This is a genomic window from Pseudomonas sp. NY8896, from assembly GCF_039634505.1.
The window spans coordinates 1177210-1233338 of sequence record NZ_CP132350.1 but is presented as its reverse complement, the minus strand read 5'-3'; the positions used below and the strand labels follow the sequence as shown (position 1 = coordinate 1233338).

The 56129-nt window shown below is 61.8% G+C and carries 54 protein-coding genes and 1 pseudogene (2 of these 55 only partly in view); 34 read left to right on the top strand and 21 right to left on the bottom strand.

What is annotated here, in order from left to right; genetic code table 11:
• From Q9451_RS05485 to Q9451_RS05475, 3 genes are all read right to left on the bottom strand, one after another.
• Window positions 1-1534: the 5' portion of a relaxase/mobilization nuclease domain-containing protein gene (locus Q9451_RS05485; protein ID WP_345960890.1), read on the bottom strand. The gene continues 296 nt to the left of window position 1, outside the view; only the first 1534 of its 1830 coding nucleotides appear in the window; the start codon lies at window positions 1532-1534; the stop codon falls past the left edge of the window.
• Between the two features lie 31 nt (window positions 1535-1565).
• A complete protein-coding gene (mobC, locus tag Q9451_RS05480; protein WP_160290982.1) occupies window positions 1566-1928 on the bottom strand; it encodes a plasmid mobilization relaxosome protein MobC in 363 nt (120 codons plus the stop codon).
• Window positions 1929-2304: 376 nt separating this feature from the next.
• On the bottom strand, window positions 2305-3948 hold the full coding sequence (locus Q9451_RS05475) for a recombinase family protein (RefSeq protein ID WP_345960889.1): 1644 nt from the start codon (window positions 3946-3948) through the stop codon (window positions 2305-2307).
• 47 nt (window positions 3949-3995) lie between these two features.
• On the opposite strand from Q9451_RS05475, the pseudogene Q9451_RS05470 reads away from it, so the two are divergent.
• Both Q9451_RS05470 and Q9451_RS05465 read left to right on the top strand, forming a co-directional pair.
• A pseudogene (locus Q9451_RS05470) lies at window positions 3996-4385 on the top strand (DNA-3-methyladenine glycosylase); the annotation flags it as partial.
• 2 nt (window positions 4386-4387) lie between these two features.
• Complete coding sequence (locus Q9451_RS05465) at window positions 4388-5704, top strand: bifunctional DedA family/phosphatase PAP2 family protein (protein WP_012274382.1); 1317 nt, start codon at window positions 4388-4390, stop codon at window positions 5702-5704.
• 65 nt (window positions 5705-5769) lie between these two features.
• Here the strand turns inward: Q9451_RS05465 and Q9451_RS05460 are convergent, their stop codons facing one another.
• The 3 genes from Q9451_RS05460 to Q9451_RS05450 are packed head-to-tail and all read right to left on the bottom strand — an operon-like array spanning window position 5770 to window position 7445.
• A complete protein-coding gene (locus tag Q9451_RS05460) occupies window positions 5770-6360 on the bottom strand; it encodes an LON peptidase substrate-binding domain-containing protein (protein WP_012274383.1) in 591 nt (196 codons plus the stop codon).
• Window positions 6361-6369: 9 nt separating this feature from the next.
• A complete protein-coding gene (locus Q9451_RS05455; protein ID WP_012274384.1) occupies window positions 6370-7086 on the bottom strand; it encodes an LrgB family protein in 717 nt (238 codons plus the stop codon).
• Window positions 7083-7445: a CidA/LrgA family protein gene (locus tag Q9451_RS05450; RefSeq protein ID WP_012274385.1), complete on the bottom strand. Its 363-nt coding sequence runs from the start codon at window positions 7443-7445 to the stop codon at window positions 7083-7085. Before Q9451_RS05450 ends, Q9451_RS05455 begins: the two co-directional genes overlap by 4 nt.
• A 143-nt stretch (window positions 7446-7588) precedes the next feature.
• Here Q9451_RS05450 and Q9451_RS05445 point away from each other — a divergent pair, with 143 nt between their 5' ends.
• The 9 genes from Q9451_RS05445 (at window position 7589) to Q9451_RS05405 (ending at window position 18787) form a co-directional block, all read left to right on the top strand.
• Complete coding sequence (locus Q9451_RS05445) at window positions 7589-8044, top strand: MaoC family dehydratase (RefSeq protein WP_012274386.1); 456 nt, start codon at window positions 7589-7591, stop codon at window positions 8042-8044.
• A gap of 201 nt (window positions 8045-8245) precedes the next feature.
• The gene (prmA, locus tag Q9451_RS05440; protein ID WP_012274387.1) at window positions 8246-9124 is read left to right on the top strand and encodes a 50S ribosomal protein L11 methyltransferase; all 879 of its coding nucleotides are present in this window, start codon (window positions 8246-8248) and stop codon (window positions 9122-9124) included.
• A gap of 42 nt (window positions 9125-9166) precedes the next feature.
• Window positions 9167-10534, top strand: a complete 1368-nt coding sequence (locus Q9451_RS05435) for a DUF3426 domain-containing protein (protein WP_012274388.1) — start codon at window positions 9167-9169, stop codon at window positions 10532-10534.
• Between the two features lie 175 nt (window positions 10535-10709).
• The gene (gene dusB / locus Q9451_RS05430) at window positions 10710-11723 is read left to right on the top strand and encodes a tRNA dihydrouridine synthase DusB (RefSeq protein ID WP_012274389.1); all 1014 of its coding nucleotides are present in this window, start codon (window positions 10710-10712) and stop codon (window positions 11721-11723) included.
• Window positions 11720-12040 carry a DNA-binding transcriptional regulator Fis gene (fis, locus tag Q9451_RS05425; protein WP_012274390.1) on the top strand — a complete coding sequence of 107 codons (321 nt, stop codon included), beginning with the start codon at window positions 11720-11722 and terminating at the stop codon, window positions 12038-12040. Before dusB ends, fis begins: the two co-directional genes overlap by 4 nt.
• An 81-nt stretch (window positions 12041-12121) precedes the next feature.
• Window positions 12122-13729 (top strand): bifunctional phosphoribosylaminoimidazolecarboxamide formyltransferase/IMP cyclohydrolase, encoded by a 1608-nt coding sequence (gene purH / locus Q9451_RS05420; RefSeq protein ID WP_012274391.1) that lies wholly within the window; start codon window positions 12122-12124, stop codon window positions 13727-13729.
• A gap of 169 nt (window positions 13730-13898) precedes the next feature.
• Window positions 13899-15194, top strand: a complete 1296-nt coding sequence (purD, locus tag Q9451_RS05415) for a phosphoribosylamine--glycine ligase (protein ID WP_012274392.1) — start codon at window positions 13899-13901, stop codon at window positions 15192-15194.
• A gap of 135 nt (window positions 15195-15329) precedes the next feature.
• The gene (locus Q9451_RS05410) at window positions 15330-18101 is read left to right on the top strand and encodes a hybrid sensor histidine kinase/response regulator (RefSeq protein ID WP_012274393.1); all 2772 of its coding nucleotides are present in this window, start codon (window positions 15330-15332) and stop codon (window positions 18099-18101) included.
• A gap of 89 nt (window positions 18102-18190) precedes the next feature.
• Entirely contained in the window at window positions 18191-18787 is a 597-nt protein-coding gene (locus tag Q9451_RS05405; protein ID WP_012274394.1) for a MarC family protein, read from the top strand.
• Here Q9451_RS05405 and Q9451_RS05400 read toward each other — a convergent pair.
• From Q9451_RS05400 to cobG, 7 genes are all read right to left on the bottom strand, one after another.
• Window positions 18784-19407: a hypothetical protein gene (locus Q9451_RS05400; RefSeq protein WP_012274395.1), complete on the bottom strand. Its 624-nt coding sequence runs from the start codon at window positions 19405-19407 to the stop codon at window positions 18784-18786. The genes Q9451_RS05405 and Q9451_RS05400 overlap by 4 nt on opposite strands.
• Window positions 19400-20092, bottom strand: a complete 693-nt coding sequence (locus Q9451_RS05395) for a hypothetical protein (RefSeq protein WP_012274396.1) — start codon at window positions 20090-20092, stop codon at window positions 19400-19402. Before Q9451_RS05395 ends, Q9451_RS05400 begins: the two co-directional genes overlap by 8 nt.
• A gap of 59 nt (window positions 20093-20151) precedes the next feature.
• On the bottom strand, window positions 20152-20832 hold the full coding sequence (locus tag Q9451_RS05390; protein ID WP_012274397.1) for a hypothetical protein: 681 nt from the start codon (window positions 20830-20832) through the stop codon (window positions 20152-20154).
• 93 nt (window positions 20833-20925) lie between these two features.
• Entirely contained in the window at window positions 20926-22623 is a 1698-nt protein-coding gene (gene cobJ, locus Q9451_RS05385) for a precorrin-3B C(17)-methyltransferase (protein ID WP_041166603.1), read from the bottom strand.
• Window positions 22611-23345 (bottom strand): precorrin-2 C(20)-methyltransferase, encoded by a 735-nt coding sequence (locus Q9451_RS05380; RefSeq protein WP_171577229.1) that lies wholly within the window; start codon window positions 23343-23345, stop codon window positions 22611-22613. Before Q9451_RS05380 ends, cobJ begins: the two co-directional genes overlap by 13 nt.
• The gene (locus tag Q9451_RS05375; RefSeq protein ID WP_012274400.1) at window positions 23342-23968 is read right to left on the bottom strand and encodes a precorrin-8X methylmutase; all 627 of its coding nucleotides are present in this window, start codon (window positions 23966-23968) and stop codon (window positions 23342-23344) included. Before Q9451_RS05375 ends, Q9451_RS05380 begins: the two co-directional genes overlap by 4 nt.
• Entirely contained in the window at window positions 23961-25292 is a 1332-nt protein-coding gene (gene cobG, locus Q9451_RS05370; protein WP_012274401.1) for a precorrin-3B synthase, read from the bottom strand. Before cobG ends, Q9451_RS05375 begins: the two co-directional genes overlap by 8 nt.
• 145 nt (window positions 25293-25437) lie before the next feature.
• Here cobG and Q9451_RS05365 point away from each other — a divergent pair, with 145 nt between their 5' ends.
• From Q9451_RS05365 to cycA, 11 genes are all read left to right on the top strand, one after another.
• On the top strand, window positions 25438-26649 hold the full coding sequence (locus tag Q9451_RS05365; RefSeq protein WP_012274402.1) for a bifunctional cobalt-precorrin-7 (C(5))-methyltransferase/cobalt-precorrin-6B (C(15))-methyltransferase: 1212 nt from the start codon (window positions 25438-25440) through the stop codon (window positions 26647-26649).
• A complete protein-coding gene (locus Q9451_RS05360; protein WP_012274403.1) occupies window positions 26642-27736 on the top strand; it encodes a cobalt-precorrin-5B (C(1))-methyltransferase in 1095 nt (364 codons plus the stop codon). Before Q9451_RS05365 ends, Q9451_RS05360 begins: the two co-directional genes overlap by 8 nt.
• Complete coding sequence (locus tag Q9451_RS05355; protein ID WP_012274404.1) at window positions 27733-28452, top strand: cobalt-precorrin-6A reductase; 720 nt, start codon at window positions 27733-27735, stop codon at window positions 28450-28452. The genes Q9451_RS05360 and Q9451_RS05355 overlap by 4 nt, the downstream gene beginning before the upstream one ends.
• 123 nt (window positions 28453-28575) lie before the next feature.
• A complete protein-coding gene (locus tag Q9451_RS05350; RefSeq protein ID WP_012274405.1) occupies window positions 28576-29013 on the top strand; it encodes an NfeD family protein in 438 nt (145 codons plus the stop codon).
• A gap of 27 nt (window positions 29014-29040) precedes the next feature.
• On the top strand, window positions 29041-29895 hold the full coding sequence (locus tag Q9451_RS05345) for an SPFH domain-containing protein (RefSeq protein ID WP_012274406.1): 855 nt from the start codon (window positions 29041-29043) through the stop codon (window positions 29893-29895).
• A gap of 217 nt (window positions 29896-30112) precedes the next feature.
• Window positions 30113-30502, top strand: coding sequence for a DUF2946 domain-containing protein (locus tag Q9451_RS05340; protein ID WP_012274407.1), 390 nt, complete (start codon window positions 30113-30115; stop codon window positions 30500-30502).
• 47 nt (window positions 30503-30549) lie between these two features.
• A complete protein-coding gene (locus tag Q9451_RS05335; protein WP_012274408.1) occupies window positions 30550-31035 on the top strand; it encodes a copper chaperone PCu(A)C in 486 nt (161 codons plus the stop codon).
• A gap of 22 nt (window positions 31036-31057) precedes the next feature.
• The gene (locus Q9451_RS05330) at window positions 31058-31489 is read left to right on the top strand and encodes a DUF2946 domain-containing protein (protein ID WP_012274409.1); all 432 of its coding nucleotides are present in this window, start codon (window positions 31058-31060) and stop codon (window positions 31487-31489) included.
• Window positions 31490-31555: 66 nt separating this feature from the next.
• Window positions 31556-33622 carry a TonB-dependent copper receptor gene (locus Q9451_RS05325; protein ID WP_012274410.1) on the top strand — a complete coding sequence of 689 codons (2067 nt, stop codon included), beginning with the start codon at window positions 31556-31558 and terminating at the stop codon, window positions 33620-33622.
• A gap of 58 nt (window positions 33623-33680) precedes the next feature.
• Window positions 33681-35048, top strand: a complete 1368-nt coding sequence (locus Q9451_RS05320) for a PepSY domain-containing protein (protein WP_012274411.1) — start codon at window positions 33681-33683, stop codon at window positions 35046-35048.
• A 222-nt stretch (window positions 35049-35270) separates the two neighbouring features.
• Window positions 35271-36692, top strand: a complete 1422-nt coding sequence (cycA, locus tag Q9451_RS05315) for a D-serine/D-alanine/glycine transporter (RefSeq protein ID WP_012274412.1) — start codon at window positions 35271-35273, stop codon at window positions 36690-36692.
• Between the two features lie 47 nt (window positions 36693-36739).
• Here the strand turns inward: cycA and Q9451_RS05310 are convergent, their stop codons facing one another.
• Complete coding sequence (locus Q9451_RS05310) at window positions 36740-38194, bottom strand: M12 family metallo-peptidase (RefSeq protein WP_123108988.1); 1455 nt, start codon at window positions 38192-38194, stop codon at window positions 36740-36742.
• Between the two features lie 293 nt (window positions 38195-38487).
• On the opposite strand from Q9451_RS05310, the gene urtA reads away from it, so the two are divergent.
• The 6 genes from urtA to Q9451_RS05280 all read left to right on the top strand — a co-directional run bounded on the left by urtA (window position 38488) and on the right by Q9451_RS05280 (window position 44556).
• Entirely contained in the window at window positions 38488-39753 is a 1266-nt protein-coding gene (urtA, locus tag Q9451_RS05305; protein ID WP_012274414.1) for an urea ABC transporter substrate-binding protein, read from the top strand.
• Window positions 39754-39872: 119 nt separating this feature from the next.
• Window positions 39873-41360: an urea ABC transporter permease subunit UrtB gene (gene urtB / locus Q9451_RS05300; protein ID WP_012274415.1), complete on the top strand. Its 1488-nt coding sequence runs from the start codon at window positions 39873-39875 to the stop codon at window positions 41358-41360.
• Complete coding sequence (urtC, locus tag Q9451_RS05295) at window positions 41360-42439, top strand: urea ABC transporter permease subunit UrtC (protein WP_012274416.1); 1080 nt, start codon at window positions 41360-41362, stop codon at window positions 42437-42439. The genes urtB and urtC overlap by 1 nt, the downstream gene beginning before the upstream one ends.
• A complete protein-coding gene (urtD, locus tag Q9451_RS05290; RefSeq protein ID WP_012274417.1) occupies window positions 42436-43293 on the top strand; it encodes an urea ABC transporter ATP-binding protein UrtD in 858 nt (285 codons plus the stop codon). Before urtC ends, urtD begins: the two co-directional genes overlap by 4 nt.
• Window positions 43294-43310: 17 nt before the next feature.
• Window positions 43311-44009 carry an urea ABC transporter ATP-binding subunit UrtE gene (gene urtE, locus Q9451_RS05285; RefSeq protein WP_012274418.1) on the top strand — a complete coding sequence of 233 codons (699 nt, stop codon included), beginning with the start codon at window positions 43311-43313 and terminating at the stop codon, window positions 44007-44009.
• A 31-nt stretch (window positions 44010-44040) separates the two neighbouring features.
• Window positions 44041-44556, top strand: a complete 516-nt coding sequence (locus tag Q9451_RS05280) for a GNAT family N-acetyltransferase (protein ID WP_012274419.1) — start codon at window positions 44041-44043, stop codon at window positions 44554-44556.
• 68 nt (window positions 44557-44624) lie between these two features.
• Here Q9451_RS05280 and Q9451_RS05275 read toward each other — a convergent pair whose 3' ends face one another.
• Window positions 44625-44930, bottom strand: coding sequence for a chaperone modulator CbpM (locus Q9451_RS05275; protein ID WP_012274420.1), 306 nt, complete (start codon window positions 44928-44930; stop codon window positions 44625-44627).
• A gap of 2 nt (window positions 44931-44932) precedes the next feature.
• Window positions 44933-45889, bottom strand: coding sequence for a curved DNA-binding protein (gene cbpA, locus Q9451_RS05270; protein ID WP_012274421.1), 957 nt, complete (start codon window positions 45887-45889; stop codon window positions 44933-44935).
• A gap of 164 nt (window positions 45890-46053) precedes the next feature.
• Between cbpA and Q9451_RS05265 the strand changes: the two genes are divergently transcribed.
• Window positions 46054-47325 carry an Hsp70 family protein gene (locus tag Q9451_RS05265; RefSeq protein WP_012274422.1) on the top strand — a complete coding sequence of 424 codons (1272 nt, stop codon included), beginning with the start codon at window positions 46054-46056 and terminating at the stop codon, window positions 47323-47325.
• Window positions 47326-47361: 36 nt separating this feature from the next.
• On the opposite strand, the gene Q9451_RS05260 is transcribed toward Q9451_RS05265, so the two are convergent.
• The 3 genes from Q9451_RS05260 to Q9451_RS05250 all read right to left on the bottom strand — a co-directional run bounded on the left by Q9451_RS05260 (window position 47362) and on the right by Q9451_RS05250 (window position 49579).
• The gene (locus tag Q9451_RS05260; protein WP_012274423.1) at window positions 47362-48369 is read right to left on the bottom strand and encodes a membrane protein; all 1008 of its coding nucleotides are present in this window, start codon (window positions 48367-48369) and stop codon (window positions 47362-47364) included.
• A 70-nt stretch (window positions 48370-48439) separates the two neighbouring features.
• On the bottom strand, window positions 48440-48727 hold the full coding sequence (locus Q9451_RS05255; protein WP_012274424.1) for a PsiF family protein: 288 nt from the start codon (window positions 48725-48727) through the stop codon (window positions 48440-48442).
• Window positions 48728-48790: 63 nt separating this feature from the next.
• Window positions 48791-49579 (bottom strand): helix-turn-helix transcriptional regulator, encoded by a 789-nt coding sequence (locus tag Q9451_RS05250; RefSeq protein ID WP_012274425.1) that lies wholly within the window; start codon window positions 49577-49579, stop codon window positions 48791-48793.
• A gap of 162 nt (window positions 49580-49741) precedes the next feature.
• On the opposite strand from Q9451_RS05250, the gene Q9451_RS05245 reads away from it, so the two are divergent.
• Complete coding sequence (locus Q9451_RS05245; protein ID WP_012274426.1) at window positions 49742-50614, top strand: DMT family transporter; 873 nt, start codon at window positions 49742-49744, stop codon at window positions 50612-50614.
• Here Q9451_RS05245 and Q9451_RS05240 read toward each other — a convergent pair.
• Entirely contained in the window at window positions 50611-51501 is an 891-nt protein-coding gene (locus Q9451_RS05240; protein ID WP_012274427.1) for a triacylglycerol lipase, read from the bottom strand. The genes Q9451_RS05245 and Q9451_RS05240 overlap by 4 nt on opposite strands.
• A gap of 122 nt (window positions 51502-51623) precedes the next feature.
• Between Q9451_RS05240 and osmE the strand changes: the two genes are divergently transcribed.
• Window positions 51624-51965, top strand: coding sequence for an osmotically-inducible lipoprotein OsmE (gene osmE, locus Q9451_RS05235; protein WP_004576961.1), 342 nt, complete (start codon window positions 51624-51626; stop codon window positions 51963-51965).
• Between the two features lie 36 nt (window positions 51966-52001).
• Window positions 52002-52532 carry a ferritin-like domain-containing protein gene (locus Q9451_RS05230; RefSeq protein WP_012274428.1) on the top strand — a complete coding sequence of 177 codons (531 nt, stop codon included), beginning with the start codon at window positions 52002-52004 and terminating at the stop codon, window positions 52530-52532.
• 111 nt (window positions 52533-52643) lie between these two features.
• Here Q9451_RS05230 and Q9451_RS05225 read toward each other — a convergent pair whose 3' ends face one another.
• Window positions 52644-54710 (bottom strand): AsmA family protein, encoded by a 2067-nt coding sequence (locus Q9451_RS05225; RefSeq protein WP_012274429.1) that lies wholly within the window; start codon window positions 54708-54710, stop codon window positions 52644-52646.
• Between the two features lie 341 nt (window positions 54711-55051).
• Here Q9451_RS05225 and Q9451_RS05220 point away from each other — a divergent pair, with 341 nt between their 5' ends.
• Together Q9451_RS05220 and Q9451_RS05215 are read left to right on the top strand one after the other, a co-directional pair.
• Window positions 55052-55549, top strand: a complete 498-nt coding sequence (locus tag Q9451_RS05220; RefSeq protein ID WP_012274430.1) for a hypothetical protein — start codon at window positions 55052-55054, stop codon at window positions 55547-55549.
• Window positions 55550-55671: 122 nt separating this feature from the next.
• Window positions 55672-56129: the 5' portion of a TetR family transcriptional regulator gene (locus Q9451_RS05215; protein WP_012274431.1), read on the top strand. 178 nt of this gene lie beyond the right edge of the window; the window shows 458 of its 636 coding nt (coding positions 1-458); the start codon lies at window positions 55672-55674; its stop codon lies beyond the right edge, outside the window.

The window sequence follows — 56129 nt, the reverse complement described above, 5'->3', positions numbered from 1 at the left end:
CATCAGAGTATGTTGAATAGTCGCCATCAATCTTGCGACTTTCAGGCTCTGCAAGCGGCTCTGGGGCAATCGGTGTGTAAAGGTCACTCGCAATAGGCTCATCTGGTTTAGGTGTCTCTATGACTTTCGTAGGAGCCTCTGCGACAGGTATAGGGTTGGATAGCTCAAACTCTTTCATCAAGTCATCAATCAAATCATCATTAGTAGGTGCAACCTGTTCTTGTTCAACCTGACTTGTTGGTTCTGTGGCCTTCTCTAGTGCGTTCTCAACGGGTGTAGGCACGACAGGCTCAACTGGTTTAGGTGGCTCTACGGCTTTCTTGGTCTTCCATTTTTGAGCTTGTAATTCATAGTCAGCTTTTCTTTGTTCAAGCTCTTTCAAGTCTTGTTGAGTGGGTTTATATCCTGACAATGTGAAACCTTTATCTTCAAGGTTCATCATCTTGAACTCCATCCACATTTTCTTTTTTGCGTATTCTGGGCCATTCACATAGAGCGGCCCCGGCTTCTTCATGTCAGTTGTTAGGCGTTGAAGTCCAGCTTTTATACTGTCTCTTGATAAGTCTTGAAATGTAACTTTTGAAGGGTCTTTGTGGTATTCAAAAGCCTTCTGGCTGGTAGAGTTTTTAAAGAAGTGCTCCACATTGTTGCCGGATTCTTGATGTGTAAATTTCTTTTCAAGGACGGTTTTGTATTTATTCTTTTTAAGAAAGTCAACATCTTCATTTGTAGAAAGGTTTAATTCATCATTGTATCTACGAGCTTTTTTTGAATAGTGCTCCATCAATTGACTGAATTGGTGCTGCTCTTGAAGCTTGTTTTTTAGTTTCGAGTGTTGAATACCTAACTCACTGGCCTTGAATGTTTGGCCTTCTTTTTCTAATGAATAGGAGTTCTGTCCATTCGGGATAATGTCAAACCCTTGCTTGTGAAGGTTAGCAAGGAAAGCCGTTGTTGTGGTTGCACCAATGAAAGCTTTTTCAATTTGAGACTTGAATTGTTTTTTATGTGATTTGATACCTCTTACTTCAAGAGCTTTTTCGTGGTTGCTCTCTGGTGGTTTTGTTTCTAAGTCAGGGTTTAAAGATTTCCTATTTTCGACTTTAAATAGATTGTGCTTATGTTCAAGCTCAGTCAATTTAGCTTCAATAATTCTGTAATCATCAACTTGATTATATATTTTATTGTTGAAGTCTCTGGGTGCCCATACAAAGTGGACATGGATTTGTTTAGTGTCTGTATGGACAGCAAAAGCGTGCTCACGGTTTAATCCGTGAGTATCTGAATAAAGTTCTTTTGCTATGGCAAGAGCTTGTTCGGGTGTGATTTTGTCGGATGGGTCAAAAGATACCATTTCGTGAAAACTGGTATTTTGCTGCTTGCCTTTGCAAGCCTTATCGAATTTCTTGGCTAGAAACTCTATAAATTCTTGCGTTGTTCCTGTTTGAAGTCTGTTGCTCTCTATAAGGGCTGATTTCTTCAAAGCATATCCAAGGGTGTTTTGTGTTTCTCCTTTTGACTTCTGCGTGCTCAATTTCTCTCTTATCATACTATCCTGCGGCTGTTTATTTTAAAGTGATTTTTTCTTCGTGCTCAACAAGCTTTGAATAAAGTTGGTCAAAGGTTTTTTTGGCATTATTGAACAACTCAATATTTTTCTCTACCAAATCCACTTTCCCCAAATTAATTGCCCTTGCCATTTGATTTAAATTATTTCCCATTTTATTCAAGTCAGCCTCTGCCTTCCCAACATACTCGATAAATCTTTCATTTCTTATCTCGATAACATTGCACCCATTAACTGCTAGATGTTCAATGTACTTCGCCTGACTAATGCCCAGCAAAGCTGCATTAGCAACAATTTTGTCTTTTGCTTCTTTTGAAACTCTGACATTAAATTGCTCACCATTTCTTTTTTTCTTACTCATAGTTGTCCTCGTAATATGTTTATTTTCTGGAATGTCCGAAGACATTTCAGCTACCTGCTTTTGATTTTATTTTCAAACGAAGTGCAGAAAATCGAGCAGGGAAGTAAGTGAAAAATGTCGAAGACTTTTGAACGGTAGGATAAAAACGAAGTTTTTTCCTATACATTCCCATTGCTCGCCTTCTTTTCTCTTGACTTCATATTATTATGCTAACTCAAGTTTAAAAGATTTCAATAGTGTATAGGAACAATAGTTATTGATGGCGTGTCTAGGAAGCTACCTAGGAGACTGCCTAGGACTGGTATAGGAAAGGTATAGGAATAAAAAAGCCACCTAAGAAGGTGGCCGTATTCTGGAAATAAAAGCAGATAGTAAATTAGTTCTTGTGATTCAAAATCTCGTTGATTTCATCATCACGTTGCTTGGTGTTTTCTGTCCTGAACACATTTTGAATAATGCCATTGTTAATGAATCGCTTGGCACCATTTTTGAACATCACACCATAATCATCAAGTTCAAAATCAATGACGATATGTTTGATTATCTCATGCAATATAAGATTGATTTTTGAACGTGCCTCATAGGTGCCATTAACTTTCAATTCATCAATTGCATTATCAATGTTTGAGTTGTAAACATTTAACTGTGAAATTTCAAGCTGAATAGACTTGATTTCAATATCAAGAGATTTAATGTCTATTTCTGCTTGTTTAGCTTGTGCAATCATAAACGAAGGTAAATCACCATCGTTCTCAATAAAGTTGCGTTCAAAGTTTTCAAGCAGTTTTTTCTTTTTCTCAATATCTGCTTGTAAGTTCCTTTGTTGCTTGATTAGGTTTTCAAGTGGATTATTTTCATGTAGAACATCTGCAAGATTGATTTCTTGGATAGCTTTAAGCATTACATTCTCAAAGTCTTCATAACGAAGTCTTTTTGTGATGCACTCTTTAGTGAACTTACCTTTTTTACAAATTAAGTAGTTTACTGGTTTTGGGTTTTTTGCACGTTTATCAATGCCGGGATTGAGCAAATGAATAGGACCATCACAATCGGCACACTTCAATAAACCTGTGAAAAGGTTTGTGAATAGTTTACCTCTGCGTCCTTTTCTGGTTGTGTTTGTAGCAGTGATTTGTTGGCACTGGTCAAATATTTCTTTGCTTATTACTGCTGGGAAATAGTTTTCAATTGGTTCGCCAATAGCTACCAAATCACGTTTTCCTGTATTTTGTTTCTTGGGCTGATACATTCCATATGTTGCTGGATTTCTAATTATTTTTGAGATTGTAGAAGGTTCCCAATACTCAATTCCTTTGAATGTTGGGATGTTCTGTTCATTGAGAATGTTTTTGATTTTCAGGGAACCATTGCCATTTTGGAATAGCTCAAAAATCAATCTTACGGTTTTGGCTTTGTCTTCATTCAAAACATATCGACGACGCTTTACTTGCTTGTTCTTTGTTTCGTCCATTATGTAATATGTTTCTGTATCAATCCAAGCTGGTGCTTGGGCTGTCATAGCAATTTTATGAGTAGCAGCAAGCTCACGTTTAAAAGCCCAATTCTGTAAACCTTTATCGGATTTGACCTGACTTTCTTTATTTGCACGGGATGCGTCAATCGACAATGTAATGATTGAGAAAACGTCAATTTCTTCAAGGATACGTTGTTCTTTATCACTGATAATCGCTAATTTCAAACCTTTTGAAATTATTTGATTAACCTTCATTAAAGCGTCAATTGGGCCACGCCGTGTTAAACGGTCAATGTTTTCTAAAGCAAAAACATCACCCGGTTGGAATTTGTCTTTTTCAAGGTCTTCAAAGAATTTTGTAAGTTCTTTTTGCTCTGTATCGTCCGAAAACGATGAACGTCCAATGTCTTCAAGAATATGACTATCTTCAAGCGATAGCCCATTTTTTCGGGCAAAATCTGCAATCAGGTTCCGCTGGCGTTCCAGCGAGAACCCCTTTAACTGCTCGCTTGTGGACATACGAACGTATGAGATTAGACGCGGCATTGCTTGATACCTGTGAGCCTTGGCGTTACAGGTATTATACGACAGACTTGATCAAGTCTGCCTATCCTTGGCAGGACGCCCTCTCGGGGCCCAACAGCCTGGCGCAGATGCAGCTGAACAACCCCGACGCCAGCGGCAAGCTGCGCCCGGATGAGCGCCTGTGCGCCGGCCAGACCCTGCTGTGCCGGGCCCTGGGCCTGAAAGTACCGCACTGGGACGCCCAGCGTTTCGACGCCGAACGCCTGTACGTCGAGGATTGTGGCAACGCCGTGCCCCGGGTGATCCAGGCCGCCCGCCTGGGCATCCCACACGGGCGCGACGAGCACCTCCCGTACCGCTTCGTCGACGCCGAGTACGCGCGTTTCTGCACGCGGAACCCGTTACGTCGCGGCCAAGTCGAAGGCCGTGACTTCTTCATTCTCGAACAAGGAAGCTGAACATGGGCCAATGGCTCGACAGCCTGACCGGCTGGCTAAGCGCCAACCCCCAGTGGCTTGGTCTGGCGATTTTCCTGATCGCCTGCATTGAATGCCTGGCCATCGCCGGCATCATCGTGCCAGGCACCGTGCTGCTGTTCGCCGTCGCAGTACTGGCCGGCAGCGGCGCATTCACCCTGGGCGAAACCTTGCTGCTGGGCTTTCTAGGTGGCCTGCTGGGCGACGCCTTGTCATACACGGTGGGCAAGTACTTCCACCAGAACATCCGCCGCCTGCCCCTGCTGCGTCACCACCCGGAATGGATCGGCAGCGCCGAAAGCTACTTCCAGCGCTACGGCATTGCCAGCCTGCTGGTAGGCCGCTTCATCGGTCCGCTGCGGCCCATGCTGCCCATGGTCGCCGGCATGTTCGACATGCCACTGCCGCGCTTCATCGCCGTCAGCCTGGTGGCGGGCGCCGGCTGGTCGGTCGCGTATTTACTGCCCGGCTGGGCCACCGGTGCTGCCATGCGCCTGCCTCTGCCAGAAGGCTTCTGGCTGGATGCCGGGATCATCGCCGGTACCCTGGCGGTGCTGATCGGCCTGAGCCTGAACAGTAGCCTGCGTGACCAGCGCCACGGTACTCGGCTGGTGGCCGCCCTCAGTTTCATCGCCCTGGCCGGCGTGTTCCTCGGCTGGCCCTACCTGCATGAGTTCGACCAAGGGGTGATGACACTGGTGCAGGAACATCGCAGCCAGGCCATCGATGGCATTGTGGTCCTGGTGACGCGGCTGGGCGACTTCCGCACCCAACTGTTCCTCGGCGGCCTGCTGACCGGCCTGCTGCTGCTTGCCCGTCAGTGGCGGCATGCGTTTTTCGCCGCCGGCGCACTGATGGGCACGGCGATCGCCAACGGCACCCTGAAATGGCTGTTTGCCCGGGCCCGGCCGGAAGTGTTGACCGACCCGCTGACCAGCTACAGCATGCCCAGCGGGCACAGTTCGGCGTCGTTCGCGTTCTTTCTGGTGATGGCAGTGCTGGCCGGGCGCGGACAGCCGCCACGGATGCGCCTGACCTGGGTGATGCTGGGTTGTATTCCGGCGCTGGCGATTGCCCTGTCACGGGTTTACCTGGGGGCGCACTGGCCGACCGACATCCTGGCTGGGGCCTTGCTGGCATGTTGCGTGTGCGCGCTTAGCCTGACCCTGGTACAGCGCCAGCAGACGCTACCGGCCCTGCCGCTGCGGGTGTGGTGGCTGGTGTTGCCGGCGTGCCTGGCCTTGCTGGCGTTCTTTGCCATGCATGCACTGCCACAGGCTTTGCTCAGGTACCAATATTGAGGTCGCCAGTGCCTGCCCCTTCGGGGAGTACCCGCGAAGGGGCAGGCACAAGCAAAACAGAACCATCAGGCGAATAGCTCACCCTGAATCCGCTCCAGCAGCTTTTGGATCTCCCCCAACCGTAGCTGCGGCGAATCGATTGCCAGCAGATCCAGCTTGTCCTCTTCCATGAACGGCAGCAGGTACGCCAGCTGATTGGCCAACGCCTGGCGCCCATCCACCGGGCGCGGCATGTCCAGCGCCTCGACCATGGGGTGCTCGCCCAACGCCACCAACAGCGCCATCAGGTCGTCATCGGCCTCGAGCAACGGGCTGTCCACTTGCTCCGGCAGCCATTGCACCTGCCCCACCAGCAACTGGTCCTTCTGCACTTCGGTGCTTCCCAGATTGAAGCGTCGCACGCCCTCGACACGGATACCCAGCAAGCCGTTGTCCTGCTGCACGAAGTCGCGAATGACGGCCTCGCAGCCGATCGAGGCCACCACTGGCGGAGCCTTGCCGACCTGCTCCCCTTCAAGGATGCACACCACACCAAAACCTTCGCCCTGCTTCATGCAGCGCCCGATCATGTCCAGGTAGCGCGCCTCGAAAATCTGCAAATCGAGAAAGCAGCCGGGAAACAACACGGTATTGAGCGGAAACAGCGGTAGCGTCATCACAACTCCTCAAGCCACCAGGCTGACTGCCAGCGGCAGGAACACCGCCGTGGCCACGCCCATCAGGCTCATCGCCAGCGCGGCAAAGGCGCCGCATTCGTCACTTTCCTGCAGGGCCACCGAAGTGCCCACCGCGTGTGCAGTCACCCCCAGCGACATGCCGCGCGCCTCGGGGCTGTGCACGCCAAAGCGGCTTAGCAGGGCCGGGCCGAAGATGGCCCCGATTACCCCGGTAATCAGCACGAACACCGCTGCCAGGGCCGCCACACCGCCAATTTGCTCGGCGACCAGCATGGCGATCGGCGAGGTGACCGACTTTGGCGCCATGGTCATCAGGATCATGTGCTCGGCACCGAACCACCAGCCCAGCACCAGGCAACAGAGCGTGGCGAACAGGCCTCCGACTACCAGCGTAGTAAATGTCGGCCAGAACAGCTGGCGGATACGCCGTAGGTTGAGATAGAGCGGTACAGCCAAGGCCACGGTGGCGGGCCCCAGCAGGATGTTCATGATTTCGGTGCTCTTGCGGTATTCCCTGTAATCGATGCCACACAACAGCAGCACACCGATCACCAGCAACATCGATACCAGTACAGGTTGCAGGAAGATCCAGCGGGTTTTCTCGTAGGCTGCCAGCACCACCTGGTAGGCCCCAAGGGTGATGCCGATGCCGAACAACGGGTGATGCACGACCGCATCGAGTGCACCTTGCCAGTCGAGCATCATGGCTGCTCCTCACGCTTGCCCTGGCGATGGATGAGCTTTTGCATCAGCACACCGACGAACACCAGGGTCATCAGACAAGAAATCAGCAAGGCCCCGGCAATCGCCCAGAAGTCGGCGGCAATGTCCTTGGCATACACCATCACCCCCACTGCCGGCGGCACCAGCAACAGCGGCAAGTAGCGCAACAGGCTACTGGCGGCCTCGTTCAGCGGCTTGCCCACCTCGCCGCGAGCCATGAGGAAGAACAGCAGCAACAAAAGGCCGATGATCGGCCCAGGCAAGAACGGCACAAACAGGTGATTGATCGCCGTCCCCAAAAGCTGGAACAGCACCAGCCAGGTCAAACCACGCAACAGCATAAGCATCTCCCTCGGGCATGGCCGCCATTATAAGCACGCGCGGCTATAGACCGATATTCGCCGAAAAGCAGGCAACTTGACTGAAACGGTTCGCCGTGCTGATCTTGCACTTTCGTACCAACTGACAACCCGGAGAGTCCGCGATGCCCTATGTACCGGTTACAGAGCTTTCGCAGTACGTTGGTAAGGAACTGGGCCGCTCTGCCTGGCTGAAGATCGACCAGCAGCGCATCAACCTGTTCGCCGAGGCGACTGGCGACTTCCAGTTCATCCATGTCGACCCTGAAAAAGCGGCGAAAACCCCGTTTGGCGGCACGATCGCCCACGGGTTCCTGACCTTGTCACTGATTCCCAAACTGATCGAGGACATCCTGGTCCTGCCACAAGGGCTGAAGATGGTGGTGAACTACGGGCTGGACAGCGTGCGCTTCATCCAGCCGGTCAAGGTAGACAGCCAGGTTCGGCTGAAGGTGGACCTGGCCGAGGTGGTGGAGAAGAAGCCGGGGCAGTGGCTGCTCAAGGCGATTGCCACGCTGGAGATCGACGGCGAAGAAAAGCCTGCTTATATAGCGGAGTCGCTCTCGCTCTGCTTCGTCTAGGCCGCACGGTACTTGTGGGGGCGGGCTCACCCGCGAAGCATCCGCTGCGTGGCATGGCACCGGCGTTGCCGGTGTTCGCGGCTAAAGCCGCTCCCACAGGGTGTGCGCCCGGCCTCCTCTACAAACCCTGCGCACTCGCGTAAACTGCCAGCCTTCGCGCAGCCAAGGGCTGCCCCTGTCGATTTACCAAAGGTGCCCGCCATGCCCTGGCTGCAAGTACGCCTGGCCATCAGCCCGGAACAAGCCGAAACCTACGAAGACGCCCTGCTTGAAGTAGGCGCCGTCTCGGTCACGTTCATGGATGCCGAAGATCAACCGATCTTCGAACCCGACCTCAACACCACACCGCTGTGGTCGCACACCCACCTGCTGGCCCTGTTCGAGGCCGATGCCGACCCAGAGCAGGTGTTCGCCCACCTGCGCTTGCTGACTGGCGCCGAGCTGCCCGAACACCAAGCCGAGGTGATCGAGGACCAGGACTGGGAACGCAGCTGGATGGACAACTTCCAGCCGATGCGCTTCGGCCGCCGTCTGTGGATCGTGCCTAGCTGGCACGAAGCCCCGGAAAAAGATGCCGTCAACCTGTTGCTCGACCCAGGCCTGGCCTTCGGTACCGGCACCCACCCCACCACGGCTCTGTGCCTGGAATGGCTCGACGGCCAGCAACTCGACGGCACCCAGGTGCTGGACTTTGGCTGCGGCTCGGGCATCCTCGCCATCGCCGCACTGCTGCTGGGCGCCCGTGAAGCGGTAGGCACCGACATCGACGTGCAGGCCATCGAGGCTTCGCGCGACAATGCCCAGCGCAACGGCGTTGCCGATGAGAAGCTGGCACTGTACCTGCCCGAGCACATGCCAGCGATGCAGGCCGACGTACTGGTCGCCAACATCCTCGCCGGCCCACTGGTGTCGCTGGCACCGCAGTTGTCCGGCCTGGTTCGCCCAGGTGGCCTGCTGGCGCTGTCGGGTATCCTTGCCGAGCAGGGCGAGGAAGTAGCCGCCGCCTACGCCGCCGACTTTGATCTGGACCCTATCGTCGTGCGCGACGGCTGGGTGCGCATCAGTGGTCGGCGCCGCTAAGCGGGCCTAGAATACTTTTCTGCACAGCTCCCGGATTGCCGCATGACCGACAGTTTCGTCACCCAGTGCCCGCATTGCCAGACCAGCTTTCGCGTCACCCACCACCAGCTGAGCGTGGCCCGTGGCGTGGTGCGCTGCGGTCACTGCCTGCAGGTGTTCAACGCCGCCAAGCAGTTGCTGGAGCAGAACCGTGCCGGTACCGCCAGCGCGGCCGCGGCTGCGGCACCTGCGCCGGCACCTGCCGCGCCTGCCGAGCCGCTGATCGAGCCTGCCAGTACCCCTGAGCCTGCCGTCGAAGTACGCAGCAGTACCCTTGACCAGGACTGGGCGCTTACCGCCCAGGCGCTGGACGAGCTTGACCTCGACAAGGAACTGGAACGCCTGGAGCGTCGCGGCCAAACCGCCCCGACACGCCCGGCCAGCCAGGATGACGGGCTGCAGGCACGGCGCGACGAACTGCACCTGGACGAGCACGCAGACGACCTGTTCGGCACGGCCACCGATGAGCCCTTCGAGCAGCAGCACCCGGCAGAGCCCGCCCCAGTATTGCTGCAGCCGGAACCCCTTGAGCTGGACCTGGGCCCTGCACCCGGCGAGCGCACCGAGCCGACCCTGGGCAGCAACCTTGACCTGGACATCGAAGACGAGCCGCCCGCGCACCGCGCGGCCGAAACCGATGAACAGCCCGCATTCGGCGAACCGCTGCGCGCCAGCGATGACGAAACCCCGGAAAGAGGCCTGAGTGCCCGTGACGATGAGCCGCTGGCGCTGCACCTGTCGGCGCGCGACGACGAACCCGTCGAGGTACTGCCCGGGGAGCGCCTGGAACCGGGCCTTACCGGCAAAGCCGAACGCCCCTCGCGCAAGGAGCCACTGGTCGACGTGGTCGACGATCCGCTGCAATTGGGCTGGGAAAAGCCCGCGCCTAACTGGGGCAAGCGCCTGCTGTGGGGTTTTCTGACCCTGCTGGCCGCCGGCCTGCTGGCGTTTCAGTACGTGTGGTTCCACTTCGACGAAATGGCCCGCCAGGACCAGTATCGGCCGATCTTCCAGCAAATCTGCCCGATGGTCGGCTGCCAGGTACCCACCCGCGTCGACATTGCCCGTATCAAGAGCAGCAACCTGGTGGTGCGTAGCCACCCGGACTTCAAGGGCGCATTGATCGTCGACGCGATCATCTACAACCGCGCACCCTTCGCCCAGCCGTTCCCGCTGCTGGAGCTGCGCTTCGCCGACCTCAATGGCCAGCTGATCGCCAGCCGTCGCTTCAAGCCCAGCGAGTACCTGTCCGGCGAACTGGCAGGGCGTGGCGAAATGCCCAGCCAGACGCCAATCCACATCGCCCTGGACATCCTCGACCCGGGGCCGAAGGCCGTGAATTACAGCCTGAGCTTCCGTTCGCCGGAATGAAGGGCCGGCTTGCCGGGGGCTGCAACGCAGTAACAAGCCCCCGCGCTTACCAAATGTCATAAGCCGACAACTGTTCAGATTTTATCCAAATCCATCTTTATCCGGTCACCGAGAGCGGGTATCATGCCAACCCTTTTTCGAACTCCAAGATTCGGCCCCACAACAGGGATCACCTATGTCGGCGGTACGCATCGGCCAATACACACTACGTAACAACCTGATCCTCGCGCCCATGGCCGGGGTCACGGACCAGCCTTTCCGTACACTTTGCCAGCGCCTGGGCGCCGGCATGGTGGTGTCGGAAATGGTCAGCAGCGACATGAGCCTGTGGAACAGCCGCAAGTCGAGCCTGCGCCGCATCCATGAAGGCGATCCCGAGCCACGCTCGGTGCAGATCGCCGGCGGTGATGCGCAGATGATGGCGGCGGCGGCGAAGGCCAACGTCGAAGCGGGTGCCCAGATCATCGATATCAACATGGGCTGCCCGGCAAAAAAAGTCTGCAACAAAGCTGCAGGCTCTGCTTTATTGAGAGATGAAGCCTTGGTCAGTGAGATCCTCCATGCCGTGGTCGGCGCTGTGGACGTTCCGGTGACCCTGAAGATCCGCACCGGCTGGGACCGGGCGAACAAGAACGGCCTGAACGTGGCGAAGATCGCTGAACAGGCCGGCATCCAGGCGCTGGCGGTGCATGGCCGCACACGCGCCGACCTGTACACCGGCGATGCCGAATACGACACCATCGCTGCCATCAAGCAGGCGGTGTCAATCCCGGTTTTTGCCAACGGCGATATCACTTCGCCAGAAAAGGCCCGAGCGGTGCTGGACGCCACCGGGGTCGATGGCCTGCTGATTGGCCGGGCTGCCCAGGGGCGGCCATGGATCTTTCGCGAGATCGAGCATTACCTGCGCACTGGCGAACATTTGCCAGCGCCGCAGCTGGACGAAGTGGAACGCATCCTGCTGGAGCACCTGGCCGCGCTGCATGCCTTCTATGGCGATGTGATGGGCGTTCGTATCGCCCGCAAGCACGTTGGCTGGTACCTGGCAACACGACCCGGCGGCAAGGAGTTTCGCTCCCGGTTCAACGCTTTGGAAGACACACAAGCGCAGTGCGCCAACGTTCGCGCGTTTTTCAGCGAACGTCGACAGAGCCTTGAGACAGAGGACGGACAAGGGGTGGCCGCATGACGATGATGACCGAGACATTTGTGAGTGGAACAACGCCCGTGAGCGACAACGCCAACCTGAAACAGCACCTCAACACGCCGAGCGAAGAGGGCCAGACCCTTCGCGACAGCGTCGAGAAGGCGCTGCACAACTACTTCGCCCACCTGGAAGGCGCGACCGTGACGGACGTGTACAACCTGGTGCTCTCCGAAGTCGAGGCGCCCCTGCTCGAAAGCGTGATGAACTACGTGAAGGGCAACCAGACCAAGGCCAGCGAGATGCTCGGGCTGAACCGAGGCACCCTGCGCAAGAAGCTCAAGCAGTACGACTTGTTGTAAGCCAGAATCCCATCCAGAAAAGGCGGCTCCCTGAACAGAGGCGCCTTTTTTGCTGACTCCACCGCGTTATTGGAACCCGAAATGACCGACCAGACTACCCGCCTGCCAGTCCGCCGCGCCCTGATCAGCGTCTCCGACAAGACCGGTATCCTCGAATTCGCCCGTGAGCTGCAGCAGCTCGGTGTCGAGATCCTGTCCACCGGCGGCACCTACAAGCTGCTCAAGGACAACGGCGTGAACGCGGTGGAAGTGGCCGACTACACCGGCTTCGCCGAAATGATGGATGGCCGGGTCAAGACCCTGCACCCGAAAATCCACGGCGGCATCCTCGGCCGTCGCGGTACCGACGACGCCATCATGAACGAGCACGGCATCAAGCCGATCGACCTGGTTGCGGTCAACCTGTACCCGTTCGAAGCCACCATTTCCAAGCCTGGCTGTGACCTGCCGACCGCCATCGAGAACATCGACATCGGCGGCCCGACCATGGTCCGCTCGGCAGCCAAGAACCACAAAGACGTCGCCATCGTGGTCAACGCCAGCGACTACGCCGGCATCGTCGAAGGCCTCAAGGTCGGCGGCCTGACCTACGCCCAGCGCTTCGACCTGATGCTCAAGGCGTTCGAACACACCGCCGCCTACGACGGCATGATCGCCAACTACATGGGCACCATCGACCAGGCCAAGGACACCCTCTCGACTGCCGATCGCAGCGAATTCCCGCGCACCTTCAACAGCCAGTTCGTCAAAGCCCAGGAAATGCGCTACGGCGAAAACCCGCACCAGAGCGCGGCGTTCTACGTCGAAGCCAAAAAAGGCGAAGCCAGCATTTCCACCGCCATCCAGCTGCAAGGCAAGGAACTGTCGTTCAACAACGTGGCCGACACCGACGCCGCGCTGGAGTGCGTGAAGAGCTTCGTCAAGCCAGCCTGTGTCATCGTCAAGCACGCCAACCCATGCGGCGTGGCCGTTGTGCCTGAAGAGGAAGGCGGCATCCGTAAGGCCTACGACCTGGCCTACGCCACCGACACCGAGTCGGCATTCGGCGGCATCATTGCCTTCAACCGCGAACTGGACGGCGAAACCGCCAAGGCCATCGTCGACCGTCAGTTCGTCGAAGTGATCATCGCCCCGAAAATTTCTCAGGCTGCCCGCGACGTGGTAGCGGCCAAGCAGAACGTACGCCTGCTGGAGTGCGGCGAGTGGCCAGCCGAGCGCGCTGCCGGCTGGGACTTCAAGCGCGTCAACGGTGGCCTGCTGGTGCAAAGCCGCGATATCGGCATGATCACTGCCGATGACCTGAAGATCGTCACCAAGCGTGCCCCGACCGAGCAAGAAATCCACGACCTGGTATTCGCCTGGAAAGTGGCCAAGTTCGTCAAGTCCAACGCCATCGTCTACGCCAAGCAGCGCCAGACCATCGGCGTCGGCGCTGGCCAGATGAGCCGCGTCAACTCCGCTCGCATCGCTGCAATCAAGGCCGAGCATGCTGGCCTGCAGGTGCAGGGCGCGGTCATGGCATCGGATGCGTTCTTCCCGTTCCGTGATGGCATCGACAATGCGGCTAAAGTGGGTATCAGCGCCGTGATCCAGCCAGGTGGCTCGATGCGTGATGCTGAAGTCATTGCCGCTGCCGACGAAGCCGGCATCGCCATGGTGTTCACCGGTATGCGCCACTTCCGCCACTAAATAGTTGTCGGGCCAATCCCGACCCTTGTGTCGCGATAGGGCCGCAGAGCGGCCCCAGCAAGTTCTGCTGCGAAGCTGAAACCCAGGGGCCGCTACGCGCCCCTTTCGCGACACAAGGCCGCTCCTACAGAAAGCGGGATCGGCGCCAAACAGAATTCGAGGTTTTGACATGAAAGTTTTGATCATCGGTAGCGGCGGCCGTGAGCACGCCCTGGCCTGGAAAGTCGCCCAGGACCCACGCGTCGAAAAAGTCTTTGTTGCCCCTGGCAACGCCGGCACCGCCATTGAAGCCAAGTGCGAGAACGTCGCCATCGACGTCTGCGCCCTGGAGCAACTGGCCGACTTCGCCGAGAAAAACGTCGACCTGACCATCGTCGGCCCGGAAGCGCCACTGGTCATCGGTGTGGTCGACCTGTTCCGCAGCCGTGGCCTGGACTGCTTCGGCCCAACCAAGGGCGCGGCCCAGCTGGAAGGTTCCAAGGCCTTTACCAAGGACTTCCTGGCGCGTCACAAGATCCCGACCGCCGACTACCAGAACTTCACCGAAATCGAACCGGCCCTGGCCTACCTGCAGGAAAAAGGCGCGCCGATCGTGATCAAGGCCGACGGCCTGGCCGCGGGCAAGGGCGTGATCGTCGCCATGACCCTGGACGAAGCCGAAGCCGCCGTGCGTGACATGCTGGCTGGCAACGCCTTCGGTGAAGCCGGTTCGCGTGTGGTGATCGAAGAGTTCCTCGACGGCGAGGAAGCCAGCTTCATCGTCATGGTCGACGGCCACAACGTGCTGCCCATGGCCACCAGCCAGGACCACAAGCGCGTCGGCGACCAGGACACCGGCCCGAACACCGGCGGCATGGGTGCCTACTCCCCTGCCCCGGTGGTTACTGCCGACGTGCACCAGCGCGTGATGGACCAGGTGATCTGGCCAACCGTGCGCGGCATGGCCGAGGAAGGCAACGTCTACACTGGCTTCCTCTATGCCGGCCTGATGATCGACAAAGCGGGCAACCCCAAGGTCATCGAGTTCAACTGCCGCTTCGGCGACCCAGAGACCCAGCCAGTCATGCTGCGCCTGGAGTCGAGTCTGGTGTTGTTGATCGAAGCTGCCTTCGCCAAAGCGCTGGACAAGGTCGAAGCACAGTGGGACCCGCGCCCGAGCCTGGGCGTGGTCCTGGCCGCTGGCGGTTACCCAGGTGACTATGCCAAGGGCGACGTGATCAACGGTCTGGACGCTGCCGCAAAGATCGAAGGCAAGGTGTTCCATGCTGGTACCGCGCTCAAGGATGGCCAGGTGACCACCAACGGTGGGCGCGTGCTGTGTGCCACCGCCATGGGCAGTACTGTCGCCGACGCGCAGCAGCAGGCTTATCGCCTGGCCAAGGAAGTCAGCTGGAACGGCAGTTTCTACCGTACCGACATCGGCTATCGGGCCATCGCCCGCGAGCGCGGTGAGCACCAGCAGTAAGAAACACCGGAATGCCGCAGCACTTTCAGGCTGTGGCATCCGGCTCGTCGACAGGGCCCGGCATGGGCCTTGCCTTCGACTTGGCGCGCCGCGCATAGTTAGTACCCGGCACATCGGCTAAGAAGGGATTTCGTAGTGCGTCGGCTTCGGATTGCCTCAGCTCTGATCGTCAGCTTGCTGACCCTGCTCTTCATGTTTCCGGCTGCGGCCGAACATGACGGAGGCTGGACCGTACTGCTTGACGAACAGGCCAACCTGCAACTGAGCGATGTGCGCTCCGAGCGCTACCGCAACCAGTTCAGCCCCCTGGTCCTCGCCGAGCTGGATGCTGCCCCAGCAGAACAGGCCCTGTGGCTGCACTATCGCCTGCAACCAGGCGACCAGGAACAACTGCTGCGGGTATTCGCCCCAGACCTGTCTGGCCTGGACCTCTACGCCCTGGAAGGCGACCAACTTCTGCGTCAGCTGCACCACGGGCGGCAGGCAGGCAATGCCAGCCCTACCCTGCGCGGCAGCGACCATGTACTGCCCCTGCCCAACAGCAAGCAGCCGCTGGACATCTACCTGCGCCTGGTTTCCGAGCACCAGCTGCGCCCGGCCATCAGCCTGGAGCCGGCGGCCGAGGCCGCGTCGGACCAACGCCAGCCGCTGCTGTTCGGCATGCTGTTCGGCGGCCTGGTGATGCTGATCATGCACAACCTGATCCGCTTCCTTTACAGCCGCTCCAGCACCACCCTGATCCTGGCGCTGTACCACGGCCTTATGCTGCTCAGCGGCCTGATCCTGCTGAACCTCAGCGGCCCCTGGTGGCATGTGTGGCACAGTGCACAAACGCCTGCTGCCTACCTGACGCTGGTCCTGGCTGGCCTGTCCGGGCTGTATTTCACCCAGCATTTCTTCTCGCCATGCAACTCGCCACGGCTTAACCGCTTGCTGCAGGGTGAAATGTTGATTGTCGGGGTCAGCGGCCTGGTGTTGCTGTTCGTCGATACGCTGCCCCTCAACCTGATGACCTACGCCCTGATGGCGCTGGGCAGTGTAAGCATGCTGCTGGTCAGCAGCTATCACTGGTACAAAGGCTATGCACCCGGTCGCCTGTTCAGCCTGGCCATGGTGGTGTTCAACCTCGGTGGCCTGGTGCTGCTGCCAGCCCTGCTGGGCCTGACCCGCACCTCGACGCCCTGGCTGTTGTGTATCCTGCTGGGCCTGACCGTGGTCAGCGGCCTGCTGCTCAACCTGGCCGTCAGTGAACGCCTGCGGCGCATGAGCGAGGAGCGTTTCAGCGCCAGCCGCGCGCTGGCCGCCAGCGACGCCGAAATCAATGCCAAGGCCGAGTTCCTGGCTAAGATCAGCCACGAAATCCGCACCCCCATGAACGGTGTGCTGGGCATGACCGAGCTGTTGCTGGGCACACCGCTGTCGGTCAAGCAGCGCGACTACGTGCAGACCATCCACAGCGCCGGCAACGAGTTGCTCACGCTGATCAACGAAATTCTCGATATTTCCAAACTGGAATCCCGGCAGATCGAGCTGGATGACGTGCAGTTCGATCTCAACGCGCTGATCGAGGATTGCCTGAACATCTTCCGCGCCAAGGCCGAGCAACAAAACATCGAACTGATCAGCTTCACCCAGCCGCAAGTACCACGGGTCATCAGCGGTGACCCGACGCGGCTGCGCCAGGCCTTGTCGAGCCTGCTGGAAAACGCCCTGAAAAACACCGACCAGGGTGAAATTCTGCTGGTGGTGGCACTGGATCAACGCGGCGAGCTGCCACGCCTGCGCATTGCCGTGCAGGACAGCGGCGAGCCGCTGCCCGCCGCCGACCGCGACGCTTTGCTGCAAGCCGAACTGCACAGCCACCACTTCCTGTCCAGCAACAAGCTGGGCGGGCATCTGGGCCTGGTCATCGCCAAGCAACTGATCGGCCTGATGCAGGGCGAGTTCGGCATCAAGAGCAGCACTGGCATGGGCAACACCCTGTGGCTGACCTTGCCGCTGGACCCTTCGCGCCTGGAACAGCCGCCCGCCGACCTCGACAGCCCGCTGCGCGATGCCCGCGTGCTGGTGGTGGACGACAACGACACCTGCCGCAAGGTACTGGTCCAGCAGTGCAGCGCCTGGGGCATGAACGTCAGCGCGGTGCCGTCTGGCAAGGAAGCCCTGGCCCTGCTGCGCACCAAGGCGCACCTGCGCGACTACTTCGACGCCGTACTGCTGGACCAGAACATGCCCGGCATGACCGGCATGCAACTGGCCGCCAAGATCAAGGAAGACCCAAGCCTGAACCACGACATCCTGGTGGTGATGCTCACCGGCATCAGCAATGCGCCGAGCAAGGTCATCGCGCGCAACGCTGGGGTCAAGCGGATCCTTGCCAAACCAGTGGCCGGCTACACGCTGAAGACCACCCTGGCCGAAGAACTGGCCCAGCGCGGCCGCGAGCAGGCAGTGCCTGCCAGCCTGCCTGGCATCCCGCAGGCGCTGGACCTGCCTGGCGACTTCCGCGTGCTGGTCGCCGAAGACAACAGCATTTCCACCAAGGTTATCCGCGGTATGCTCGGCAAACTCAACCTTGAACCCGACACTGCCTGCAATGGCGAAGAAGCCTTGCAGGCGATGAAAGCGCAGCACTATGACCTGGTGTTGATGGACTGCGAAATGCCGGTGCTGGACGGCTTCTCGGCCACCCAGCAGCTGCGGGCCTGGGAAACGGCCAACCAGCGCCAACGCACACCGGTGGTGGCGCTGACCGCGCACATTCTTGCCGAGCACAAGGAACGCGCGCGGCTGGCGGGCATGGACGGCCACATGGCCAAACCGGTGGAATTGTCGCAGTTACGCGAGCTGATCCAGTACTGGGCCAACCAGCGCGAAGCCAAGGCAGACCCGGCGCATACTTCCTAGGCTACGCTGTCGCACAGAGAACAGTATTCGAAAGCCCGATACGGCCCCTGCGGGAGCGCAAGCTTCAGATTGCCCAAGGAATAGTGCTCATGCTCCATGAGTTGTTCAGCGTCTACCTGAAAATGCTCGTGCTCTACAGCCCGTTCTTCGTGCTGTCGTGCTTCATCAGCCTGACCCGCGGCCACTCCAGCAAGGAGCGCAAGCAACTGGCCTGGAAGGTCGCCTTCGCAGCCTTGGTCGCCAGCGTGCTGCTGTACCTGTTCGGGCGGGTGATCTTCGGCATTTTCGGCATCACCGCCGACGCCTTCCGCATCGGGGCCGGTAGCGTGCTGTTCATTTCTGCCTTGGGTATGGCCCAGGGCAAGCCGGCGGTGCAGGCCGACAACGTGCAGCAGGATGTGACCATCGTGCCGCTGACCATTCCACTGACCGTCGGCCCTGGCACCATCGGCGCCTTGCTGGTCATGGGCGTGGGCCAGCCGCATTGGGATGACAAATTGCTGGCCATCGTCAGCATCGCGCTGGCCAGCTTTACCGTCGGCCTGGTGCTGTACTTGTCACACGGCATCGAACGCATCCTTGGCGACCAAGGGCTGCAGATCGTCAGCCGGCTGATGGGGTTGTTCGTCTGCGCCTTGGCTGCGCAAATCATCTTTACCGGCATCAAGGGCTACCTGGTGCCCTAAAGGGCGTAATCCAGAATGCGTTGCAAAGAGACCTGAACGACACGTTCCTGCACTTTTGGCAAAAAGCTGTGCTCGAACGCCAGCATGTTGAAACGTATCAACTCCGCACGCACATTCCGATGGCTGCGCCTATGGCTGATGAAGCCTGCACGGAAGGCCGAACGCACATCCGCTTCATGGTAAAGCACCATGTCCACCCGGTTGGCACCGGCCGGAGCGCAAGGCAGCAGCTGGAAATGCTGGCGTTCGTAGGCGCACCGCTCAAGCGACTGCAGCACCGACGGGTTGGCCAACAGCTTGCGCATGGAAATGCCGATCGCCGAGGCAAAGTGCTCGCCAGCCGTTGCCGCAATGGTTTCCAGCACCTGGTCGGCCTGACGGGCGCGCTGTCCATCCGGCCAATGAACCTGCTCGGCAGACACTGCATCCCAGCCCATATATTTGAGCTGGTTGCGGTAGTAGGCAAACCAGTCCTCGATCAACCCTTCTCGAAACGCCGTCTCGGTAGCACGTTCGGCCATTGCCAGGGCCAGTTTCACCTTGTTTTGCAAAGCGGCCGGAATACCTGGCAAGAACGAAACGATGCCTGCGCCGATCACGGCAGACGTGGCGTCACTCATGATGTGCTCCCGTTATCGGCGCATAAGGGTCAAACCGGTAAGCGCCTTGTGCATCCTTGGTTTTCATCAACGCCTGCAGTTCCTCGCGCTGGCGTTGAAACCGACTGTTATCCAATGCCAGGGAAACGCCGTTGAACTCTGCCTCTCCTTGAAGCACCTGTTCACTCAGCCAAGTGCCCAGCGGGATATTCGAAATCGACTTGCCGACCTGCATCGAGATGCTGCACAGATCCAGCACCGGCCCTGCCTTGAGCACGCCCAGCTCGATCACAAGCTTCGCCCCCTGCGTCTGCTCCTGCGTGCTGTACTTCAGCAAGTGGCCAAAACCTTCCAGTGATCGGCTCAAACCCGTTTTCACCGCTGCCAGCACGGCCTCGTGACGGATAGAGCGCATTCTCAGCCATGCCTCAAGTGGCTGCACCGGCGCGGTGCGCAAGGGTTGCCCCAAGTGCTTGAGGTCGTGGGTACTGGCCAGTTTGATCCAGCCAAGTTGGCGGTACGCATCCCTGTAGGCGGCGTACCAGCGCTCGTAGTCATCAAAGCGTGGTCCGGCACTCTTGTTGGCCAGCAACTGTGCGTAAAGAATCGAGTCGAACGCGGCCTGGCGTTGCTCCTCGGTAGCGCCTGTGGAATACAGCAATGCCGTTCCACCAATCAACATCAGCTGCTCAACTGAACTATTCATGGTCTTGTCTCATTGCAAACAAGCGAACAAGGCGGCGTTGGTGCAACGCCGCCGCGCTATCAGATGTCGTATTGGAGTACGTTCTCGACGCTGCGCACGCCGAGTTTGTTTTCCACGGTTTCGCGCACTTTGTCGTACACGAAGTTGTTGAGCGTGAGCACCGCGGTGCCGGCGTAGTAGTGGGTCTTGTCCAGCTTCCACTGGATGCCCAGCACGTCATCGTCCAGTGTCGGGGCAGATGCCTGGATGCAGCTCACGACCATGACCACATCGTTGTTCTCTGTTTCGATGCAGGCAGCCAGGCCAACCATGCCCCTGGATTTGTTCTTGCGTTTGTGGTCGAGCACCTTGGCGTCGTTTTCGACGGTGGTCATTTTATCGAAGGCCATCTTGGCCAGAGCACCTAGCTTGGTGCCCCCCAGCAGTGCGTTGCCAGCAACACCGATCGCCCGGACGGCAACGGCGCCTACGGTGACAGACAGCTCCGCCGACGTTTCCAGCTCGAAGGTGCGTCGAGGGATGGTAAAGCCAAGATCACGCATCACATCGATGAATTTGTCGTACCACTCCCGACTCTGCTTTTCGGCATCGAACGCTTTGTCGGCCACTAATGTGGCGAAGTGGAAGGCGTTCTTGACGTCGTGACGGCTTTTCGCAGACATACCTGCGCCGCAGGCCAGCAGGTTGCCTTCGACCAGGATGGCGGTGTTGTTGGTGGTGACTTGTGTTTCATCGGACATGTAGAAACTCCTTGATGGTTGCCCCTTGAGTCAGGGGCAATCACCTTATCCAGCCCGCTGGCGATTCAGCGCGCTGAAGAGTTTCCGACGCAACTAGTTGGTGGTGGGGTACCAACGCGGGGTGTAGGCCCATACCCCGCCCGACAGACGAGGGAATACGCAGGTTGTAGAGGAGCCGACCAACACCATGGTGCGCATATCGACCATTTCTGGCTGCAGCTCGGCCAAGGTGACTACCTTCAGCGTCTGCCCCGGCCTACCGATGTCACGACCAAGGACTACAGGCGTGCTCCCGTCGCGGTGCCGACGCACCACCTCCAGCGCCACCCCTAGCTGGTGCGGCCTGGCTTTGGAGATCGGGTTGTAGAACGCCAGCACCAGGTCGGCCTGAGCCGCCAGGTCCAGGCGCTTTTCGATGATCGACCAGGGCTTGAGGTTGTCCGACAGCGACATCACGCAGAAGTCATGCCCCAGCGGTGCTCCCGCCTGGGCGGCGGTTGCCAGCGAGGCCGACACCCCTGGCAGAATCTCAAGGTCCACGCGGTGCCAGGCGGGGTCGCTGGACTCATGCAACGCTTCAAGCACCGCAGCGGCCATGGCGAACACGCCCGGGTCACCCGACGAAACCACCACCACCGAACGGCCCTGGGCCGCCAGCTCGAAGGCATGCCGGGCGCGCTGCATCTCTTCACGGTTGTCGGTGCAGTGCAAGATCTGGTCATCACGGAACGGCCCGGCCATGCGCACGTAGGTTTCGTAGCCGAGCACATCCTCAGCCTGTGCCAGTTCGGCCTTGACCGCCGGCACCATCAATTGCGCCGCACCTGGACCAAGGCCGATAACCGCCAGACGACCGCGACGGCGGCCGATTTGTGCTACATCGACCGGCGCAGGCGCCACCGCGATGACTACATCCCCATGCGTTATCAACTCGGCATTGGGCAATGCCGCAGCAACCATGCTGGCCACGTCGCCTGGGTTGCTGGCAAAGCGCAAGGCGACACCCAAGGTCTGCGCAGCCTCGTGCAAGGCACTGTCGGCCATGGCGCGCTCGTCCGCCAGCACGCAGGCTACCGATGGCTCGGCGATGCCGGCCTGCTGCAATGCCGCACGCATGCTGTGCAGGTTGCCACCGGCAACACCCACGACCACCGAGCGCGGGTGGATCAGCAGTTCGTCGCGGTTGGCCGGGCGCACCTGATGCCCCACATGGATGGTGCGCTGCGCCGCTTCGCTGGCGGGCAACTGCACCTGCTGCAACCACGGGGCGTCACCCTCGATGCGCACCGACTCACCTGCCAGCAAATCGGAAACGAAACGCTTGCCTTGCTCGATGTCCGCCAGTGCGTAACCTTGCGGCGGGTTCAACAGGCAAGTGCCGAAGCGCAGCTCACCACTGGTGGTAATGGCGGCGGCAACGCCCAGCGCTTCTGCGATTTCGCGCGCCATCAGGTTGACCCCACCGAGGCCACCGAGCAACGGCACTACCGCGCTGCCATCCTCGGCCACGGCCAGTACCGGCGGCTCGCTGCCCTTCTCGCTAAGCACGCTGGCCAGGCTGCGAATGACGATACCGGCAGCACACAGGGCAATGATCGGCATGTCCTGCTGGTACAGCCCGCGCAGGGTATCGCCGAACGCGGTGTACGACTGGTCTGCCCCCTCGACACGCCCCTGCAGGCCATGGATTGTGGCCTGTGGGTAGCACTGCTGGATTCGCTGCGCGGTGGCCAGGCTACCCGGGCCAAGGATGACGATTGCCGGTGCCTTGTGCATGTTCAACCCTGCCATTTTTCCCCCGGCACGATGATCAGCGAGAAGTACGGCGACGACTGCGGGTCGACCTGGTCCAGCGGCACGATCTTCTGGTTGGCCATGGTCGCCCGCTCCACATACAGCGCACGCCCGTCCAGGCCCAGTTCGGCCAGCACTTCGCGCACCTTGGGGAAATTGCGCCCAAGCTTCATGATCACCGCTGCATCGGCATCGGCCAGGCGGCGCTTGAGCTCTTCGGCGGGCAACACACCAGACAATACCGACAGGCTCTGGTTGCGGTACACCAGCGGCGCGCCCAGTACCGAAGCACCACCAAGCATCGAGCAGACACCGGGGATCACTTCGGCCTCATAGCGCTGCGCCAGGCGGTCATGCAGGTACATGTAGGAGCCGTAGAAGAACGGGTCACCTTCGCAGATCACCGCCACGTCGCGGCCAGCATCCAGGTGCTCGGCCACTTGCACGCTGGCTTCGTCGTAGAAGTCGCTGATCACCTGCTCATAGGACAGCGGCGCCGGCAGGGCTTCGGTGGTTACCGGGTAGACCAGCGGCAGCAGGGTCTGCTCGGGCTGCAGGTGTGCTTCGATGATCCCAAAAGCGTTACCACGCTTGCCCTTGGCCACGAAGTAACCGACCACCGGCGCCTCGCGCAGCAGGCGCAAGGCCTTGAGGGTAATCAGTTCCGGGTCGCCAGGGCCCACGCCCAGGCCCAGCAGTCGTCCACGCGGCAGCATCATTCCACCTCCGTGGCCAGGGCGTTGACCGCGGCGGCAGCCATCGCGCTACCGCCCAGGCGGCCTTGCATGATCACGAACGGCACGCCGCGGCTGTCGGCGGCGAGCATGGCCTTGGACTCGGCAGCGCCGACGAAACCGACCGGAAAGCCGAGGATCAGCGCAGGCTTGGGTGCGCCAGCATCGAGCATTTCCAATAGGTAGAACAGGGCGGTGGGGGCGTTGCCGATCACCACCACGCTGCCTTCCAGGTACGGCCGCCACAGCTCCAGGGCCACGGCGGAACGGGTGTTGCCGGCGTCTTTGGCCAAGCCCGGCACGCTGGGGTCGCGCAGGGTGCAAATGACTTTGTTGTCTGCTGGCAGCCGGGCCCGGGTAATGCCTTCGGCCACCATGTGCGCATCGCACAGGATCGGCGCGCCGTTGAGCAGCGCCTCTCGCCCGGCCCGTCCGGCACCTTCGGAAAACTGCAGGCCATCGATGGCGTCGACCATGCCGCAGGCGTGGATCACGCGCACGGCGAGCTTTTCCAGGTCGGCGGGGATCCGCTCGAGCTTGGCTTCCTCTCGGATGATCCGAAAGGAATTGCGATAGATCTCCTGACCATCGCGGATGTAGTCAATCATCAAGGTGCTCCGTCGGCAGGTCGAGCATGGCGCCTGCTTCATTCAAGGTAAGGTCGGTGGCGCGCAGGGCACCGAAGCCCGGCTGGCGCGCATCACGCAGGTACAGGTCGTAACGGCCCGGCGAACGGGCCAGCAGCGTGGCCGGGGCAACATGGGCCACGGCGCAGGAACGAGGGCAACCGGACAGGTGCACGCTGGCGGGCACGCCAGGGCCCAGCAGCGCGGCCAAGGCAACGGCGTCGGCCTTGGTCTCGCCAAGGGCCTTGGCGCAGCCGCTGGCACCGGTGCAGGCGCTGATGCGCGCCAGGGGTTCGTGGTCATGGCACAGCAAACCCAGCGCAGACAGTTCGGCTTGGGCTTGGTCGATGTGTTGTGCTTGCAGGTTGGTCAGCACCAGGCTTTGCCAGGGGCTCAGACGCAGGCTGCCATCGCCCAGTTCGCGGGCAATGCGCGCGGCACCACGCAGCATGGCGGGGGTCAGGCGGCCTTGCGGCGGGGCCACGCCAAGGGCAACACCGTGCGTCTGGGGCAGCGTGCCCAACCACGAGGCGCGGTGCTCTTCACGGCGCCATCCGAGCACGGCGGCATCACGGCGGATATCCAGGCCCAGCCCGTCGACGAAATCAGTTGCCGAGTGCACTTCAAGCAACTGGCGCATGCGCGACTGCGTCGGGGTTGCCAGGTCGAGGAAGCGTTCCAGCACTGCGCGCACCAGCGCCAGGCCCTGCGCCAGCGGCACCGCGCCGAGCACTTTGCCGTCCGCCGGGCAGCCCGCCAAACCAAACGCCAGCCAGGTCTGCTGCAGCAGGCGTAGGGGCGATAGCCACAAGTCATGGGGGTGCTCAAGCATGGCCAGGCGTTCGCCAGCATCCAGTTGCACGGCGAACTTGGCCGACAACTGGTGAAAGCGCGGGGTGCCTTCCAGCAGGTCGAGGATCTGCCCGGCCAGCGGCCGCGCGTCCAGCAGCATGGCCGGGTCATGCCCGGCCAGCGGGCTGAGCATCAGGTTGCGCACATCGTCACCGGCCGCCTCGCGCGGGCCCAGGCCGGCTGCGAGCAGGGTCTCGACCAAAGCACGATGCTCGCTGCCAATGCCGCGGATCTGCAGGTTGCCACGGTTGGTGGCCTCGATCACACCACCGGCAAAACGCTCAGCTGCCGCCGCTACCGCTTCGGCCTGCTCGGCCAGCAGCAGGCCGCCAGGCAGCTTGATGCGGCAGATGCCGCCATCACGGGCACTGACGATGCGCCACAACCCCGGGCAGGCCGAGGGGCGAGACGAAACGTTGGGGGCATGGGCCTGCGTCAAAGGGGTATCCGGCAATCTGTGAAAATGCGCTTGAGTGTAGAAGGCGCGGTATTATGCCTGCTTTGTCCGGCGGCATGAAAAGCCGGTGGTCGAGCACCGTTCGAGTTTTAGCTGAAATGTTGGGGCTGCCATGCAGCTCCAACATATTGAAGAGGTACACATGGCACCCTGGCTGACAGTAGTAGGCATCGGCGAAGACGGCTTCAGTGGCCTGGGCAAACAGGCCCGGCGTGCGCTGTTGGGCGCTGCGCGGATCTTCGGCAGCCCACGCCAGCTGGCCCTGCTACCGCGCTGCGTGCCCGGCGAGCGGCTGGGCTGGCCAAGCCCGTTTTCGCTGGCCCCGGTGCTGGCCCTGCGTGGCGAGCCCGTGTGCGTACTGGCCAGCGGCGACCCGATGTTCTACGGCGTCGGTGCCAGCCTTGCACGCCAGGTACCCGCCGATGAAATGCGCGTACTGTCGATGCCCACCTCTTGCGCACTGGCCGCCGCCCGCCTGGGCTGGCCGCTGCAGGATGTGCAGGTGGTGTCTCTGGTAGCCCGCCCCCTGGCGGCGCTCAATGCTCACCTGCACAGCGGCATACGTTTGCTGGTGCTGAGCAACGACGGCGACAGCCCGGCGGCCATTGCCACGCTGCTGCGCGAGCGTGGCTACGGGCCAAGCCGCCTGCGTGTGTTCGAACACCTGGGAGGCCCGCACGAACGTGTGTTGGCCGGCACCGCCCAAGACTGGCCACACGCCGATATCGCAGCGCTCAACCTGGTGGCCATCGAATGCCTGGCCACGCCCGAAGCGCCGCGTCTGCACCGGCTGGCCGGGCTGCCGGACAGCGCCTTCCGGCATGACGGCCAACTGACCAAACGCGATGTTCGCGCCATCACCCTGGCGCGCCTGGCGCCGCAGCCCGGTGAACTGCTGTGGGACGTGGGCGCGGGCTGCGGCTCGATCGGCATCGAATGGATGCGCGCCCACCCGGCCTGCCGCGCGCTGGCCATCGAGGCCGACGAAGGCCGCCAAGGCTTCATCGAACATAACCGCGATGCATTGGGTGTACCCGGCCTGCAGCTGGTGCGCGGCAAGGCCCCAGCGGCACTGCAAGGCCTGGAACGCCCGGATGCGATCTTCATCGGCGGCGGCGTCACCCGCGAGGGTGTGCTCGACCTGTGCTGGGCCAGCCTGCGCCCCGGTGGCCGGCTGGTAGCCAACGCGGTAACCCTGCAAAGCGAACTGGCCCTGGCGTCTTTTCGCGAGCAGCACGGTGGTGAGCTGACCCGCATCCATGTCGCCCACGCCCAGCCCTTGGGTGCGTTCGACACCTGGCGCCAGGCGCTGCCGATCACCCTGCTGGATGTGGTGAAGCCCGCCGATGCGTGAAGAGACCCGCGAACAGCCCGCGCCCCTGCGCAGCGGCCTGACCACCGGCAGCTGCGCCACCGCCACCAGCCTGGCGGCCGCTCGCTTGCTGCTGAGCGGCGAAACCAGCGATGCCGTCAGCATTACCTTGCCCAAGGGCAAGGTGGTGCAGATGCGCCTGGAGTTCTGCCGATTAGCCGGCGAAAGCGCCGAAGCCGGCACACTCAAGGACGCTGGCGACGACCCGGACGTGACCCACGGCGCCCTGCTCTACAGCCAGGTGCGCTTGCTGGACGAGCCAAGCATCCGCTTTGTCGCCGGCAGCGGTGTCGGCACCGTGACCCGGCCGGGGCTGGTGCTTGCGGTGGGTGAGCCGGCCATCAACCCGGTGCCGCGCCGCATGATCAGCGAGCACCTGCAACGCCTGGCCGACGAATGCGGCTACTTCGGCGGCTTCGAGGTCACGGTCAACGTGCAGGGCGGCGAACAGCTGGCACTCAAGACCATGAACCCGCGCCTGGGCATCCTCGGCGGGCTGTCGATCCTCGGCACCAGCGGCATCGTGCGGCCGTTCTCCTGTGCGGCCTATATCGCCTCGATCCACCAAGGTATCGACGTGGCCCACACCAACGGCTACACGCATATCGCCGCCTGCACTGGCAACGCCAGCGAAGACACCATGCGCCGGGTCTACGGCCTGCCGGAAATCGCCCTGATCGAAATGGGCGACTTTGTCGGCGCGGTGCTCAAGCACCTGCGCAAGGTGCCGGTGCCGCGCCTGACCCTGTGTGGTGGTTTTGGCAAGATCAGCAAACTGGCCGCCGGGCACATGGACCTGCACAGCCGCCATTCCAGCATCGATCTGCCGCAACTGGCGGGCTGGGCCGCAGACATTGGTGCTGACGCAGCGCTGCAGGCCGCCATCATCGGCGCCAACACTAGCCAGCAAGCGCTCGCGCTGGCGCATGCGGCCGGCATTGCCCTCGGGGACGCGGTATGCGCCCACGCCCTGGCGTTCGCCCGCAGCGTGGTGCCGGCGCAGGTGCAAGTGGAAGTGTTCGCCATCGACCGCCAAGGCGGTATCGTTGGCCGGGCAGGTGTGCAATGACTGCGCGCATCCTGCTGCTGGGCGGTGTCACTGAAGCCCTGGCCATCGCTCGTCGCCTCGGCCCGCAGCATGTCTACAGCCTGGCCGGTATCGGCCGCGTACCGCAGGACCTGCAATGCCAGGTACGGGTCGGCGGCTTTGGCGGCGCCGAGGGGTTGGCCAACTACCTGCGCGAGGCGTGTATCACCCTACTGGTCGATGCCACCCACCCCTACGCTGCACAGATCAGCCGCAATGCTGCCAGCGCTGCGCGTAGCGCCGGCGTCACGTGCTGGGCCTTGCGCCGCCCGGCCTGGCAAGCGCAAGCGGGGGACGACTGGCGTGAGGTCGAGGACTGGGCGGGGCTGAGAGAGGCACTCAAGCCGTTCCGCAGGCCTCTGTTCACGCTAGGCCGCGAGCCGTTGCAACACCTGGGCGAGATTCCGCCGGAGCAGTTCTGGACTTTGCGGGCGCTGGAAGCCTGCCCAGGCAATGAGCGCTGCGAAGTGATCGGTGCACGCGGGCCGTTCCATATCGAGGATGAACGGGCATTGTTCCTGCGTCGCAGCATCGATGTGCTGATCAGCAAGAACAGCGGCAGCGTGGCGACCGAGCCAAAGCTGGAGGTAGCACGGGAGTTGGGCGTACCGGTGTTGGTACTGAAGCGGCCAGCTTTGCCGGATGTGGACCGAGCATTCGAATCACCCTCAGACCTGGCTGCAGCGCTCGACCTGTAATCTCAAACTACGTACGGCGGCGGTCCTACAACCATTTCGGATCTTTCTGGCAACTTGTCAAATGGCGCTGGATCACTGTCCTCCCTTAAACTCAACACCCCTCCCCCGCAAGGTTTCACCCATATGGAAATGCAATGGTGGATCTGGCTGGTCTTCGGCATCGCGCTGATCCTGCTCGAACTGGTCCTGCCGACGTTCTTCATCCTCTGGTTCGGCATCGGTGCCGTGTTGGTCTCGCTGATCTCGCTCGCTGCTCCCAGCCTGCAACTGGACATGCAGGTGCTGCTGTGGGTACTGCTGTCATCAGTCACCACGGCGCTCTGGTTCAAGCTGTTCCGACGCAAGCAGCCAGATGTGCGCTGGACCGCCGACAGCGTGATCGGCGAAGTGGGCCTGCTGACCGCTGGGGTGTCGGAGTTCCACAAAGGCCGTGTGCGTTTCCAGAAGCCGATTCTCGGCAACGAAGAATGGACCTGCATCGCTGACAGCGAAATCCCGGCCGGCGAACGGGTGCGCCTGACCGCCATCGAGGGGAACACCGCCCGCGTCGTCCGGGCCTGAATCCGCACAAAAAGGAATTAAAGCACCATGACCAGCCTCATCGTCGTCGGCGCCATCGCCCTGTTCGTCCTGATCACCGTGTTCAAAGGGGTGCGCATCGTGCCCCAAGGCGAGGAATGGATCGTCGAGCGCCTGGGCCGCTATCACAGCACGCTCAAACCGGGCCTGAACATTCTCATCCCGTACATGGACGTGGTCGCCTACCGCCTGCCGACCAAGGACATCATCCTCGATGTGCAACAGCAGGAAATCATCACCAGGGACAACGCCGTAATCGTCGCCAACGCCCTGTGCTTCGCCAAGGTGGTCGACCCGCAGAAAGCCTCGTATGGCGTGCAGAATTTCTCGTTCGCCGTCACCAGCCTGACGATGACCTCGCTGCGCGCCATCGTCGGCGCCATGGACCTGGACGAAGCGTTGTCCAGCCGCGAGCAGATCAAGGCCCGCCTGCGCGAGGCAATGTCCGAGCAGACCGAAGACTGGGGCGTTACCGTGCGTTCGGTGGAAATCCAGGACATCAAGCCTTCGGAAAACATGCAACTGGCCATGGAACGCCAGGCCGCCGCCGAGCGTGAGCGCAAGGCCGATGTAACCCGCGCCGAAGGTGCCAAGCAGGCAGCGATCCTTGAAGCCGAAGCACGCCTGCAGGCAGCCAGGCTGGATGCAGAGGCGCAGATCAGCCTGGCCGAGGCCTCGGCGCGGGCGATTTCGCTGGTCAAGGAAGCGGTGGGCAACGAGACCGTGCCGGCCATGTACCTGCTGGGCGAGCGCTATATCGGGGCCATGGAGAACCTGGCGGGCAGCAACAATGCCAAGGTGGTGGTGTTGCCGGCGGACCTGCAAGAGACCGTGCGCGGGTTGATGGGCCGTAACAAGGCTTGAGATTGTCGGGGGCGCTTTGCGCCCCATCGCGACACAAGGCCGCTCCTACAGGGACCGCTGCCCAACGGTACGCGGTCCTTGTGGGAGCGGCCTTGTGTCGCGATGGGCTGCGCAGCAGCCCCGTTACCCGACCACCTGCGTCACTTCACCGCACCCCGTCATTTTTACCTATACTCCGCCTTACAATACCCACCACGATTCCTGACCGGATCTCTCCATGCCCCCACGTCGGCACATTGCCTGGATAGCCTGCCTTGCAGTGCTGTTCAACCTGCTGGCCATGCCGCTGTCCTCTGCTGCGCCCAAGGGCCCGGCCGAGCAGCTGCTGTGGGGGGCTTTCTGTTCCAGCATGGCCAACAAGGCCAACGTCGATGTCCAGGCCCTGGCCAAGATCGACCTCGGCCCGCAAAGCGACGACAGCGCCAGCATGATGAATTGCTGGTGCTGCTCTGGCGCCGCGCCGCTGCTGGCCCTGCCCGGCTACCCGCCACAGTTGCACAACCCGCCGACACTGCTCGCCGGCCTGTTGCCGCCGCCTGCCAAGTACCAACCCACGCCGCGCCAACTCTGGCCTGCGCTAAACCCCCGTGCCTCTCCGCTGGCCTGAGTTCATCACGCTGTCTGCCTGAACCTGAACAGAAACGGAGATTCACCATGCTCAAGCACGCCCTCGTCATGGCCGCCCTGCTGCTGCCTGGCGCCTTTGCCAATGCCCACGAATACAGCGTGGGTGACCTGCACATTGCCCACCCCTGGTCGCTGCAGCTGCCACCCAACGCGCCCAACGTCGCCGCGTATTTCGTGGTGCACAACAATGGCCAGGCCGACGACCGCCTGCTCAGTGTCGACAGCCCCATCAGCGATGACGCGCAACTGCACGAACATGCCATGAGCGCCAGCGGCGCCATGAAGATGCAACAGGTGCCCAGCGTGGTGGTGCCTGCCGGCAAGGACCTGACCTTCGCCCCCAGCGCCTACCATGTGATGCTGATGCAGCCCAAGGACCGCAGCCTGCTCACGGATGGCAAACGCTTCCCGTTGACCCTGCATTTCGAAAAGGCCGGCGACATCACCGTCGAAGTGGCTGTGCAGAAGCAGGCGCCAGCGGACCAGCCGCAAGCCCACGAACACGCGCACTGACACCTGCTGACAGGCACTCGCCATGAGCCTGCCGCGCAACAGCATCAGCCGTACCACCCGCCCTGACCGCAGGCGCGCCGGTGGCGGATGGCTGAGCCTGTTCGCCATGTGGATGATCTTCATCGGCCCGCTGATTTCCCAGTCGATGCCGATGGACCACCACGCCGGCATGAGCATGCCAATGGACATGCCGATGGCGGCTGCCCATCAGCATGGCGGCGACAGCCATCACGGCCATGGCGGCGATGGCCAACTGCACGTGATGTGGGAAAAGTGCGGTTACTGCAGCCTGTTGTTCAATTGCCCGGCCCTGCCCCAGGCCCTCAGCCCGCTCAGTGCCGGCAGCGTAATCCCCACCAGCCATCTGCTTGCGCCAACGCACCAGGGCCATGCCCGGCAGGCTGTATTCCCCGGTGCGCGCAGCCGCGCCCCGCCTTCCTCGATCAGCGTCTGAACCCACATTTTGCGCACGGAGCCAGGAGGCTTCGCGCTAACTCATGACTGATCGACTGGAATCATTATGTCCGGCTGCACCCCTGTTTTTGCCTTGTCCCTGCGTGGGACTCTCGCCGCCGTGTGCGGCTCGCTGCTCGCGCCCGTGGCCCTGGCCGCCGACCCTGGCCATGAAGGCCATGCGCACGACGCACCCGAGCTGAGCCCGACGGTCATCACTGCCGTGGCGCCCAGTTCGCCACTGACCGTGGTCACCAACCCGAAAGACCCGCGCCAACCGGTGCCGGCCAGCGACGGCGCCGACTACCTGAAGACCATCCCAGGCTTCTCGGCGATCCGTGCCGGCGGCACCAACGGCGACCCGGTGTTGCGGGGCATGTTCGGCTCACGCCTGAACATCCTCACCAACGGCGGCCTGATGCTGGGCGCTTGCCCTAACCGCATGGACGCGCCCACCTCTTACATTTCGCCGGAAACCTACGACCGCCTGACTGTGATCAAAGGCCCGCAAAGCGTGATCTGGGGCCCCGGTGGTTCGGCAGGCACCATCCTCTTCGAGCGCGAGCCCGAGAAGTTCGGCGCCCTCGGCAGCCGCGTGAACGCCAGCCTGCTGGCCGGCTCCAACGGCCGCTTCGACAAAGTGCTGGATGCCGCCGCCGGCAACAGCCAGGCCTACGCCCGCTTCGTCGGCAACCAGTCACGCTCGGATGACTACCACGACGGCAACGACGACACCGTGCCATCGCGCTGGGAAAAGTGGAACGGCGATGTCGCCCTCGGCTGGACGCCAGACCAGGACACCCTGCTGGAGCTGACCGCCGGCAAGGGCGATGGCGAGGCCCGCTACGCCGGGCGCGGCATGGACGGCTCGCAGTTCAAGCGCGAAAGTCTGGGCCTGCGCTTTGAAAAGTCCAACCTCGGCGAGGTGCTCGACAAGGTCGAGGCACAGGTCTACTACAACTACGCCGACCATGTGATGGACAACTACAGCCTGCGCACACCGTCGGGCAGCGGCATGATGGGCATGCCGATGGTCAGCAACGTCGACCGCCGCACCCTGGGCGCACGCATCAAAGCCACCTGGCGATGGGCCGATGTGCAGCTGATCAGCGGCATCGACGCGCAAACCAACGAACATCGCCAGCGTGGCGGCATGGGTGTGGACGCACACAAGGGCCAATCCTGGACCAAGGACGCCGACTTCCACAACTACGGCGCTTTCAGCGAACTGACCTGGTATGTCAGCGGTGAAGACCGGCTGATTACCGGCGCCCGCCTGGACCGCGCCTCAGCCCGTGACTTCCGTAAAGGCAGCGCCACCGAAGGCGATACCCGCGCCGACACCCTGCCCAGCGGTTTTATCCGCTACGAGCACGACCTGGCAGCCCTCCCGGCCACCACTTACATTGGCCTCGGCCATGCCCAGCGCTTCCCTGACTACTGGGAGCTGTTCTCGCCCAAGCTGGCACCGCCTGGGGCGGCCAACGCCTTCGACGGCATCAAGCCAGAGAAGACCACCCAACTCGACTTCGGCATCCAGTACCGCACCGAACGCCTGGAGGCCTGGGCGTCGGGCTATGTCGGGCAGATCCGCGACTACATCCTGTTCGACTACCGCACCGGCATGATGGGCATGAGCACTTCCCGGGCACAGAACATCGACGCCCGCATCATGGGCGGCGAACTGGGCGCGGCCTACCTGCTGACCGAAAACTGGAAGGCCGACGCCACGCTGGCCTACGCTTGGGGCAAGAACAGCAGTGATGGCAAAGCGCTACCCCAAATGCCACCACTGGAAAGCCGTCTGGGCTTGACCTACAGCCGCGATGTGTGGAGCGTCGGCGCACTGTGGCGGCTGGTGGCGGCGCAAAACCGCATTGCCGAGAACCAAGGCAACGTGGTCGGCAAGGACTACGACAAGAGCGCCGGCTTCGGCGTGTTCTCGCTCAACGGCGCCTACAAGGTGAACAACAACCTCAAGCTCAGCGCAGGGGTCGACAACCTGTTCGACAAAACCTACGCCGAGCACTTGAACCTGGCCGGGAACGCCGGGTTCGGCTACCCGGCTACCGATCCTCAGCCGGTCAACGAGCCAGGCAGGACCTTCTGGACCAAGGTCGATTTCAGCTTCTGACAACAACAACGGGCGCAGCTTCGGTTGCGCCCATCAGCTGGTCAAACAGGAGGTTCCCATGAGAGGAACACGCAGCAATTTCTATAACCTGGCCTGGCGTTGGCACTTCTATGCGGGGCTGTTCGTGGCCCCGTTCATGATCCTGTTGGCGATCACCGGGATCATCTACCTGTTCAAGCCGCAGCTCGACCCGCTGCTGTACCGCGACTTGATGGTGGTCGAAGCCGGCCACCACCGGCAGGGCGCGGACATGATGCTGGCCGAAGTACGCCAGGCTTACCCCAAGGGCCATGTCGGCCAGTACCTGCCGCCACTGAGCGCCGAGCGCAGTGCACAGTTCGTGGTGCATGACGGCGGGCGCGAACTGAACGTTTTCGTCGACCCCTACAACGGCAAGGTCCTCGGTGAGCAGGACGGCAAGCAGAACCTGCAGGCCATCGCCCGTGCGCTGCATGGTGAACTGATGGTCGGCACGCTCGGCGACCGCCTGGTGGAACTGGCCGCCGGCTGGGGCATCGTGCTGGTGGTGTCGGGCCTGTACCTGTGGTGGCCACGCGGACGCAATGGCGCTGGCGTGCTGTGGCCCCGGTTCAGTGCGCGCGGCCGCTTGTTCTGGCGCGACCTGCATGCGGTAACTGGCTTCTGGGGTTCGGCCCTGTTGTTGCTGATGCTGGTCAGCGGCATGACCTGGACCGGCCTGTGGGGCAAGCAGTATGCCGATTTGTGGAACCGCTTCCCGGCCGCCATGTGGAACGACGTGCCCAAGTCGGACCAACAGGCGGGTGAGCTGAACAACGCACACCGCCAAACCGTGCCCTGGGCGATGGAAAACACGCCAATGCCGCAGTCTGGCGCACACGCCGAACACGCCGGCCACTCCATGATGTCAGACATGCCCGCAGCGCCTCAGGTGAGCGTGCAGCAGGTCGAGGACATCGCCACTTCGCGCCAGGTCGAGCCGGGCTACAGCATCACCCTGCCCACCACTGCCGACGGGGTGTTCACCATTGCCGTGTTCGCCGACGACCCGCGCAACGATGCTACCTTGCATGTCGATCAATACACCGGCAAGGTTCTGGCCGATGTGCGCTGGCAGGACTACAGCCCGGTCGCCCGCGCCACCGAGATGGGCGTGATGCTGCATGAAGGCAAGATGTTCGGGGCGTTCAACCAGATCGTCATACTGCTGGTGTGCCTGATGATACTGCTGGGCTCGGTGAGCGGCCTGGTGATGTGGTGGAAGCGCCGGCCAGCCGGTGGGCTGGGCGTGCCGCCGCTGCGTCATGACCTGCCGCGCTGGAAGACGGCGGTGGGGGTAATGCTGGTGCTGGGGGTGATGTTCCCGCTGGTGGGGGTATCGATGGTGGTGATGTGGGTTGTCGATAGCCTGGTGGTAAGGCGCCGTCGGATGCTGGTTCAGGCTTGAGATTGCCGGGGGCGCTTTGCGCCCCTTTCGCGACACAAGGCCGCTCCTACAGGAATGCGCGATCATTGTAGGAGCGGCCTTGTGTCGCGAAAGGGCTGCACAGCAGCCCACAGCTGCCACCCAAAAGTAGAGTCGATCTGTCGCGCCCTGAACTGGAACGCGCGTGTTAGCCTAGCCGGCTACCTCAGACAAGAAGACCGACCTTACAAGGGAATGCAGCCTATGACGCAAACCTCACCCTCAACGCCAGATGAACAGCATCTGCAGCGCAACCTGACCAACCGCCACATCCAGCTGATCGCCATCGGCGGCGCGATCGGTACCGGCCTGTTCATGGGCTCGGGCAAAACCATCAGCCTGGCCGGGCCGTCGATCATCTTCGTCTACATGATCATCGGCTTCATGCTGTTCTTCGTCATGCGCGCCATGGGCGAACTGCTGCTGTCGAACCTGAACTACAAGTCGTTCATCGACTTCTCCGCCGACCTGCTCGGCCCCTGGGCCGGCTATTTCACCGGCTGGACCTACTGGTTCTGCTGGGTGGTCACCGGCATCGCCGACGTGGTCGCCATCGCCGCCTACACACAGTTCTGGTTTCCCGACTTGCCACAGTGGATACCGGCGCTGACCTGCGTCGGGCTGCTGCTGTCGCTGAACCTGGTGACGGTGAAAATGTTCGGCGAGCTGGAATTCTGGTTCGCCCTGGTCAAGATCGTCGCCATCCTTGGCCTGGTCGCGACTGGCCTGTACATGGTGATCACCGGCTTCACCTCGCCCAGCGGGCGCACCGCACAGCTGGCCAACCTGTGGAATGACAGCGGCATGTTCCCCCATGGCCTGATGGGCTTCTTCGCCGGTTTCCAGATCGCGGTGTTCGCCTTCGTCGGCATCGAGCTGGTGGGTACCACCGCCGCCGAAGCGAAGAACCCGGAGCGCACCCTGCCGCGGGCGATCAACTCGATCCCGATCCGCATCATCGTGTTCTATGTGCTGGCGCTGATCGCGATCATGGCCGTGACCCCATGGCGCGACGTGGTGCCAGGCAAGAGCCCGTTCGTCGAACTGTTCGTGCTGGCGGGCCTGCCGGCAGCGGCGAGCATCATCAACTTCGTGGTACTGACCTCGGCGGCCTCGTCGGCCAACAGCGGCGTGTTCTCCACCAGCCGCATGCTCTACGGCCTGAGCCAGGAGGGTGATGCGCCCAAGGCCTTCGAGAAGCTGTCGAGCCGCTCGGTACCGGCCAACGGCCTGTACTTCTCCTGCACCTGCCTGCTGCTGGGCGCGGTACTGATCTACCTGGTACCGGACGTGGTCGAGGCGTTCACCCTGGTGACCACGGTGTCGGCGGTGCTGTTCATGTTCGTCTGGACGCTGATCCTGCTGTCGTACCTGAAGTACCGCAAAAACCGCGCAGCGCTGCACCAGGCGTCGAAGTACAAGATGCCCGGCGGGCGCTTCATGTGCTACGTGTGCCTGGTGTTCTTCGCCGGCATCCTGGTGCTGCTGAGCCTGGAGGCCGACACCCGCTCGGCGCTGGTAGTGACGCCGATCTGGTTCATGATTCTGGCGGTGACGTATCAGTTCGTGCGCAGCAGACGCCATCCACGCGGCGCTACGCCACAGGTGGAGCAGAGCCAGCGCTAAGCCGCCGAGGCAGTGGCTCACGATACGCGTGGGCCATTCGGTTCGACTCAGAGCTTAAGCGCGATGCTGACCCTCATCGGGCTCGCGCTACCCTCAAAGGATTTGCTGACCACTTGTAACGGCAAGATCCCGTTGTACCAACCTGCCGGCAACCCTGGATTCTGCGAGGCGTCGGCCTGCAACGACAACTCGAGTCTGGGCAGCCGCCCCTCGCAGTCGCTACCAATGGCATGCATCCCGGTCCAGGTGCAGGCAGGTCCCATCCTGCGTGAGGCGGTCATCTTGACTGTAAAAACCTTGCCATCACCGTCGTGCACCAGGCGCACCTGTAGCGGTGTACCTGCCGGTGCCTGGTCCACAACTTGAGTCGGGCCGACCTCTTCCGAGAGCGCGACAAAAGCACCTTCCCTGGAATGGATACCCTCGACAATCAGAGGCTCGTGCCCCAAAGGGCTGTAATAGAAGCCGCGCAGTCCTTCGAAGGCTGGACTGTAGTTACTGAGCCGATTGGCACTTTCACGCCACACCCTGGCCATGTCCGCTGTCGAGGGGTCGCCAAGGGCCTGGCCGTCATACATGACCTGGGGGTTCGAGTAATACGGGACATTGTTCCCACACATGAAGGTGTGCGCGCCATTGGCCGTCTGGTAACCATGGAAATAGTACTCAAGCTCACCCGTATAGCAGTGTTGGCCGCCGGCGTTATGGCCTACCTCGTGGCGAAATGCCAACGGCGCCTCGACGCCATTGATACTCGACCACTGGCGTACATGGGCGAGCCCGCCTTGGAACAGCGTTCCGGAAAAGGCGACATTGATGTCATGGAAGTAGTCTTCGCGCAGCGGCGTCATCAAGTCACGGATCGCATTCAGCCCCGCGGCATCCACCACATGGTCGGTGTCGGTGACAGTGATACCGACCAACCGCAGCTGTATACCTGGCAACTCGGAGTTGCGAAGGCCCAGGTTGGCTGTCTCCAGCTCGGCCAAGGCATACGCCACGGGGTCTCCTTCCAGCTTGGAAAGTGCCTTGGCGGTAAACAGGACCAGCGCATCGACGGTGGCCACTTGTTGTTGCCCACTGCCGATGGCCTCCGCACGCTCGGGCTTGGCATCGGGGTCGGGGGACCTGTTCATGTCGGCAGGCGACTGCTTCAGTATGCGTTTGCCTTTAGCATCGACATACAGGACACCTACCTCGTCGGGCCGGTCGATGATCGCGGTGAACGCACCTGCCGGATCCAGGACCATTACCAGCGAGCCTTTGACCAGCTGCTTGTTCCGATCGATGAGATTGCCACCCTCGACGGTGTATCCCTGGGTAGTGCGCTGCGAATGAACCAGCGCATAGTCGTATATGCCCACCGCTTCCTTGCCCGCCCTAGCCACCATCGATGTCGTTGCCTGAAGTGCATCGAAGGATGCACATCCACCCAGGGGTAGCGCTGATACGAGCACGGATAAGGAAAGGGACGGCGCTTTGACCAAGCCTGAGAAGTTCATGCTGAATGCCCGCTGGTTTGAACATGTCCCAGACACTACGCGGCACAAGCGCGCCCTGATACTGGCAAAAATATCAGGGGAACAGCCTTTGGCCGTAAAGCCAATCAAGATGAAGTGCCGAACAGCGGCTCCAATGCTGTGCACACAAACCCCTCAAGCACCAACCTGGACCTCGCCAACGCCCCATCACCTCGCACAACCCTTCTATTACGCCAGTTTCGCCACTAGGCACACCCCTTGCAACGCCCCTCCCCGCTGCCCAACACCCTAAAAGAACTCAGCGGAGAGAGCACATGAAGCGTCGCAGTCTGATCAAGGCTTTTACCCTCAGCGCATCGATTGCGGCGATGGGCCTGAGCTGGAGCATCCAGGCCGCCGAGACCATCAAGGTCGGCATCCTGCATTCGCTTTCCGGGACCATGGCCATTTCCGAGACCTCGCTCAAGGACATGGCGCTGATGACCATCGACGAAATCAACGCCAAGGGCGGTGTGAACGGCAAGATGCTCGAGCCGGTAGTGGTCGACCCAGCCTCCAACTGGCCGCTGTTCGCTGAAAAGAGCCGTCAGTTGCTGACCCAGGACAAGGTCGCCGTGGTGTTCGGCTGCTGGACCTCGGTGTCGCGCAAGTCAGTGCTGCCGGTGTTCGAAGAGCTCAACGGCCTGCTGTTCTATCCGGTGCAGTACGAAGGTGAAGAGATGTCGCCGAACGTGTTCTACACCGGCGCCGCGCCCAACCAGCAGGCGATTCCGGCCGTGGAATATTTGATGAGCGAGGACGGCGGTAGCGCCAAACGCTTCTTCCTGCTGGGCACCGACTACGTCTACCCGCGCACCACCAACAAGATTCTGCGCGCCTTCCTGCATAGCAAGGGTGTGGCCGACAAGGATATCGAAGAGGTGTACACGCCGTTCGGCCACGCCGATTACCAGACCATCGTCGCCAACATCAAGAAGTTCTCCGCCGGTGGCAAGACGGCGGTCATTTCCACGGTCAACGGCGACTCCAACGTGCCGTTCTACAAGGAGCTGGCCAACCAGGGCCTGAAGGCTACCGACGTGCCAGTGGTAGCCTTCTCGGTGGGCGAAGAGGAGCTGCGCGGCATCGACACCAAGCCACTGGTGGGCCACCTGGCGGCGTGGAACTACTTCGAATCGGTGGATAACCCGGTGAACCAGAAGTTCGTCGCCGACTGGAAGGCCTATGCCAAAGCCAAGGGCCTGCCGGGTGCCGACAAGGCCGTAACCAACGACCCGATGGAAGCCACCTATGTGGGCATCCACATGTGGGCGCAAGCAGTGGAAAAAGCCAAGTCCACCGACGTCGACAAGGTGCGTGAGGCGCTGGCCGGGCAGAGCTTCAAGGCGCCCTCGGGCTTCACCCTGACCATGGACAAGACCAACCACCACCTGCACAAGCCGGTGATGATCGGCGAGATCCAGGATGACGGGCAGTTCAGCGTGGTGTGGGAAACCGAGCAGCCGCTGCGGGCGCAGCCATGGAGCCCGTTCATCCCGGGCAACGACAAGCGCCCGGACTATGCAGTGAAAGGTAACTGAGCACTGGGGCCGCCATGCGGCCCCATCGCGAGCCAGCTCGCTCCTACAAATGAGGTGCTTCCCCTGTAGGAGCGAGCTGGCTCGCGATGTATCCACCGCCGATCTCCAGGATTACCCGCATGCTCAGACTCCTGCTCACCCTGCTCCTGCTACTGCCGCTGGCAACCCAGGCCAGCGAGGGCGAATTCCTCCTTACCGCCAAGCCCGCCGAGCAAGCCCGTCTGCTCGAAGGCTGGGCGGCGCAACCCGATGCCGCGCGCCTGCCACTGCTGAATGAACTGCGCCAAGGCCGCATCGCCGCCGATGACACCCGCAAGTTACGCCTGAACAACCGCCTGCGCGGCCTGATCGACAACGCCCTGGCCAGCCACCAGTTGCTCAGCGACAACAGCGACACCCGCCTGGCCGCCGCCCAACACCTGCAAAAAAGCGCACAACCGGCGCAGATGGCCTTCCTCGACCGGCGCTTCGCCGCCGAGCCGGACGCCGCCGTCCACGCCGCCCTGGGCCTGGCCCTGGCCAACCTGCAACTGGGCGCCAGCGAACCCGCCGTTCGCCTGGCCGCCGTGCGCCTGCTGGGTGAAACCGGCGACCCGCTGGCCCGCACCCGCCTCGAAGCGCTGCTGCAACCGGATGCGGAAGCCGATGCCGGCGTACGCACCGCCGCCGAAACCAGCCTGGCCCAGGTCAAGCGCAAGCTGCTGGTCGGCGAACTGCTCGGCCAGGCGTTCAGTGGCCTTTCGCTGGGTTCGATCCTGCTGCTGGCGGCGCTCGGCCTGGCGATCACCTTTGGCCTGCTCGGGGTGATCAACATGGCCCACGGCGAGATGCTGATGCTCGGCGCGTACAGCACCTACATGGTCCAGGTGCTGCTGCAGCGCTACGCCCCAGGCGCCATTGAGTTCTACCCGCTGATCGCCCTGCCGGTGGCCTTCGCGGTCAGTGCCGGTGTGGGCATGGCGCTGGAGCGCACGGTCATCCGCCACCTGTACGGCCGCCCACTGGAAACCCTGCTGGCTACCTGGGGCATCAGCCTGATCCTGATCCAGGCCATTCGCCTGCTGTTCGGCGCGCAGAACGTCGAGGTGAGCAACCCGGCCTGGCTGTCCGGCGGTATCCAACTGCTGCCCAACCTGGTGCTGCCGTACAACCGCCTGGTGATCATCGGTTTCGCCCTGGCCGTGGTCCTGCTCACCTGGCTGCTGCTCAACCGCACGCGGCTGGGCCTGAACGTGCGCGCAGTCACCCAGAACCGCAACATGGCGGCTTGCTGCGGGGTGTCCACCGGGCGCGTCGACATGCTCGCCTTTGGCCTGGGTTCTGGCATCGCCGGGCTCGGCGGCGTAGCCCTGAGCCAGGTCGGCAACGTCGGCCCCGATCTGGGCCAAAGCTACATCATCGACTCGTTCCTGGTGGTGGTGCTGGGTGGCGTAGGGCAACTGGCCGGCAGCCTGTGGGCCGCCTTCGGCCTTGGCATCGCCAACAAGCTGCTGGAGCCGCAGATCGGTGCCGTGCTCGGCAAGATCCTCATCCTTGCGTTGATCATTCTGTTCATCCAGAAGCGTCCGCAAGGCCTGTTCGCCCTCAAGGGACGGGTAATCGACTGATGAACCAGCCACTGCTTGTCACCGCTACGCAAAAGGCCGGGCCACGCCTGACCCTGGCCATCGGCGCCGTCGTCGTGCTGCTGCTCGTCGCCCTGCCGCTGCTCTCGCTGCTGCCGGCGGACCATGCCCTGCAGGTGTCGGCCTACACCCTGACCCTGGTCGGCAAGATCCTCTGTTACGCCATCGTCGCCCTGGCCCTGGACCTGGTCTGGGGCTATGCCGGGCTGCTGTCGCTGGGCCATGGCCTGTTCTTCGCCCTGGGCGGCTATGCCATGGGCATGTACCTGATGCGCCAGGCGGCCGGCGACGGCCTGCCGGGGTTCATGACCTTTCTTTCGTGGACCGAGCTGCCGTGGTACTGGGCCGGCACCCAGCATTTTGCCTGGGCCCTGTGCCTGGTGGTGCTGGCACCGGGGCTGCTGGCGCTGGTGTTCGGCTGGTTCGCCTTCCGCTCGCGGATCAAGGGCGTGTACTTCTCGATCATGACCCAAGCCCTGACCTTCGCCGGCATGCTGCTGTTCTTCCGCAACGAAACCGGTTTTGGCGGCAACAACGGGTTTACCAACTTCCGCACCATCCTCGGCTTCGACATTACCGCGCAAGGCACTCGCGCGGTGCTGTTCCTGCTCACGGTCGGCCTTTTGCTGGCCAGCTTGTACCTGTGCTGGCGCCTGACCCGCAGCAAGTTCGGCCGCCTGCTCACGGCGGTGCGCGATGCCGAAAACCGCATGATGTTCTGCGGCTACGACCCACGCGGCTTCAAGCTGCTGGTGTGGGTCCTGAGCGCCGTGCTGTGCGGCCTGGCCGGGGCGTTGTATGTGCCACAGGTGGGCATCATCAACCCCAGCGAAATGTCGCCGACCAACTCCATCGAAGCCGCCGTGTGGGTGGCCTTGGGCGGGCGCGGCACGCTAATCGGCCCGTTGCTCGGCGCCGGCCTGGTCAATGGCATGAAAAGCTGGTTCACCGTGGCCTTCCCGGAGTTCTGGCTGTTCTTCCTGGGCGCACTGTTCATTCTTGTCACCCTGTACCTGCCCAAGGGCGTGGTCGGCCTGTTGAAGAAAAGGAGCCAGCCATGAGAGGCGTGCCCCCGGTTCATCCGGAATTCATGTTGGAGCCGGTGTTCGACCACCTCGGCGCCGGTCGCGACGCCATCGGCCTGGGCCAAAGCCGCAAGGCTGGCCTCGACACCCGCCACGGCACGGTGCTGAGCCTTGAAGACATCAGCGTCAGCTTCGATGGTTTCAAGGCGCTCAACGCGCTGAACCTGTACATCGGTGTGGGCGAGCTGCGCTGCATCATCGGTCCCAACGGCGCCGGCAAGACTACGATGATGGACGTGATCACCGGCAAGACTCGCCCTGACACCGGCAGCGCTTTCTTTGGCGACACCCTCGACCTGACCCGCATGAGCGAATACCAGATCGCCCAGGCCGGCATTGGCCGCAAGTTCCAGAAGCCCACGGTATTCGAGGCGCTGACAGTGTTCGAAAACCTGGAGCTGGCGCTGAAGGCCGACAAGTCGGTATGGGCCAGCCTGGCAGCGCGGCTGAGCGGCGAGCAACGCCAGCGCATCGAAGAGGTGCTGAGCACCTTGCGCCTGCTGCCCCTGGCCCAGCGCCAGGCTGGCTTGCTGTCGCACGGACAGAAGCAGTTTCTGGAGATCGGCATGCTGCTGGTGCAGGAGCCGAAGTTGCTGTTGCTGGATGAACCGGTGGCGGGCATGACCGATGCCGAGACCGAGTTCACCGCCGAGTTGTTCAAGGGCCTGGCTGGCACGCATTCGTTGATGGTGGTGGAGCATGACATGGGCTTTGTCGGCAGCATCGCCGACCATGTCACGGTGCTGCACCAGGGCAGTGTGCTGGCAGAAGGGTCGCTGGAGCAGGTGCAGGCGGATGAGCGGGTGGTCGAGGTGTATCTGGGCCGATGATCAATCGAGGACATGACATGCTTAAAATCGACACCCTGCACCAGTACTACGGCGGCAGCCACATCCTGCGTGGCCTGTCTTTCGAAGCCAAGGTCGGCGAGGTTACCTGCCTGCTGGGCCGCAACGGCGTGGGCAAGACCACCCTGCTGCGCTGCCTGATGGGCCTGGTACCCGCCCGTGACGGGCGTATCGAATGGGAAGGCAAGCCCATCACCAGCCTCAAGCCCCAGCAACGGGTCCACGCTGGTATCGCCTACGTGCCCCAGGGCCGCGAGATATTCCCGCGCCTTACCGTCGAGGAAAACCTGCTGATGGGCCTGTCGCGCTTCCCCGCCCGTGAAGCCCGCGAAGTGCCGACCTTCATCTACGAGCTGTTCCCGGTGCTGGAGCAGATGAAGCAACGCCGTGGCGGCGATTTGTCTGGCGGCCAGCAGCAACAGCTGGCCATCGGCCGCGCCCTGGCCAGCCGCCCGCGCCTGCTGATTCTCGACGAGCCCACCGAAGGCATCCAACCTTCGGTGATCAAGGAAATCGGCGCCGTAATCCGCCGCCTGGCGCAGCGCGGCGACATGGCGATTCTGCTGGTGGAGCAGTTCTACGACTTTGCCGAAGAACTGGCCGACCAATACCTGGTCATGTCCCGCGGCGAAATCGTCCAGCGCGGCCGCGGTGAAAACATGCAAGCCGAAGGTGTGCGCGGGCTGGTAACCATTTAATCTGCATTCAACGACCCTGCGAGACGCTGTCATGAGTTACGAAATCCGCGATGCCCTGCCCACCGACGTGCCCGGCATCCTCGACATCTACAACGACGCCGTGCGCAACACCACGGCGATCTGGAACGAAACGCCGGTAGACCTGGCCAACCGCCAGGCCTGGTTCGAAGCGCGGGCGCAGCAGGGTTATCCGATCCTGGTCGCGGTAGATGAGACAGGCGTGCTGGGCTATGCCTCGTTTGGCGACTGGCGGCCGTTCGAGGGCTTTCGCCTGACCGTGGAGCACTCGGTGTATATCCGGGGTGACCAGCGCGGAAAAGGGCTGGGACCGGTGTTGATGGCAGCGCTGGTCGAGCGTGCGCGTGGTTGCGGCAAACATGTGATGGTGGCGGCCATCGAGAGTGGCAATGCGGCCTCGGTGCGCCTGCATGAGCGACTGGGCTTCGTGGTGACCGGGCAGATGCCGCAAGTGGGGGTGAAGTTTGGCCGCTGGCTGGATTTGACCTTCATGCAACTGGTGTTGAACCCAGGGGCCGAACCAACCTGAAATACGGCCCATTGTGGGAACGGCCTTGCGCGACGCAAGGCCGCTCCCACAGGCGCCAGCATGATCGCCTACATCTGGGTAAACCTGCCCAGCCGCTGGCGCAGCATGCTGTTCTCGCTGCGCAACTGCTGCACTTCCTGCAACAGCTCCAGCGCCAGCGCCACCCCTTCCCACTCCAGTTCCAGCTCCTGGTGCAGCTTGGCCGCACGCCTGGTCAGCAGCGGCGCCTGATCGTCGAACAACCAGTCCTCCGGCGTTCGCCCGGAAGGTTCGACAATGCCGTGCTCGACGATTTCGATCACGCAGTCCGCCGTGACATCGGCTTCCTGACACAGGGTACGCATGTCCAATTGAACGATCAGGGTGCTGCTCATGATCACTTACTCCATTGTGCCCTCGGGTTGAACGCGGCCTTTTCGGAAAGCTTGGCCCACAGTTCACGGGTAGACTCGTCAGACGTGGTCGGCATCACCACTTTGAGCTGCGCGTAAAGGTTGCCGCGCTCGCCCTGCTTGTTCGCCAGGCCCTTGCCGGGTACGCGCAGGCGCTGCCCGCTCTGGCTGTCCGGGCGGATGGTCAGGTTGATCTTGCCCTCCAGGGTCGGTACCGCCACCTTGGCGCCCAGGGCAGCCTCCCACGGTGCCAAGGGCACGGTGATGATCAGGTCATGGCCTTCGACATCGAACAGTGGGTGCGGCGCCATGCGAAGGGTCAGGAACAAGTCGCCATTGGCCCCGCCACCGCTGCCCGGTGCGCCCTGGCCCTTGAGGCGAATGCGCTCGCCGTCGGTCACCCCGGCCGGAATCTTCACGTTCAGGGTCTTGGTGGTAAAGCCGGTGCGCTGGCCCATGGCATTGGTTTGCGGCACCTGGAAGCTGATCTGCTTGGACTCCTTGCTCAGGGTTTCTTCAAGGAACACTGCCAGTTCAAGCTCCACGTCCTGCCCCCGCCTGCCTGCACTGCGTTGCTGCTGCCGAGCGCCACCGAAGGGGTTGCCGCCCCCGCGCCCACCGAAGATCGAGCTGAAGAAGTCGGAGAAATCGCCGCCTTCGAAGCCACCGCCACCGCCACGGTTTTCCCAGCCCGGTGGCGCCTGGAACGGCCGGCCATGCTGGCCGCCGTACTTGCGAATTTCATCGAACTCGGCACGTTTCTGCGCGTCGCCCAGCACTTCGTAGGCCTCGTTGGCCTCTTTGAACTTGTCCTCGGCGTCGCGCTCCTTGCTGACATCGGGGTGATACTTGCGCGCCAGCTTACGGTACGCGGCCTTGATCGCCTTGTCGTCCGCCGTGGGCTCTACGCCGAGTATCTTGTAATAGTCTTTGAAGTCCATCTGTGGATCACCAATGTGAATGTGCGTGTTGCAACAGAAGATAGGGGTCAAGCATAGCCTTTCAAGACCGCCTTGGGTTTGCCCCATGGCAGACGACTGGTCTTGATTCTGTAGCCAAGTGGCATAAACTGCGCGGCCGTTTTCGCTCCGGAAGCTGATTTCCCATGTCTGACGTATCCCCGGCCCGCGCCCTGGGCATCGATTTTGGCACCTCCAACTCCACGGTCGGCTGGCACCGCCCTGGCGTGGAGTCGCTGATTGCCCTGGAAGACGGCAAGATCACCTTGCCCTCGGTGGTGTTCTTCAATATCGAAGAGCGGCGCCCGGTGTATGGCCGCCTGGCGCTGCACGAGTACCTGGAAGGCTACGAAGGCCGCCTGATGCGCTCGCTGAAAAGCCTGCTGGGCTCGAAGCTGATCAAGCACGACACCAGCGTGCTGGGCAGCGCCCTGCCGTTCAAGGACCTGCTGGGCATGTTCATCGGCGAGCTGAAAAAACGTGCCGAAGCCGCTGCGGGCCGTGAATTCGACCAGGTGGTGCTGGGCCGCCCGGTGTTCTTCGTCGACGAAGACCCGGCCGCCGACCAGGAAGCAGAAGATACCCTTGCCGAAGTAGCGCGCAAGATCGGCTTCAAGGACGTCTCGTTCCAGTACGAGCCGATTGCCGCAGCCTTCGACTACGAGTCGAGCATCAGCCGCGAAGAGCTGGTGCTGATCGTCGACATCGGCGGTGGTACTTCGGACTTCACCCTGATCCGTCTGTCGCCCGAGCGCCACTTGGTCGCCGAACGCCAGAGCGACATCCTCGCCACCGGCGGCGTGCACATCGGCGGTACCGACTTCGACAAACAGCTGAGCCTGCAGGGCGTGATGCCGCTGTTCGGCTACGGCAGCCGCATGAAGAGCGGCGCGCTGATGCCCACCAGCTACCACCTCAACCTGGCCACATGGCACACCATCAACGCCCTGTACTCGCAGAAGTCGCAGTTGGCGCTGGGCAGCATGCGCTACGACATCGAGGACAGCTTCGGTATCGACCGCCTGTTCAAACTGATCGAGCAACGCGCCGGGCACTGGCTGGCGATGGAAGTGGAAGCCAGCAAGATCGAACTGACCGAGCACGACAGCCGCCGCATCGACCTGCGCCGCGTCGAGCCCGAGCTGACGGCAGAACTGACACGTGCGCTGTTCGAAGAGGCCATCGACGGCCTGTTGGAGCGGGTGCGCGGTAGCGTGACCGAGCTGTTGGCCAAGGCTGGCGTGAGCGAAGGGCAGGTCGACACGGTGTTCTTCACCGGGGGTTCCAGCGGAATTCCGGCGCTGCGCAACAGCGTGTCGGCGATGCTGCCGAATGCGCGGCATGTGGAAGGCAACATCTTTGGCAGCATTGGTAGCGGCCTGGCCATCGAGGCCCGCAAGCGTTACGGCGCAGCCTGAGCCATCTTGGGGCTGCTTTGCAGCCCCAGCACGCTGTCAGACCAGCTCCGCCCGCTTCAGCTCACTCTTCAGGTAGGCATAGTAGATCGGCCCTGCCACCACCCCAGGCAGCCCGAACGCCGCCTCGAACACCAGCATCGCCAACAGCAGTTCCCACGCCTTGGCACTGATCTGCCCGCCCACGATCCGCGCGTTGAGGAAATACTCGACCTTGTGGATGACGATCAGGTAACCCAGCGCTGCCGCCGCCACCCAGATCGACAGCGACAAGCCGACAATGGTGATCAGGGTGTTGGACATCAGGTTGCCGATCACCGGTAGCAGGCCCAACAGGAAGGTCAGCACGATCAGCGTCTTGGTCAACGGCAGGTGCACACCGAACAACGGCATCACCACCGCCAGGAAGATGCCGGTGAAGGCCGTGTTGAGCAGCGAAATCTTGATCTGCGCGAAGACGATGTTGCGAAACGCCTTCACCAGCAGATTGAGGCGCTCGAACAGCGCCGCCGCCAGGGGCTTGCGCCGGGAAACATCGGGAATGCGCTGCAAGGCGATGATGGCGCCGAGGATCATGCCGATCAGCAGCGTGACGAACATGTGCGCCATGCCCTTGCCCACCAGTTGCAAATCGCTCAGGTGGCTCTTGATCCAGTCGCCGATGGCGACCTTGAACTCTGCGGCACTGGCGGGCAGGTAGCCTTCGATGAAGGGTGGCAGCTGGCCGCGGGCACGCTCGACCAAGGCCATGAACTTGTCCAGCGAGGCGCCGGGGTTCTCCGCCTCGTGCAGCAAAAAGCTGAAGGCACCGGCAATCAGCAGCGTCAGGGTGCTGACCACCAGCGTGCCGAGCAGTGCCACCGCCAGCCAGCGCGCGCGTTGCCCAGCCAACAGCGGCTGCAGGCGCGGGGTCAGCATGTTGACCAGTTCGAACACCAGCAGGCCGGCCAGCAGGCTGGGCAGCAACTTCAGGGGCAAAGCCAGCAGCAGCCCGGCCATGACGATGATCAGGCTGGCCAGGGTGATCTGACGGGGGGTAAAGGTCATACAGCCTCGACGGCAGACAGCGGGAATGCCCGCAGTCTGCCAGCCTTGGCGGCGCAGGCATAGGCGCAGGTCATTTCTTCTTCAGGCAGTCGCTCATGTAGGCTTTACGCTCGTCACCCTTCAGGGCTTTGGTGGTGGCGTCGGCGTTGCAGGTTTTCATCTTCTCTTGTTGGGTTTGCGGCACATCCTTCTTCAGGCAGGTGCTCATGAAGGCTTTGCGCTCATCGCCCTTCAGGGCCTTGGTGGTGGCGTCGGCATTGCAGGTTTTCATTTTTTCCTGCTGCGCGGTATTGGCCGCGAAGCCTTGGGCGCTGAACAACACAGCCAACGCCAGCAATGGAATGTGCAGCACTTTCATGGAGTGGTCTCCTTGGCTCCGCGCCCGATGCACGGGGGTCGAGCTGAGTGTAGCCAAGAATTCTCAGCGCCCCGCCCGCGCCTGCCGGCGGTATTGCTCGGGCGTGCATTGGGCCTGGCGCTGGAACATGGCGATGAACGCCGAAGCGCTGCTGTAGCCCAGGTCGAAGGCGATGGCCTGAATCGGCAGGCCAGCTTCCAGCGCTTCGATGGCGCGCAAAAAACGCAGGCGCAAGCGCCATTCGCCAAAACTGATGCCCAATTCGCGCAGAAACTGGCGGGCCAGGGTGCGTTCGCTGACATGCACTCGGGCAGCCCAGTCGGCCAACGGGCGGTTGTCGCCAGGCTCGGCGCTGAGCGCTTCGAGCACCTGGCGCAAGCCATCGCTGTGGGCAAACGGCAGGTAGCAGGCCTGGGTGGGTGCCAGCAGCAATTGATCGAGCAGAACCTGCACCAGGCGTTGGTCGCGCGGGTCTTCGGCCACCTTGAGGTCGCGGCGGGCGAAGTCGGCGAGGATGGCCTTGAGAATGTCACTGATCATCAAGCTGCACGGTTGCCGTGGCAGCGCGGCGCACAGGCTGCGGTCGAGGTAGATGGAGCGGTAGACGATGGCCTGCGGGTTGTAGCAACCATGCGCGGTGTCGGGCGGCACCCACACGGCGTAGCTTGGCGGTGACAGGAAGCGCTGGCCGGCAACGTCCAGATGCATCACGCCGTGAGCGGTGTAGTTCAGTTGACCCCAGGCGTGGCAGTGCACGGCGCTGTGGGTGTCGGCAACGAACTCATCGTGGCGGAAGTACACCGGGGCCGGGAGCTGGGTGAACTGAGGGATGTCCAGGTATTTGCGCGGCATGCTGTCTGCTTGGCAGGGTGGGTTGTCTGGATGGAAGTATAGGCTTTTAGACAGACAGTTGATAATGGCTGCCATCGGGGCCTGCTGCGCAGGCCTTGTGTCGCAAAAGGGGCGCACAGCGCTCCAAAAAATCATCGCGATACTTCAGAGAATCTCTGCAACATGAATTACCTGTTCCCCCTCACCGCCATCCTCATCTGGGCCGGTAACACCGTGGTCACCAAGATGTCCGCCGGCGCCATCCACCCCGCCGAGATCGGCTTTTATCGCTGGCTGCTGGCTGCCTTGCTGTTCACCCCGTTCCTGCTGCCCGCCGTGTGGCGCAACCGAGCGGCCATCCGCCCGCACCTGGGCAAGGTGTTCGTGCTCGGCGTACTGGGCATGGCGATGTACCAAAGCCTGGCCTACTTCGCCGCCGGCATCACCAGCGCCACCAACATGGGCATCATTCTCTCGCTGATGCCGCTGATGTCACTGGCACTGTCCATCGCCTGGCTGGGCCAGCGCCTGAGCTACGGCGCCCTGTTGGGTGCGCTGGTATCGTTCTTCGGGGTACTGGAGGTGGTCAGCGCCGGCCACCCCGCCAGCCTGCTGCAACAAGGGCTGAACAGCGGCGACCTGCTGATGCTGGTGGCTACCCTGGCCTATGCGCTGTACAGCTTCCTGCTGAAGAAATGGCAGCTGCGCCTGCCGCCGATGCAGTTGCTGTACCTGCAGGTGCTGGTGGCCATCGTCGTGTTGCTGCCGCTGTTCCTGCTGTCGGACAAGACCGGCCTGAACAGCCACAACATCGGCTTGGTGCTGTATGCCTGCGTGCTGGCTTCGATGATCGCACCACGGGTGTGGATGCAGGCCGTGCACCGCCTGGGGCCTAGCCGCACCACGCTGTTCTTCAACCTGCTGCCATTGGTCACTGCGCTGATCGCCGCCGGGGTGCTTGATGAGCAACTGGCCAGCTACCACTTGGTCGGCGGCTTGCTGACCCTGGCCGGCGTAGTGCTGGCCGAGCGCTGGACCACACCGATCCGCCGCTAAAGCCCCGCAGCCTTGAGCCGGGCTGCATGTTCGGTGAACAGCCGCACCGGCTCGGCGCCCTTGCCCACGGCGCCGAGCGACTGGTTGACGATATCCAGGTGATCGAGCGGGTAATCGTCGCCGATCACCTGCCCCAGGTGCGAACTGAAACGCCCGACCATACCGTCGCACTGGCCCTTTTCCTTGATGAAACTGCGCGCGAACAGGCGGCAGAAACGGTTGCTGCCGTCAAAACGGTTACGCCCCTGGTCGGTCAGGCCAGGCTGCAAGGTGCCCGACCAAGAGTAATAGCGCACGCCGTTGACCTCATGGGCCCCTTCCCCACCCCAGGTCTGCGGCAGGCCCTGTGGATAAGCCTGGTTGAACAGTGCCACCCCGGCACTGGTCAGCGACTGGTGCGAGGCATGCACATCCACCGGCAGCGGCTCGCGGCGCCAGCCCGTTTCCAGCCATACCAGCAAAACGGCAAAACCATGCAGCACGGCCTTGAGGATGCGCCCCTGGGGTGAATCGCCCGGTGCCGTACGCGCCAGGTGGTCGGCCAGTTCCGAGCCATGGTTGGGCCCGGCCACCGAGGTGACCGAAGCCACCCGCTCAGGCCGCTTGGCCGCGGCGTAGCGTGCACTCAGGGCGCCCTGGCTGTGGCCGATGAGGTTGACCTTGTCGGCGCCGGTGCGTTGGCAGATGTCTTCGATGATCGCCAGCAACTGCTCACCGCGCACCTCGCTGCAATGCAGCGGCGAAACCTGCACCGGAAATACCTGCGCCCCACCCTTGCGCAGGGCCGGCACGATGCCGAACCAGTAGGGGTAGAGCACCATCCGGACAAACCCGAGCATGCCCGGCACCAGCACCAACGGGTATCGCGTGGCCAATTCCTGTGGCATCACCCAGCCCCTTTGCGTGAACGACCGGCCAACACTACAGCGGCCATCATGGCCATCGCAATCGAACTCCCGGCGTGCGCTGTGGTTCCAAACCACACAGACCCTTTGCAAGGAGCGGGACCATGTACAAGCAGACCCTGGCAATCCTTCTGGCAAGCGCCACCCTGGCCGCCTGCGGCAGCCGCCCGGAAAACCCGGTGGACTACGTCACCTACCGCGACGAGCCGCTGGTCAAGCAGGTAGAGAACGGTATGACCATGCAGAAGGTCATCGCCATTGGCGGCAGCCCGTCGAACGTGATCGACCTGCCGCACGGGGGCACCTGCAACGACTACATCCTTAACCGCGATGGCAAACAGCAGCCTTACTACGTGCGCTTCGACGCCACCGGCCATGTCGATGCCAAAGGCTTCAAGACCTGCAAGCAACGCCAGGAAGACAGCGACGCCTTGCATGGCGCATAAGCCAATGCCCCAACCTGACCCCTGCTGGAGATAACCATGAGCAACGTTGAACTCACCGATGTGAAAACCCTGCGCGAACGTGCCCGCCAGCATGTAGAGCAAGGCGCCGTGACCGAGGGCTATCACGCCGATCGCAAAGAGATCCTGCGCCTGCTGAACGAGTCGCTGGCCACCGAGCTGGTCTGCGTACTGCGCTACAAGCGCCACTACTTCATGGCCAGCGGCATCAAGGCCAGCGTGGCAGCCGAGGAGTTTCTGGAGCATGCCACCCAGGAAGCCGAACACGCCGACAAGCTGGCCGAGCGCATCGTGCAGTTGGGCGGCGAGCCAGACTTCAACCCCGATAACCTGACCAAGAATTCGCATGCCCAATACGTGGCAGGCAATTCGTTGAAAGAGATGGTGCTGGAAGACCTGGTGGCGGAGCGGATTGCCATTGATAGCTACCGCGAGATCATTCAGTACATTGGCGATAAAGACCCGACTACGCGGCGCATCTTCGAAGACATTCTGGCGCAGGAAGAAGAGCACGCGGACGACATGTCCGACCTGTTGCAAGGGTTGTAATCGTTAGGGGCTGCTGTGCAGCCCATCGCGACACAAGGCCGCTCCTACAAGGGATCGCGTACCCCTGTAGGAGCGGCCTTGTGTCGCGATGGGCCGCAAAGCGGCCCCCTGCTATTTCCGCCCTTTCACCGCCGCCGGTGCCTTGCCCGCTTTCATCTGCTGCAACAACGGCGTGCACTGGTTTGGATCATCCCCGCTGCTGGGCGCAATCAGTGCCAGCAACCCTGCCGCCGGCCCGGCCACCACACCCAGCGCCACCATTCCCGCGCCGCGCAACGCCAGCGGCAGCGCCTGCACACCGGCACTCGGTTTGGCAAACGGTCCACGCACGTACAACGGCGAGCGCAGCGAGAACAACCGCAGCCCTTTCGACTCCGGGGTGATCTTCAAGTCCAACTGCTCGGAGGCAAAATTGGCGGTGCCGTTGATGTAGATGATCGCGTTCTCGGTATCGAAGATGAACAGCCGCGTAGTCGCCAGGCCATCCTTGATACCCACATCGGCTGCCGCGCAGTTGATCTTCACGTCCTCATCACCGAACAGCTTGCCGACCACATAGTTGCCCACGTTCAAACCGGCAATCTCCATCAGGCTGCGGCTGATGGCGCCATCGTTGATCAGCATGCGCAGGTCGCCATTGGCCGTACCCAGCAAGGCTGCCACCGAGTTGCCACGGCCCGTGATGTCGGCATCGCCGTTCAATTCGCCAAAGCTGGTCTGCATCGGCGCAAACGTGGGGAACAGTTGCTTGAGCTTGAAACCCCGTGCCGTCAACTGTGCCCGGCCCTGCAAGGGCACGCTGCGCCCGTCAAGGCGGATATTGGAGGCCAGGCTGCCACCGGCCACGCCAAAACGCAGGGGCTCCAGGCGCAGCAGGCCGTCATCGAGTATCACGTGGGCCGACAGGTCATTGAACGGCAGTTGCGTGCTGTGCACGATGCGCTTGCCAGCAAAAGTGACGTCAGCATCCATCGCGCGCCAGCGCTCGGTGCGGAACTCTTCAACCGGTAGCACCTTGCCCGTCGGCTGCTTGCTGGCACCACCCCGGGCCTTCTGCTCGGCGTTGGAATCGGCGCCGATCAGCGGCGCCAGGTCTTTGAACAGTAACTGGTTCGATACCAGTTTGCCGGACAGTTTGGGCCGTGGCTGGCTGGCGACGAAGGCCAGGTCACCGTGAATATCGCTGTCGCCGATCTTGCCGTTGAAGCCCTGGTAATTGAACGACGCCCCTTGCGCCGCGTGCAGGTTGGCGCTGAGGCGGCCATCGGTGGAGTAGGCCGGCGTGTCCGGCAGGGTTACCCCGGTCAACGGGTAGAGGTTGCCCAAGCTGGCACCCGACAGGCGCAAGCGCAGGTCGAGGGCGCCGAGGTTGCGCGGGTCGGTCAGGGTGCCGGCTAGCACCACGTGGGTGTCGGCGATGCGCACATCGGCCTGCAGCGGGAACGGCTGGCTGGCGTCCTGCAGCGCCAGCAGGCCGCCGATCTTGCCAGTGCCGGACACTGGCTGGCCTTTGTAGCGGCCCTGGGCCTTGAGGCCGAAGGCATAGTCCTGCGCAGCGCCAGCCTTCTCGGCGCTGGCCTTGCCGACAATGTCGCTGAACGGGATTGGCTTGCCCAGCGGGTCGATCTGCACCTTCATGCTGGTTTTCAGTGTCTGGTCGTCGAAGCTGACGTTGCCCTGGTCGAAGCCGATGGCGCCAATATCCAACTGCCACTTTGAAGGTTCTGCGTTTTCATCCTTGGGGCCGAAGTCGAACACCCAGTTAGCGCGGCCATCGGCCAGGCGGGTGAGGTTGGCGGTAGGCTTGGTAAGGTTGATGCGGGGGATGCTGATCTGCTGGAACACCAGCGGTAGCGGCGCCAGGCGGAACTCCACGCGCGCCAGGCCGACCATATCAGGCTCCTTGAGCCACTCCGGGTTGCCCAAGGTCAGGTCCTCGGCAATGAAGTGCGGCCACGGCACCCAGGCACGCCAGCCGCCCTCTTCGGGCTCGGTACGCCAATGCACAGCGAGGTTGCCATTGATTGCGAAAGGCCGGTGCAAGGCCTCGGAGACCTTCTCGTTGAGCAGCGGCTTGACGCGGTTCCAGTCGAAGGTGGCGATCACCACCACCAGGATTGCCAGCAGGGTGAACAGGCTGGTGAGGGTCCAGACGAGAATTCTGGCGGGACGCGTCATTGCGTGAATCTCCTTGCGGTATGACACAGAACAGGCACTTCAGTGGCACTCAATATCTCGGACTCATGAAAACCCATGGGGTTTTATCGATGGCGCCATGATAGCGAAGTTTTTCCTGGCCCTTTGCTCAGCAATTTATCGCGCCAGGCTGTACATGTTACCCAACGGAGGCACGGCCAGCGGTTTGCCTGCGCGCCTGAAAGGCGCTGATTAGAGGCGTTGCGAACCTCTATCAATACGGTCGATTGTTACCATTACCCGTATGAACTTCTCTCTGGCGTTACGCGGCGTAGCATTGGCTTCGTACCCACTTTCCAGCCCCCGAGAGGAGCACCGAAATCATGAAACGCCACCTGCTGACCCTGACCCTGTCCCTTTTGGCCGCCAACGCTTTTGCCCTGCCGGCTTCCGAGCAACACCTGACCGCCGAATCGCGCTCCAGCGCTGCCGAAATCGCCCAGCCACTGAAAACCGTAGCTGAAGGTGGTTCCGATCGGTTGATCGAACGCAGTGGCCGCGTTGCCGAAGGTGGTTCCGATCGCCTGATCGAACGCAGTGGCCGCGTTGCCGAAGGTGGTTCCGATCGCCTGATCGAACGCAGTGGCCGCGTTGCCGAAGGTGGTTCCGATCGCCTGATCGAACGCAGTGGCCGCGTTGCCGAAGGTGGCTCGGATCGCCTGATCGAACGCAGTGGCCGCGTTGCCGAAGGTGGTTCCGATCGCCTGATCGAACGCAATGGCCGCGTCGCCGAAGGTGGCTCGGATCGCCTGATCGAACGCAATGGCCGCGTTGCCGAAGGTGGCTCGGATCGTCTGGTTGAACTCAGCCGTGTGAGCTGATCACCATGGCCGAAAAGAACAACCTCTGTCACAACGCTTGCTCCCCTCCAGGCCCGGTCCATTGACCGGGCTTTGTTTTTTTATCTAGAGTGCCCAGCCTTACCGTCACAGAAGCCCGCATCATGCTACCGCGCGCCGAACAGAAGCTTCAGACCCGCCAGGCCCTGCTCGACGCAGCCTGCCTGCTCATGGAGAGTGGCCGTGGTTTCGGCAGTGTCAGCCTGCGCGAGGTGGCGAAGACCGCTGGCATCGTACCGACCGGCTTCTACCGGCATTTTTCCGACATGGATGCCCTGGGCCTGGCCTTGGTGGCCGAAATCGACACCACCTTCCGCCAGACCATCCGCCTGGTGCGGCAAAACGAATTCGAACTGGGCGGCATCACCGACGCTTCGGTGCGCATCTTCCTCGACGTGGTAGCCGCCCACCGCGCGCAGTTCCTGTTCCTGGCCCGCGAACAGTACGGCGGTTCGCAGGCCGTGCGCCAGGCCATTGCCCGCCTGCGCCAGGACATAAGCGATGACCTGGCCACCGACCTTGCGCGCATGAAGCGCTGGCAGCACCTGGACAGCGCCGCGCT

Bases quoted from the DNA above. Each gene is read 5' to 3' on its own strand.
- mobC (WP_160290982.1), bottom strand. From the start codon at position 1,928: ATGAGTAAGAAAAAAAGAAATGGTGAGCAATTTAATGTCAGAGTTTCA.
- Q9451_RS05475 (WP_345960889.1), bottom strand. From the start codon at position 3,948: ATGCCGCGTCTAATCTCATACGTTCGTATGTCCACAAGCGAGCAGTTA.
- Q9451_RS05465 (WP_012274382.1), top strand. From the start codon at position 4,388: ATGGGCCAATGGCTCGACAGCCTGACCGGCTGGCTAAGCGCCAACCCC.
- Q9451_RS05460 (WP_012274383.1), bottom strand. From the start codon at position 6,360: ATGACGCTACCGCTGTTTCCGCTCAATACCGTGTTGTTTCCCGGCTGC.
- Q9451_RS05455 (WP_012274384.1), bottom strand. From the start codon at position 7,086: ATGATGCTCGACTGGCAAGGTGCACTCGATGCGGTCGTGCATCACCCG.
- Q9451_RS05450 (WP_012274385.1), bottom strand. From the start codon at position 7,445: ATGCTGTTGCGTGGTTTGACCTGGCTGGTGCTGTTCCAGCTTTTGGGG.
- Q9451_RS05445 (WP_012274386.1), top strand. From the start codon at position 7,589: ATGCCCTATGTACCGGTTACAGAGCTTTCGCAGTACGTTGGTAAGGAA.
- prmA (WP_012274387.1), top strand. From the start codon at position 8,246: ATGCCCTGGCTGCAAGTACGCCTGGCCATCAGCCCGGAACAAGCCGAA.
- Q9451_RS05435 (WP_012274388.1), top strand. From the start codon at position 9,167: ATGACCGACAGTTTCGTCACCCAGTGCCCGCATTGCCAGACCAGCTTT.
- dusB (WP_012274389.1), top strand. From the start codon at position 10,710: ATGTCGGCGGTACGCATCGGCCAATACACACTACGTAACAACCTGATC.
- fis (WP_012274390.1), top strand. From the start codon at position 11,720: ATGACGATGATGACCGAGACATTTGTGAGTGGAACAACGCCCGTGAGC.
- purH (WP_012274391.1), top strand. From the start codon at position 12,122: ATGACCGACCAGACTACCCGCCTGCCAGTCCGCCGCGCCCTGATCAGC.
- purD (WP_012274392.1), top strand. From the start codon at position 13,899: ATGAAAGTTTTGATCATCGGTAGCGGCGGCCGTGAGCACGCCCTGGCC.
- Q9451_RS05405 (WP_012274394.1), top strand. From the start codon at position 18,191: ATGCTCCATGAGTTGTTCAGCGTCTACCTGAAAATGCTCGTGCTCTAC.
- Q9451_RS05400 (WP_012274395.1), bottom strand. From the start codon at position 19,407: ATGAGTGACGCCACGTCTGCCGTGATCGGCGCAGGCATCGTTTCGTTC.
- Q9451_RS05395 (WP_012274396.1), bottom strand. From the start codon at position 20,092: ATGAATAGTTCAGTTGAGCAGCTGATGTTGATTGGTGGAACGGCATTG.
- Q9451_RS05390 (WP_012274397.1), bottom strand. From the start codon at position 20,832: ATGTCCGATGAAACACAAGTCACCACCAACAACACCGCCATCCTGGTC.
- cobJ (WP_041166603.1), bottom strand. From the start codon at position 22,623: ATGGCAGGGTTGAACATGCACAAGGCACCGGCAATCGTCATCCTTGGC.
- Q9451_RS05380 (WP_171577229.1), bottom strand. From the start codon at position 23,345: ATGATGCTGCCGCGTGGACGACTGCTGGGCCTGGGCGTGGGCCCTGGC.
- Q9451_RS05375 (WP_012274400.1), bottom strand. From the start codon at position 23,968: ATGATTGACTACATCCGCGATGGTCAGGAGATCTATCGCAATTCCTTT.
- Q9451_RS05365 (WP_012274402.1), top strand. From the start codon at position 25,438: ATGGCACCCTGGCTGACAGTAGTAGGCATCGGCGAAGACGGCTTCAGT.
- Q9451_RS05360 (WP_012274403.1), top strand. From the start codon at position 26,642: ATGCGTGAAGAGACCCGCGAACAGCCCGCGCCCCTGCGCAGCGGCCTG.
- Q9451_RS05355 (WP_012274404.1), top strand. From the start codon at position 27,733: ATGACTGCGCGCATCCTGCTGCTGGGCGGTGTCACTGAAGCCCTGGCC.
- Q9451_RS05350 (WP_012274405.1), top strand. From the start codon at position 28,576: ATGGAAATGCAATGGTGGATCTGGCTGGTCTTCGGCATCGCGCTGATC.
- Q9451_RS05345 (WP_012274406.1), top strand. From the start codon at position 29,041: ATGACCAGCCTCATCGTCGTCGGCGCCATCGCCCTGTTCGTCCTGATC.
- Q9451_RS05340 (WP_012274407.1), top strand. From the start codon at position 30,113: ATGCCCCCACGTCGGCACATTGCCTGGATAGCCTGCCTTGCAGTGCTG.
- Q9451_RS05335 (WP_012274408.1), top strand. From the start codon at position 30,550: ATGCTCAAGCACGCCCTCGTCATGGCCGCCCTGCTGCTGCCTGGCGCC.
- Q9451_RS05330 (WP_012274409.1), top strand. From the start codon at position 31,058: ATGAGCCTGCCGCGCAACAGCATCAGCCGTACCACCCGCCCTGACCGC.
- Q9451_RS05325 (WP_012274410.1), top strand. From the start codon at position 31,556: ATGTCCGGCTGCACCCCTGTTTTTGCCTTGTCCCTGCGTGGGACTCTC.
- Q9451_RS05320 (WP_012274411.1), top strand. From the start codon at position 33,681: ATGAGAGGAACACGCAGCAATTTCTATAACCTGGCCTGGCGTTGGCAC.
- cycA (WP_012274412.1), top strand. From the start codon at position 35,271: ATGACGCAAACCTCACCCTCAACGCCAGATGAACAGCATCTGCAGCGC.
- Q9451_RS05310 (WP_123108988.1), bottom strand. From the start codon at position 38,194: ATGAACTTCTCAGGCTTGGTCAAAGCGCCGTCCCTTTCCTTATCCGTG.
- urtA (WP_012274414.1), top strand. From the start codon at position 38,488: ATGAAGCGTCGCAGTCTGATCAAGGCTTTTACCCTCAGCGCATCGATT.
- urtB (WP_012274415.1), top strand. From the start codon at position 39,873: ATGCTCAGACTCCTGCTCACCCTGCTCCTGCTACTGCCGCTGGCAACC.
- urtC (WP_012274416.1), top strand. From the start codon at position 41,360: ATGAACCAGCCACTGCTTGTCACCGCTACGCAAAAGGCCGGGCCACGC.
- urtD (WP_012274417.1), top strand. From the start codon at position 42,436: ATGAGAGGCGTGCCCCCGGTTCATCCGGAATTCATGTTGGAGCCGGTG.
- urtE (WP_012274418.1), top strand. From the start codon at position 43,311: ATGCTTAAAATCGACACCCTGCACCAGTACTACGGCGGCAGCCACATC.
- Q9451_RS05280 (WP_012274419.1), top strand. From the start codon at position 44,041: ATGAGTTACGAAATCCGCGATGCCCTGCCCACCGACGTGCCCGGCATC.
- Q9451_RS05275 (WP_012274420.1), bottom strand. From the start codon at position 44,930: ATGAGCAGCACCCTGATCGTTCAATTGGACATGCGTACCCTGTGTCAG.
- cbpA (WP_012274421.1), bottom strand. From the start codon at position 45,889: ATGGACTTCAAAGACTATTACAAGATACTCGGCGTAGAGCCCACGGCG.
- Q9451_RS05265 (WP_012274422.1), top strand. From the start codon at position 46,054: ATGTCTGACGTATCCCCGGCCCGCGCCCTGGGCATCGATTTTGGCACC.
- Q9451_RS05260 (WP_012274423.1), bottom strand. From the start codon at position 48,369: ATGACCTTTACCCCCCGTCAGATCACCCTGGCCAGCCTGATCATCGTC.
- Q9451_RS05255 (WP_012274424.1), bottom strand. From the start codon at position 48,727: ATGAAAGTGCTGCACATTCCATTGCTGGCGTTGGCTGTGTTGTTCAGC.
- Q9451_RS05250 (WP_012274425.1), bottom strand. From the start codon at position 49,579: ATGCCGCGCAAATACCTGGACATCCCTCAGTTCACCCAGCTCCCGGCC.
- Q9451_RS05245 (WP_012274426.1), top strand. From the start codon at position 49,742: ATGAATTACCTGTTCCCCCTCACCGCCATCCTCATCTGGGCCGGTAAC.
- Q9451_RS05240 (WP_012274427.1), bottom strand. From the start codon at position 51,501: ATGCCACAGGAATTGGCCACGCGATACCCGTTGGTGCTGGTGCCGGGC.
- osmE (WP_004576961.1), top strand. From the start codon at position 51,624: ATGTACAAGCAGACCCTGGCAATCCTTCTGGCAAGCGCCACCCTGGCC.
- Q9451_RS05230 (WP_012274428.1), top strand. From the start codon at position 52,002: ATGAGCAACGTTGAACTCACCGATGTGAAAACCCTGCGCGAACGTGCC.
- Q9451_RS05225 (WP_012274429.1), bottom strand. From the start codon at position 54,710: ATGACGCGTCCCGCCAGAATTCTCGTCTGGACCCTCACCAGCCTGTTC.
- Q9451_RS05220 (WP_012274430.1), top strand. From the start codon at position 55,052: ATGAAACGCCACCTGCTGACCCTGACCCTGTCCCTTTTGGCCGCCAAC.